Source organism: Frondihabitans sucicola (assembly GCF_030296615.1).
Classification (GTDB): Bacteria; Actinomycetota; Actinomycetes; order Actinomycetales; family Microbacteriaceae; genus Frondihabitans; species Frondihabitans sucicola.
On record NZ_AP027733.1, the window covers coordinates 102,032 to 155,165 of the forward strand.

General features: G+C 66.1%; 61 protein-coding genes, 17 tRNA genes and 1 pseudogene (2 of these 79 cut by a window edge). 24 read left to right on the forward strand and 55 right to left on the reverse strand.

The genetic code is table 11. The features are described from left to right. The 10 genes from QUE79_RS22465 to QUE79_RS22510 form a co-directional block, all read left to right on the forward strand. On the forward strand, nt 1–142 hold the end of the coding sequence (locus tag QUE79_RS22465) for a hypothetical protein (RefSeq protein WP_286347290.1). 299 nt of this gene lie to the left of the window's left edge; only the last 142 of its 441 coding nucleotides appear in the window; its start codon lies beyond the left edge, outside the window; it ends in the stop codon at nt 140–142. Between the two features lie 3 nt (nt 143–145). Then, nucleotides 146–676 carry a hypothetical protein gene (locus QUE79_RS22470; protein WP_286347291.1) on the forward strand — a complete coding sequence of 177 codons (531 nt, stop codon included), beginning with the start codon at nt 146–148 and terminating at the stop codon, nt 674–676. Continuing rightward, on the forward strand, nt 673–2,298 hold the full coding sequence (locus QUE79_RS22475) for a nuclease-related domain-containing protein (RefSeq protein ID WP_286347292.1): 1,626 nt from the start codon (nt 673–675) through the stop codon (nt 2,296–2,298). The genes QUE79_RS22470 and QUE79_RS22475 overlap by 4 nt, the downstream gene beginning before the upstream one ends. 2 nt (nt 2,299–2,300) lie before the next feature. After that, the gene (locus QUE79_RS22480) at nt 2,301–3,476 is read left to right on the forward strand and encodes a M23 family metallopeptidase (protein WP_286347293.1); all 1,176 of its coding nucleotides are present in this window, start codon (nt 2,301–2,303) and stop codon (nt 3,474–3,476) included. Next, a complete protein-coding gene (locus QUE79_RS22485) occupies nt 3,476–4,144 on the forward strand; it encodes a hypothetical protein (protein ID WP_286347294.1) in 669 nt (222 codons plus the stop codon). The genes QUE79_RS22480 and QUE79_RS22485 overlap by 1 nt, the downstream gene beginning before the upstream one ends. A gap of 63 nt (nt 4,145–4,207) precedes the next feature. Continuing rightward, entirely contained in the window at nt 4,208–5,083 is an 876-nt protein-coding gene (locus tag QUE79_RS22490; RefSeq protein ID WP_286347295.1) for a hypothetical protein, read from the forward strand. 14 nt (nt 5,084–5,097) lie between these two features. Further along, the gene (locus QUE79_RS22495) at nt 5,098–5,289 is read left to right on the forward strand and encodes a hypothetical protein (protein WP_286347296.1); all 192 of its coding nucleotides are present in this window, start codon (nt 5,098–5,100) and stop codon (nt 5,287–5,289) included. Nucleotides 5,290–5,378: 89 nt separating this feature from the next. Beyond that, the gene (locus QUE79_RS22500) at nt 5,379–6,524 is read left to right on the forward strand and encodes a hypothetical protein (RefSeq protein ID WP_286347297.1); all 1,146 of its coding nucleotides are present in this window, start codon (nt 5,379–5,381) and stop codon (nt 6,522–6,524) included. Then, on the forward strand, nt 6,521–7,624 hold the full coding sequence (locus QUE79_RS22505; protein ID WP_286347298.1) for a hypothetical protein: 1,104 nt from the start codon (nt 6,521–6,523) through the stop codon (nt 7,622–7,624). The genes QUE79_RS22500 and QUE79_RS22505 overlap by 4 nt, the downstream gene beginning before the upstream one ends. Before the next feature lie 105 nt (nt 7,625–7,729). Continuing rightward, complete coding sequence (locus QUE79_RS22510) at nt 7,730–8,737, forward strand: hypothetical protein (protein ID WP_286347299.1); 1,008 nt, start codon at nt 7,730–7,732, stop codon at nt 8,735–8,737. Between the two features lie 106 nt (nt 8,738–8,843). Here the strand turns inward: QUE79_RS22510 and QUE79_RS22515 are convergent, their stop codons facing one another. The 4 genes from QUE79_RS22515 to QUE79_RS22530 form a co-directional block, all read right to left on the reverse strand. After that, the gene (locus tag QUE79_RS22515; RefSeq protein ID WP_286347300.1) at nt 8,844–9,665 is read right to left on the reverse strand and encodes a hypothetical protein; all 822 of its coding nucleotides are present in this window, start codon (nt 9,663–9,665) and stop codon (nt 8,844–8,846) included. Nucleotides 9,666–9,680: 15 nt separating this feature from the next. Next, entirely contained in the window at nt 9,681–10,526 is an 846-nt protein-coding gene (locus QUE79_RS22520; protein WP_286347301.1) for a hypothetical protein, read from the reverse strand. 66 nt (nt 10,527–10,592) lie between these two features. Further along, the gene (locus QUE79_RS22525; protein WP_286347302.1) at nt 10,593–10,805 is read right to left on the reverse strand and encodes a hypothetical protein; all 213 of its coding nucleotides are present in this window, start codon (nt 10,803–10,805) and stop codon (nt 10,593–10,595) included. 41 nt (nt 10,806–10,846) lie between these two features. After that, on the reverse strand, nt 10,847–11,299 hold the full coding sequence (locus tag QUE79_RS22530) for a hypothetical protein (protein WP_286347303.1): 453 nt from the start codon (nt 11,297–11,299) through the stop codon (nt 10,847–10,849). Nucleotides 11,300–11,575: 276 nt separating this feature from the next. Between QUE79_RS22530 and QUE79_RS22535 the strand changes: the two genes are divergently transcribed. The 7 genes from QUE79_RS22535 to QUE79_RS22565 all read left to right on the forward strand — a co-directional run bounded on the left by QUE79_RS22535 (nt 11,576) and on the right by QUE79_RS22565 (nt 15,364). Beyond that, nucleotides 11,576–11,989, forward strand: coding sequence for a hypothetical protein (locus QUE79_RS22535; RefSeq protein WP_286347304.1), 414 nt, complete (start codon nt 11,576–11,578; stop codon nt 11,987–11,989). Further along, entirely contained in the window at nt 11,986–12,432 is a 447-nt protein-coding gene (locus QUE79_RS22540; protein ID WP_286347305.1) for a hypothetical protein, read from the forward strand. The genes QUE79_RS22535 and QUE79_RS22540 overlap by 4 nt, the downstream gene beginning before the upstream one ends. Beyond that, complete coding sequence (locus QUE79_RS22545; protein WP_286347306.1) at nt 12,432–13,334, forward strand: hypothetical protein; 903 nt, start codon at nt 12,432–12,434, stop codon at nt 13,332–13,334. The genes QUE79_RS22540 and QUE79_RS22545 overlap by 1 nt, the downstream gene beginning before the upstream one ends. Before the next feature lie 280 nt (nt 13,335–13,614). After that, nucleotides 13,615–13,860: a hypothetical protein gene (locus tag QUE79_RS22550; RefSeq protein ID WP_286347307.1), complete on the forward strand. Its 246-nt coding sequence runs from the start codon at nt 13,615–13,617 to the stop codon at nt 13,858–13,860. A gap of 65 nt (nt 13,861–13,925) precedes the next feature. Continuing rightward, nucleotides 13,926–14,258, forward strand: a complete 333-nt coding sequence (locus tag QUE79_RS22555; protein WP_286347308.1) for a hypothetical protein — start codon at nt 13,926–13,928, stop codon at nt 14,256–14,258. Beyond that, entirely contained in the window at nt 14,255–14,584 is a 330-nt protein-coding gene (locus QUE79_RS22560; protein WP_286347309.1) for a hypothetical protein, read from the forward strand. The genes QUE79_RS22555 and QUE79_RS22560 overlap by 4 nt, the downstream gene beginning before the upstream one ends. Nucleotides 14,585–14,668: 84 nt before the next feature. Continuing rightward, nucleotides 14,669–15,364: a phosphoadenosine phosphosulfate reductase family protein gene (locus QUE79_RS22565; RefSeq protein ID WP_286347310.1), complete on the forward strand. Its 696-nt coding sequence runs from the start codon at nt 14,669–14,671 to the stop codon at nt 15,362–15,364. Nucleotides 15,365–15,374: 10 nt separating this feature from the next. Here QUE79_RS22565 and QUE79_RS22570 read toward each other — a convergent pair whose 3' ends face one another. The 34 genes from QUE79_RS22570 to QUE79_RS22735 form a co-directional block, all read right to left on the reverse strand. Then, nucleotides 15,375–15,878: an HNH endonuclease gene (locus tag QUE79_RS22570; protein ID WP_286347311.1), complete on the reverse strand. Its 504-nt coding sequence runs from the start codon at nt 15,876–15,878 to the stop codon at nt 15,375–15,377. A 70-nt stretch (nt 15,879–15,948) separates the two neighbouring features. After that, nucleotides 15,949–16,584, reverse strand: a complete 636-nt coding sequence (locus QUE79_RS22575; RefSeq protein WP_286347312.1) for a hypothetical protein — start codon at nt 16,582–16,584, stop codon at nt 15,949–15,951. A 125-nt stretch (nt 16,585–16,709) separates the two neighbouring features. Continuing rightward, nucleotides 16,710–16,785, reverse strand: a tRNA-Ala gene (locus tag QUE79_RS22580). Between the two features lie 83 nt (nt 16,786–16,868). Continuing rightward, nucleotides 16,869–16,941: transfer RNA gene (locus tag QUE79_RS22585), tRNA-Met, on the reverse strand. A gap of 22 nt (nt 16,942–16,963) precedes the next feature. After that, on the reverse strand, nt 16,964–17,398 hold the full coding sequence (gene dut, locus QUE79_RS22590) for a dUTP diphosphatase (protein ID WP_286347313.1): 435 nt from the start codon (nt 17,396–17,398) through the stop codon (nt 16,964–16,966). Nucleotides 17,399–17,451: 53 nt separating this feature from the next. After that, nucleotides 17,452–17,526 (reverse strand) — tRNA-Thr (locus QUE79_RS22595). A gap of 1 nt (nt 17,527) precedes the next feature. Next, a tRNA-Gln gene (locus tag QUE79_RS22600) sits at nt 17,528–17,603 on the reverse strand. 21 nt (nt 17,604–17,624) lie between these two features. After that, nucleotides 17,625–17,701 (reverse strand) — tRNA-Gln (locus tag QUE79_RS22605). A gap of 43 nt (nt 17,702–17,744) precedes the next feature. Beyond that, a complete protein-coding gene (locus QUE79_RS22610) occupies nt 17,745–18,089 on the reverse strand; it encodes a DUF4190 domain-containing protein (protein WP_286347314.1) in 345 nt (114 codons plus the stop codon). A gap of 83 nt (nt 18,090–18,172) precedes the next feature. After that, a complete protein-coding gene (locus QUE79_RS22615) occupies nt 18,173–18,631 on the reverse strand; it encodes a hypothetical protein (RefSeq protein ID WP_286347315.1) in 459 nt (152 codons plus the stop codon). Further along, entirely contained in the window at nt 18,556–19,122 is a 567-nt protein-coding gene (locus QUE79_RS22620; RefSeq protein ID WP_286347316.1) for a hypothetical protein, read from the reverse strand. Before QUE79_RS22620 ends, QUE79_RS22615 begins: the two co-directional genes overlap by 76 nt. Before the next feature lie 73 nt (nt 19,123–19,195). After that, nucleotides 19,196–19,270: transfer RNA gene (locus tag QUE79_RS22625), tRNA-Pro, on the reverse strand. A gap of 4 nt (nt 19,271–19,274) precedes the next feature. Beyond that, nucleotides 19,275–19,348: transfer RNA gene (locus tag QUE79_RS22630), tRNA-Asp, on the reverse strand. A 1-nt stretch (nt 19,349) separates the two neighbouring features. Next, nucleotides 19,350–19,425: transfer RNA gene (locus tag QUE79_RS22635), tRNA-His, on the reverse strand. A gap of 5 nt (nt 19,426–19,430) precedes the next feature. Then, nucleotides 19,431–19,503, reverse strand: a tRNA-Asn gene (locus tag QUE79_RS22640). Between the two features lie 19 nt (nt 19,504–19,522). Continuing rightward, nucleotides 19,523–19,596, reverse strand: a tRNA-Ile gene (locus tag QUE79_RS22645). Nucleotides 19,597–19,612: 16 nt separating this feature from the next. Continuing rightward, nucleotides 19,613–19,685: transfer RNA gene (locus QUE79_RS22650), tRNA-Arg, on the reverse strand. A gap of 135 nt (nt 19,686–19,820) precedes the next feature. Continuing rightward, nucleotides 19,821–19,893 (reverse strand) — tRNA-Gly (locus QUE79_RS22655). A 4-nt stretch (nt 19,894–19,897) separates the two neighbouring features. Beyond that, nucleotides 19,898–19,970, reverse strand: a tRNA-Lys gene (locus QUE79_RS22660). Between the two features lie 29 nt (nt 19,971–19,999). Beyond that, nucleotides 20,000–20,073 (reverse strand) — tRNA-Phe (locus tag QUE79_RS22665). A gap of 15 nt (nt 20,074–20,088) precedes the next feature. Next, nucleotides 20,089–20,169: transfer RNA gene (locus QUE79_RS22670), tRNA-Leu, on the reverse strand. Nucleotides 20,170–20,359: 190 nt separating this feature from the next. After that, a tRNA-Tyr gene (locus QUE79_RS22675) sits at nt 20,360–20,442 on the reverse strand. A gap of 162 nt (nt 20,443–20,604) precedes the next feature. After that, a tRNA-Trp gene (locus tag QUE79_RS22680) sits at nt 20,605–20,678 on the reverse strand. A 74-nt stretch (nt 20,679–20,752) separates the two neighbouring features. Next, on the reverse strand, nt 20,753–20,878 hold the full coding sequence (locus QUE79_RS22685; protein WP_286347317.1) for a hypothetical protein: 126 nt from the start codon (nt 20,876–20,878) through the stop codon (nt 20,753–20,755). A gap of 143 nt (nt 20,879–21,021) precedes the next feature. Then, entirely contained in the window at nt 21,022–21,534 is a 513-nt protein-coding gene (locus QUE79_RS22690; protein ID WP_286347318.1) for a nuclease-related domain-containing protein, read from the reverse strand. A gap of 328 nt (nt 21,535–21,862) precedes the next feature. After that, nucleotides 21,863–22,381, reverse strand: a complete 519-nt coding sequence (locus QUE79_RS22695) for an LOG family protein (RefSeq protein ID WP_286347319.1) — start codon at nt 22,379–22,381, stop codon at nt 21,863–21,865. Beyond that, complete coding sequence (locus tag QUE79_RS22700; protein ID WP_286347320.1) at nt 22,378–23,286, reverse strand: RusA family crossover junction endodeoxyribonuclease; 909 nt, start codon at nt 23,284–23,286, stop codon at nt 22,378–22,380. The genes QUE79_RS22695 and QUE79_RS22700 overlap by 4 nt, the downstream gene beginning before the upstream one ends. After that, the gene (locus QUE79_RS22705; protein ID WP_286347321.1) at nt 23,283–24,062 is read right to left on the reverse strand and encodes a hypothetical protein; all 780 of its coding nucleotides are present in this window, start codon (nt 24,060–24,062) and stop codon (nt 23,283–23,285) included. Before QUE79_RS22705 ends, QUE79_RS22700 begins: the two co-directional genes overlap by 4 nt. Then, nucleotides 24,059–25,786: an FtsK/SpoIIIE domain-containing protein gene (locus QUE79_RS22710; protein ID WP_286347322.1), complete on the reverse strand. Its 1,728-nt coding sequence runs from the start codon at nt 25,784–25,786 to the stop codon at nt 24,059–24,061. Before QUE79_RS22710 ends, QUE79_RS22705 begins: the two co-directional genes overlap by 4 nt. 66 nt (nt 25,787–25,852) lie before the next feature. Then, complete coding sequence (locus QUE79_RS22715; protein WP_286347323.1) at nt 25,853–26,431, reverse strand: single-stranded DNA-binding protein; 579 nt, start codon at nt 26,429–26,431, stop codon at nt 25,853–25,855. A 54-nt stretch (nt 26,432–26,485) separates the two neighbouring features. Continuing rightward, nucleotides 26,486–26,818 (reverse strand): HNH endonuclease, encoded by a 333-nt coding sequence (locus tag QUE79_RS22720; protein WP_286347324.1) that lies wholly within the window; start codon nt 26,816–26,818, stop codon nt 26,486–26,488. A gap of 2 nt (nt 26,819–26,820) precedes the next feature. Further along, nucleotides 26,821–27,126, reverse strand: coding sequence for a hypothetical protein (locus tag QUE79_RS22725; protein ID WP_286347325.1), 306 nt, complete (start codon nt 27,124–27,126; stop codon nt 26,821–26,823). Beyond that, nucleotides 27,123–28,931 carry a hypothetical protein gene (locus tag QUE79_RS22730; RefSeq protein WP_286347326.1) on the reverse strand — a complete coding sequence of 603 codons (1,809 nt, stop codon included), beginning with the start codon at nt 28,929–28,931 and terminating at the stop codon, nt 27,123–27,125. The genes QUE79_RS22725 and QUE79_RS22730 overlap by 4 nt, the downstream gene beginning before the upstream one ends. Nucleotides 28,932–28,981: 50 nt before the next feature. Beyond that, a complete protein-coding gene (locus QUE79_RS22735; RefSeq protein WP_286347327.1) occupies nt 28,982–29,923 on the reverse strand; it encodes a hypothetical protein in 942 nt (313 codons plus the stop codon). Nucleotides 29,924–30,016: 93 nt separating this feature from the next. Between QUE79_RS22735 and QUE79_RS22740 the strand changes: the two genes are divergently transcribed. From QUE79_RS22740 to QUE79_RS22745, 3 genes and pseudogenes are all read left to right on the forward strand, one after another. After that, a complete protein-coding gene (locus QUE79_RS22740; RefSeq protein ID WP_286347328.1) occupies nt 30,017–30,325 on the forward strand; it encodes an HU family DNA-binding protein in 309 nt (102 codons plus the stop codon). A gap of 79 nt (nt 30,326–30,404) precedes the next feature. Continuing rightward, nucleotides 30,405–31,058, forward strand: a pseudogene (locus QUE79_RS25980) (metal-dependent hydrolase); the annotation flags it as partial. Nucleotides 31,059–31,378: 320 nt separating this feature from the next. Next, on the forward strand, nt 31,379–31,663 hold the full coding sequence (locus QUE79_RS22745) for a hypothetical protein (protein ID WP_286347329.1): 285 nt from the start codon (nt 31,379–31,381) through the stop codon (nt 31,661–31,663). A gap of 255 nt (nt 31,664–31,918) precedes the next feature. Here the strand turns inward: QUE79_RS22745 and QUE79_RS22750 are convergent, their stop codons facing one another. From QUE79_RS22750 to QUE79_RS22795, 10 genes are all read right to left on the reverse strand, one after another. Further along, entirely contained in the window at nt 31,919–33,175 is a 1,257-nt protein-coding gene (locus tag QUE79_RS22750; RefSeq protein ID WP_286347330.1) for a hypothetical protein, read from the reverse strand. A gap of 68 nt (nt 33,176–33,243) precedes the next feature. Continuing rightward, nucleotides 33,244–33,684: a hypothetical protein gene (locus QUE79_RS22755; RefSeq protein ID WP_286347331.1), complete on the reverse strand. Its 441-nt coding sequence runs from the start codon at nt 33,682–33,684 to the stop codon at nt 33,244–33,246. Further along, the gene (locus tag QUE79_RS22760; RefSeq protein WP_286347332.1) at nt 33,681–36,221 is read right to left on the reverse strand and encodes a hypothetical protein; all 2,541 of its coding nucleotides are present in this window, start codon (nt 36,219–36,221) and stop codon (nt 33,681–33,683) included. Before QUE79_RS22760 ends, QUE79_RS22755 begins: the two co-directional genes overlap by 4 nt. A 3-nt stretch (nt 36,222–36,224) precedes the next feature. Further along, on the reverse strand, nt 36,225–37,565 hold the full coding sequence (locus QUE79_RS22765; RefSeq protein ID WP_286347333.1) for a hypothetical protein: 1,341 nt from the start codon (nt 37,563–37,565) through the stop codon (nt 36,225–36,227). Continuing rightward, nucleotides 37,562–39,592 carry a type IV pilus modification PilV family protein gene (locus QUE79_RS22770; RefSeq protein WP_286347334.1) on the reverse strand — a complete coding sequence of 677 codons (2,031 nt, stop codon included), beginning with the start codon at nt 39,590–39,592 and terminating at the stop codon, nt 37,562–37,564. The genes QUE79_RS22765 and QUE79_RS22770 overlap by 4 nt, the downstream gene beginning before the upstream one ends. A gap of 17 nt (nt 39,593–39,609) precedes the next feature. Further along, nucleotides 39,610–39,828 carry a hypothetical protein gene (locus QUE79_RS22775; protein WP_286347335.1) on the reverse strand — a complete coding sequence of 73 codons (219 nt, stop codon included), beginning with the start codon at nt 39,826–39,828 and terminating at the stop codon, nt 39,610–39,612. A gap of 88 nt (nt 39,829–39,916) precedes the next feature. Then, nucleotides 39,917–40,357 carry a type II secretion system protein gene (locus tag QUE79_RS22780; protein ID WP_286347336.1) on the reverse strand — a complete coding sequence of 147 codons (441 nt, stop codon included), beginning with the start codon at nt 40,355–40,357 and terminating at the stop codon, nt 39,917–39,919. Beyond that, entirely contained in the window at nt 40,357–41,601 is a 1,245-nt protein-coding gene (locus tag QUE79_RS22785) for a type II secretion system F family protein (RefSeq protein WP_286347337.1), read from the reverse strand. Before QUE79_RS22785 ends, QUE79_RS22780 begins: the two co-directional genes overlap by 1 nt. A gap of 14 nt (nt 41,602–41,615) precedes the next feature. Further along, the gene (locus tag QUE79_RS22790) at nt 41,616–42,827 is read right to left on the reverse strand and encodes a type IV pilus twitching motility protein PilT (RefSeq protein ID WP_286347338.1); all 1,212 of its coding nucleotides are present in this window, start codon (nt 42,825–42,827) and stop codon (nt 41,616–41,618) included. 8 nt (nt 42,828–42,835) lie between these two features. After that, complete coding sequence (locus tag QUE79_RS22795; RefSeq protein ID WP_286347339.1) at nt 42,836–44,539, reverse strand: GspE/PulE family protein; 1,704 nt, start codon at nt 44,537–44,539, stop codon at nt 42,836–42,838. Nucleotides 44,540–44,681: 142 nt separating this feature from the next. Between QUE79_RS22795 and pilM the strand changes: the two genes are divergently transcribed. The 3 genes from pilM to QUE79_RS22810 are packed head-to-tail and all read left to right on the forward strand — an operon-like array spanning nt 44,682 to nt 47,288. Further along, the gene (pilM, locus tag QUE79_RS22800) at nt 44,682–45,749 is read left to right on the forward strand and encodes a pilus assembly protein PilM (protein ID WP_286347340.1); all 1,068 of its coding nucleotides are present in this window, start codon (nt 44,682–44,684) and stop codon (nt 45,747–45,749) included. A 17-nt stretch (nt 45,750–45,766) separates the two neighbouring features. Then, nucleotides 45,767–46,570, forward strand: coding sequence for a hypothetical protein (locus tag QUE79_RS22805; RefSeq protein ID WP_286347341.1), 804 nt, complete (start codon nt 45,767–45,769; stop codon nt 46,568–46,570). A 4-nt stretch (nt 46,571–46,574) separates the two neighbouring features. Continuing rightward, nucleotides 46,575–47,288, forward strand: a complete 714-nt coding sequence (locus QUE79_RS22810; RefSeq protein ID WP_286347342.1) for a hypothetical protein — start codon at nt 46,575–46,577, stop codon at nt 47,286–47,288. A gap of 63 nt (nt 47,289–47,351) precedes the next feature. On the opposite strand, the gene QUE79_RS22815 is transcribed toward QUE79_RS22810, so the two are convergent. The 5 genes from QUE79_RS22815 to QUE79_RS22835 all read right to left on the reverse strand — a co-directional run bounded on the left by QUE79_RS22815 (nt 47,352) and on the right by QUE79_RS22835 (nt 51,835). Next, the gene (locus QUE79_RS22815) at nt 47,352–48,056 is read right to left on the reverse strand and encodes a hypothetical protein (protein WP_286347343.1); all 705 of its coding nucleotides are present in this window, start codon (nt 48,054–48,056) and stop codon (nt 47,352–47,354) included. A gap of 8 nt (nt 48,057–48,064) precedes the next feature. Beyond that, nucleotides 48,065–49,741: a hypothetical protein gene (locus QUE79_RS22820; protein WP_286347344.1), complete on the reverse strand. Its 1,677-nt coding sequence runs from the start codon at nt 49,739–49,741 to the stop codon at nt 48,065–48,067. Nucleotides 49,742–49,842: 101 nt separating this feature from the next. Next, a complete protein-coding gene (locus QUE79_RS22825) occupies nt 49,843–50,991 on the reverse strand; it encodes a hypothetical protein (protein ID WP_286347345.1) in 1,149 nt (382 codons plus the stop codon). Beyond that, nucleotides 50,988–51,275, reverse strand: coding sequence for a hypothetical protein (locus tag QUE79_RS22830; protein WP_286347346.1), 288 nt, complete (start codon nt 51,273–51,275; stop codon nt 50,988–50,990). Before QUE79_RS22830 ends, QUE79_RS22825 begins: the two co-directional genes overlap by 4 nt. After that, nucleotides 51,272–51,835: a hypothetical protein gene (locus QUE79_RS22835; protein WP_286347347.1), complete on the reverse strand. Its 564-nt coding sequence runs from the start codon at nt 51,833–51,835 to the stop codon at nt 51,272–51,274. The genes QUE79_RS22830 and QUE79_RS22835 overlap by 4 nt, the downstream gene beginning before the upstream one ends. A 133-nt stretch (nt 51,836–51,968) precedes the next feature. Here QUE79_RS22835 and QUE79_RS22840 point away from each other — a divergent pair, with 133 nt between their 5' ends. Continuing rightward, the gene (locus tag QUE79_RS22840) at nt 51,969–52,748 is read left to right on the forward strand and encodes an A24 family peptidase (RefSeq protein ID WP_286347348.1); all 780 of its coding nucleotides are present in this window, start codon (nt 51,969–51,971) and stop codon (nt 52,746–52,748) included. On the opposite strand, the gene QUE79_RS22845 is transcribed toward QUE79_RS22840, so the two are convergent. Both QUE79_RS22845 and QUE79_RS22850 read right to left on the reverse strand, forming a co-directional pair. After that, a complete protein-coding gene (locus tag QUE79_RS22845; protein ID WP_286347349.1) occupies nt 52,745–52,873 on the reverse strand; it encodes a hypothetical protein in 129 nt (42 codons plus the stop codon). The two genes, QUE79_RS22840 and QUE79_RS22845, sit on opposite strands and share 4 nt — an antisense overlap. A 111-nt stretch (nt 52,874–52,984) precedes the next feature. Continuing rightward, on the reverse strand, nt 52,985–53,134 hold the final stretch of the coding sequence (locus QUE79_RS22850; RefSeq protein WP_286347350.1) for a hypothetical protein. It continues 273 nt past the right edge of the window; 150 of the gene's 423 nt are visible here — the last part of the coding sequence; the start codon falls outside the window, past its right edge; its stop codon occupies nt 52,985–52,987.

Consider the following 53,134-nt stretch of genomic DNA (forward strand, 5'->3'; position numbering starts at 1 on the left):
CGCGTTCGCGTACCTCGGAGGGCTGAACCGGTTCGCCCTAGACCTCGCAATCCTCATCGCGGTCATCTTCGTCGTTCTGCGGCTCAACGAAAACGGCCGTCGCCTCGTGCGCCTGGTTCGGGCTTACCGGATCACGAGGTAGCCCATGCTCGTCGAAGAGGTCTCGACCTTCGCCCGGCGCAACCGGACGCCCATGATCTTCTGGAGCATCGTCATCCTCGCTCCCGCACTTCTCATCGGACTCGGCTTTGCCGTCTGGCTCGCCTTCGGGGGCAAGCAGTCTCTAGTGGCCGACAGCGCCGCCGATATCCCCGCCAAGGTGACCGATCGCACGTGGAGCTTCTACCAGGCGTTCGAATGCATCCAGGCGCACTGCGCGGACGAGAAGTCGGCCAAGGCCTTCATCGAGAGCGGCTCGGCGGCCACCGTCAATGTCACCGGCGCCGTGACCGAGTCGACCTACACGATCGCGGCTCTCGATGACCAGCAGTGGACCGAGCTGGCCAACGCGATCACGGCCGATGGCTCGATTCGCCTGGACGACGTCGTCTCCTCCGTGCAGGACGGCGGCTCCAACTCTGGCGTCTTCACCGTGGGCTCCATCTCGGAGGCGTTCACGTTCTCGACGGGTAAGACCTCAACCCTCACGGGCATCGAGATCGGAGGCTCGCGATGAAGCGCTCATCCCTGCCGCGCCGCGCTACCAGCCGGATGGTTCGCGCCGGAGCGTCGGTCTACGACTGGCGCGACCAAGAGCTGCTTGCTCATGTCGACCCGGACGGCAAGCTCACGCGAACGAGTCACGCGATCGACACGGCCAGCACGCTCGCGGCGGCCGCAGTCGTCATCGGCGCCTCCTTTCTCGCCAGCGGCTGGCTCGCGGCGCTCGGACCCGCCGTCATCCTCGTCGCATCTCTCATTTCCTCGCGCAAGCTGCCGTGGTGGCCGATCGCCATCCTCGCCACCACGATCGGAACCGCTCCCGCAGACCTCTCGCCCCTCTGGGGTGGGGGCGCTCTCCTGATTCTCAGCACCGTGACCGGCAAAGAGCCCCTCTCGCGCCTCGCGGCAGCCGGATGGACCCTGCTCGCGATCGTGGACCCACTGATCGCCGACGTGGTCGCATCGGTCGCGGCCATCATCGGAATCGGTCTCGCCGTCTACCAGGGCGGCTCGCCCATCGGCCCGTTGAGCGCCCGGCAGCTCGCCACCAAGGTTCCTTCACCGCGACCCCAACTCCCCTGGCTTGTGAGCATCGTCAAGAAGTCGGCAATCGCCAAGGCGCCTGCCGAAATCCAGCGCAAGGCTGCGGGTGGCTACGGAGAGCGCGCGACCGCGCTTTCGCTCCTCGGCCTTCCCGCCTTCCGCCGGACCGCGATTCTTCACGACGCCGCACTCCCCGGCGCCGACGTCGCCAACGCTGACCATGTCGTCCTCACTCGTGCGGGCGTCTTCCTGCTCGACTCGAAGGTGTTCCGAGGCCAGATCGTCGTCGACGACGGCGACGTGTTCCAGGTATCCGGCGGTGAGCGACGGAGCATCCTCCGCGCCATCAAGGCGGTCGCTTGGCAGGCAGGGCTCCTGGCAGAAGCCATCGGACTTCCGGCCCGCCCCGTGCTCGTCATTCACGAGGCGATCATGCCCACCTGCTTCCAAGTGGCCCTTCCGGACGGACGACTCGTCGACGTGGTGTCCGGCGCCGACGTGCTGGCGTTCATCCGTGCCCAACCAGGAACTCTCACCGGCTCAGACCTCTCGTCGGCCGAGATTGCTCTCGCGACCCTCGACTCTTATGACGGATCGGCCTCCCGTCTCGTGCGCCCCCTGGGACTTCGAGGCGCCAAGCCAGAACGCGACTGGGCGTCTCGCGTCCGCGTCGTCGCCGTTGGGGAAGGCGCGGCCGTCGTCTCGCAGCGCGCTATGGAGACCGTCTCAGCGCTTCCGCAGGTCATCACTCACGTTCCGGCCAAGCCGAAGGCGACGACCGAGCCGTACATCCAGGAGGTCTGGGATCGCATGAAGGCAGCCAGCCCTCTCCGAGCCGACGACATGGACCCGTCGCTGGCGGCGATTCAGCCCGGCACGCACGTCGTCGTCGTGAGCATGGCCGACGGCGAACTGAATGAACACGCGGCTGTCGCCATAACCTCGGCCTGCGCACCCTCTCAGCCCAACGGCACACCGACCGTCTGGATCGCCCACGAGGTCGCCTGGAAGCTCCACCTCGCCGATGGCCGCCCCGTCTCGACGGCGGAGGTCTCCGCCGACCGCGTCTTCATCGCTACCGAGGGGAACTAGCCATGTCGGACCAGGGCCAAGGACAGCCACCCGTCAAACTCATCGTCGGACTCGGCGCGGGTGCTGTCGCCGCGATCGTGGCTGGGTCGATCGCCATCTTGCTGATCGTCACCATGGCTGTCGTCGGCGGTGCTGCCGGGGGATTCAGCATCATGGGCGCCCTCGCCACGCAAAGTGACACCACCGGCGGCACGTCCTCGTGCGCCGCACCCGGGACGGCGGGGAGTGACACCGCTGGAGCCGCGGGCCTCTCCGCAGAGCAGACGGCCAACGCCACGACCATCATCGGCGTCGCCAAGGCCGCCTTCACCGGCGAATCCTTCCAGCGTCAAGCAGCCATCATCGGCATCATCGTGGCCGACCAGGAGTCGAGCCTCATCAACCTGAACCACGGCGACAACGCGATCAACCCCGATGGGTCCGTCGCGAACTCGCTCGGCCTCTTCCAGCAGCAGAACAGTTGGGGCACCGCGGCACAACGACAAGACCCTGCCTACGCGTCCGGCAAGTTCTTCCAGCGTCTGGCGAGCGTGGCGAACTGGATGACGATGGACCCGGGCCTCGCGGGCCAGGCCGTACAAATTTCCTTCGATAAGTCGGGCAAGACCTACGCCAATCACCTGCCCGTCGCCAACGAACTCGTCAAGAACCTGTTCGACTCCACGGCGGCGATCCCCGTCCCCGCGGCAGTCGGCCCCATCGCGGGAACACCCTCGACCGGGCCGGGTTCGACAGTCACTGTCGGGTGCAGTCAGGGCAGCGGCGATTTGGTCAACCCGCTGGGCGTGGGCAACTACACGATCGCGGCTGGCTTCGGCCCTCGCGCGGCCCCGTGCGCCGGATGCACCACATTCCATGAGGGCATCGACATGGCGGGCCCCTGCGGAACCCCTGTCTACGCCGCCACCGCGGGCGACGTGAAGATCGCCGGTGTCGCGGGTGACTACGGCAACGCCATCTTCATCACCGGAGACCAGTACACGGTCGTCTACGGCCACCTCAACGCTGGCAACCCGTTCGCGGTATCGGTCAATGACGTGGTCAAAGCCGGGCAACTCATCGGATATCGGGGCAACACGGGGCACTCGACCGGCTGCCATCTCCACTTCGAAATGCGCGTCGGCTCCACCCCGGTCGACCCGCAGGCCATCTTCCAAGCAGCAGGAGTCGCGTTCTGATGTCGACCAAACCCTCATTCTTCTCGACCCTGCCCAAATGGGTGCAGTACGGCGCAACGGGTCTCGCGATGGCTGCGGTCGTCGTTGGTCTCGTGTTCGTCTTCGTGAGCCCCGGCTCCCACAAGACGGCGTCGCCCACGCAGACCGACGGGCCCGCCATCGTGACCTCCCCCAAGCCCGCTCCGACGCAGTCGCAGGAGGAATACCTCAAGTCGGTCGGCGGCGCCTCTGAGGGTGAAGGCAAGGATGGCGGCGACGCGCTCGTCGACACGTCCAAGGAAAGTACGTTCGCCGTCAAGGCCGTACAGCAGTGGTTGACCTGGAACTCGACCGAGACGGCGGCCTCCCGCTCCGCCCGCCTGGTGCCGTTCTTCACCACAGACTCGGGACTTTTGACCAAGAAGCCCGTCACGTCGAACCCGGTAGCCCTCGGCCACAAGGGCGCCGTCACGAAGACCCAGATCGGCTCCAGCGGCTACGCATCGACCGTCTCCGCAGACACGACCAGCATCACGCTCGACGTCACATTCCGATACATCAGCACTGCCGTCTACGGCGGATACACGTTCCGATACAGCGGGTCGGCCGTCTTCCGGGTGGATGTGCCCAAGGGCGCTCCCGCGGGGACGAAATTGGACCAAATCCAGGAGCCCAGCATCAGCTTCTGAGGGCGTCGCCACTCAAATATAGATCGCAACCTGCTATTGTAAGGGCAAATCGAAAGGGGACTCATGGCCCGCCAATCACGGCCTCCGATGGAGCCCAGCGCAGCAATGCTTCCCGGTCAGGCGGGCACACGCGCCGACTATGTCGACGACGACACGTTCGCCGCCCGAGCACAGCAGCGTGAAGACCGCCGCATCGCCGACGAGGTCTACGCCGAGGAGCTGCCGCAGCGCTCCGCCGACGCCGCCCGCACGACTCCTCGCACGATCGAGGATGCTGCGAATCCGCGCATGTCGCGCGAGCTGCCTGGCGCCGACGAGCTGCGTAAGCGCCCGACCAGTCGCCGCAAAAAGGACCTCGCAAAGAACAAGGGCGAGTGGCTCCGCGCCCTCCCCAAGACCCGCTTCGGAGCGATCCGTGTCGCCACCGAGAACCACCAGAAGCTGGAGCAGGTCAACGAGTACCTCGCGGCCGTCGCGGGCGACTCTCAGAGCGATTCTCTGCCCGCGCCGGTGAAGCGGCAGATTCGCCAGCTCGACCTGGCTATCCAGGACCAGGAGCGGACGAATCAGCGCGAGCACATCGTCTACGCGCCCGCGTTCTCGCCCTTCGAGGCGGGCTCGTCGCGCGAGGCCTACCTGCGCCGCATCCAGGACACCATCGACAACAACGGCACCATGGACTTCGACCGCTACATCGTCGGCGACCACTCCATGTCGAACCTGGAGTCCGAGTACAAGGCAGAGATCGCATTCGAGATCAAGACGCGCTCCGGCGCGTATCTCGGATCGTCCGACACGAAGCCGGACGCCCTCCACATGCTCCCCCGTGGACGCGTGCTCCAGCCGGTCGCGATCCTTCGCGACGTGCCCTACGTCCGCGAGGATGGAAGCACCGGCTACTGGAACCGCGTCGTCCAGTTCGAAGACGTCACCAACTAACCGAAGGAGCCCTCATGGCACCCGTCAGCGCAACCCTCAACGCACAGCAGTTCGCCGATCGCTTCCCCAACGCCGACAAGGACTGGGCGGACATCAACGAGCAGATCGACGCCTCCGACGACGACGCCTCGCGCGAGTACACGGTCGACCCGGCCATCCTCGGCGTCGGCGCCCGCCCGTCGCGAGTCGACGGCGAGACGCTCTAGCGCCACAGCGTCACCAGAAGGCCCCCGCGAGACTCGCGGGGGCCTTCTCTTGTGTGCAACCTGCTACACTAAGACAGGAGAGGAATTGCATGAAGTTCACTGCTGCCCGCGACGGCCTGAAGGCCCGAGTCGATTGGATCGCTAAGGCGTCCACTGCGCGTGGGGGCGACGTCGTCCTCGTCAAGCTGACGACCGAGGGTGACCGGCTGTTCCTCGAAGGCTCCGATGGCACCTTCTGGCGGAAGACAGAGATGCCGCTGACGGGCGACGAGAACGTCGATGGAACCATCTTCACCCCCATCGGCCAGCTCTCCCGAGTGCTCACCCCGGGCTCGGCTCCCCTTGCAACCCTGAGTGCTGATGACGACTCCCGTGAGGTGACCATCAACGTCGGCCGCAGCGAATTCCGGCTCGGCCTCGCGATCGAGCCTCAGGGATGGGAGCAGATGCCGGAATTCACCCCCATCGCGACCGCCAAGAAGGACCAGGTCCTCTGGGCCCTCCGCACCGCAGCATCCGGCGCCGCCGCGAACTCTGACAAGGGCAAGGCCGCGTTCCTCGGAGTTGAGTTCGTCATCGAGGCCGAGCGCATCATCTTCTCCTCCACGAACGGGTATCGCATGATCCGCACCTGCGTGCAGGCCCAGGGCATCGCGCCTACCGAGATCATCAGTCTCCCCGCGCCGCTCGTGGATGCGATTCTTGCGATCGAAGGCAACGACGTGACGTTCGTTCTGACGGAACAGAACCTCTTCGGCGTTGCCGACTCCAAGACCAGCGCCGTGTCGCTCCGGATGGACGTTCAGCATCCCCCGATCAGGAAGCTGCTCGACCAAGGACTGAAGATCGTCGAGGGTACGACACTCGACAGCTCGGAGTTCGTCGAAGCGCTCCAGATCGTCGACGCAACTGGTCTTCCGCACGTCAAGATCGCCACGGATGACGGGGAGATGGTCATCACCAGCCAGGCCCCCACCCACGATTCCCGGAGCGACGCTCGGTCCGAGACGACGATCCCCATGATCGGCGACCCGGGGCTCGGCCTCGTCATGGCGACAAGCCTGGTCAAGCCACTCTTCTCGGCGCTCCGCACAGACAGCTTGGTCATCAAGCGCGCGCCGTCGGAAGGGACCAAGACCAATCCCGTGTTCGTCTACGAGGACAGCCCCCGAGATGACGGGACCAGCTACGAGGCGTGCTTCATGCCCATCGCCGACGTCAGGCGTGCCGCGTGAACGCCGCCGCCAAGGCCGCCGCCACCATCGCACTCGCCGCCGCTCTCGCGTTCTCCGCCGCGGGCTGCTCGACCACAACCGCGAGCCCCGCACCAAGTGCGGCCGCAGTGCACCTCAACGGGCTCCCCGCAACCTTCACGGGAGCCACCAGCACCGTCGACGGCGTGACGCGATACGCCTCGGGGGCCAACGGTTGGGTCGCTTCGACAATCAAGAGTGGCAAGGCGAGGATCGCCTACTTCGACACATCCGGCCACGCCCTCTGGTCCGGGCCTCTCTCGGCGACACCCTCCGCGCTCTACATCGTCTCGGAAGGCGGCCATGACTGGATCATCGCCCGCGTCGGCGCGGCGCTCTCGATCTTCGATTCGCAGAGCCAGGGGCAGAACGCGAAGCCGTTGCACCGACTGAATGTCGGAAGCGCGTCCATCGCCGCCACGTCCACGCGACTCCTCCTCACCTCATCGCAGCCCCGCCTGCTCAACGCTGCCGAGGGCTCGACGACCGTCGTGACACTCCCCTCCGGAGCCTCGGCCCTCGCCGCCACATCCGACGGCGTCTTGATGGCCCATGGCAAGACCCTCGTCGGGCTCGGGTCCGACTCTGGCGGCTGGAAGGCGTCCGACGTCCGGCCCTCGGAGGCCGACTCGACCGCGGCGCCTCTGGTGCTGGGTGTCTCGAACGGTCTCGTCGTCGTGTCCTGGGGCAACCTGGTGGCGCTGCATCGCATCGCGGACGGCACGGTCATCGGAGAGGGCCAGGCACCTGTGGCGAAGGGCGCCGCTCCGATCGTCTCTGCCGACTCGACCGTCGTCATCCTCGGCGACACCGTACTCACCGTCGGATCGATGTCGGCCTCGCACCTTCCCCAGGGATTCGAAGTGTCATCGGCGTTCGAGGGCGTTCTCTACGGCGAGACTGACGCCGGAGCCGCGACACTGGACTCGATCTCGATGGAGCCGGTGGCCAAGAAGGCGCCCCGCGGAGTGCCCTCCGCCTTCACGCTGTGGCGGACCGGACTCTTCACCTCGCCCGCCAGTGAAAACGGGACTTTTTCTGTCACGATTGCCCCTCTTCGGGCCTTGGATGGGGCGCGCTAACTTTCTAGCATCGAAGTACTGAGGTGTCCTAGACCTACTGGTCATGAGGAGGGGTCCGGTCAACCGGGCCCCTCCGCTTCACCTCCTAGCCGAAAGGGGTACGACGTGACCGACGTCCTGACCGACCGCGACATCCGCCAGAACATGGCCGCACCGGCCGACTCGCTCGACCTCGCTGACATCGACATCGAAGAGGCCAAAGAGCGCGCCGAGAACCGCCTCGCGCAGCTCACCAGGAGCTTCGCCCTGCTCCTTCAGATCGTCGCGCAGATGTACGAGGATCAGGACTGGCGCTACCTCACTCGCCCTGACGGAACGGCCTATGGCTCGCTCGCCCAGGTCCTCGCCGAAGAGCTGAAGAAGTCGCCCGCGATGGCTCGTCGCTACGTGCAAGGCGCCCGCGAGCTGTACTTGCCGCTCTCGAAGATCACGGTCGACGGCGTCGACATCGACATCGACTCCCACGACGTCCAAGACCTCGGAATCGAGGGGTCCCGCGAGGTCGTCTCACGCGTCACCGATCGCATCGACGGCGTCGATGACCCCGACGACCAGGCCGCGATCATCCGCGACACCGTGTCGGAGGTCCGCGCCGCCCGAGAGGGGCGCCTCGTCGATCCGATCTTCGGAGACGAGGACGATGAGACCCCAGGTGACCTCTACACCGGCAACGACGGCATCCCCCGATACTGCGGCAAGGATGTCCACGGTGACCCGTGCTTCCTCAGCCCTGGCCACAAGGGCGAGTGCGACGCGGACCCGGACGGCGCACCGCTGCCGCCGGAGCCCATGAGCTTCACCGGCGACATCATCCTCCCCGACAGCGAGCAGGCTCCGGCAGGGCTCGTGGACGAGACTGTCGACCCGGTGGAGGCGTTGATCGCCTCGGGCGCCGACTACACGGACGAGACCGCTCGCGCGGGCCTGCCCGCTGATCTCGTCCCGATCGTCGAAGCCCTCGTCACGCTCTCGCGCATGGATGCTGGAGAGTTTGCACGGGCAGTGAGCTTCGACAACCGCGGCATCGCCGCTCTCCTGCCCAAGGCGACAGGGAACCTCATCCGTTCGCGGTCGCTGATCGAGACCCAGCCGTGGGTCCTCAGCCGCATGTAGGCGGCGCCTTCTGTTACAACACATGGGACCACTGACGAATGTCAGTGGTCCCATGTACTGTAGAACTATGAAGAAAACGACCGAGAGGACGGGCCTGTGGGCCTGGCTAGACCGTCGCCGGGACGTCAAGCTCCAGCGCCGGGAAGCCGGGCGTCAGCCTGTCGTGCGAGAGGGCGTCTGCCATGAGCACGCTGACCTCGCGGACAGCCAGGTCGCCCGCCGTCACGCTCAGCACGTCCAACGTGTTGAGCGCGAGGTTGCGACCGCTCCGGCGACCAGCAGCATCGGCCTCGGCGGTCGAGCGGGCGAGCGTGACGCGGTGCTCCTCCCGCTCGCTGGCCAGCGCGGACGCGTGTCGATCGTTCAGTTCGCTCTCAACGCGAGCGACTTCGGCCACGGCGGCCTGGTTGGCTGCCTCGACGGCCGCCACGGCATCCGCCACGCGCTGCTCAGCGTCCGTCCGAATCTGGTCGACCCGACCGCTCGCCTCGATCGTGACGCGCGCGACCTCGTCGCGAGCTTCCGCCTCGACCTGCTCGACGCGGCCGCGAGCGGCCGTCTCGACCTCTTCGATGCGCGCGTCGGCTTCGCCCTCCGCGGCCTCGATCTCCCGACGCGCGGTCTCCCGAGCTGCATCGACCTGACGGACAGCGGCGCTCTCGGCCGCCTCGATGTCTCGGTCGGCTTGCTCGCGCGCAGCGCGGATGGCCGTCTCGGCCTCCGTCCGCGCCGTCTCGGCCTCCTGAGACGTCCCGGACCTGAGGAGTGCGAGTTCGGTCTCCGTGGCCGCGAAGTGCTCCGACACGGCAACCCGCGCCTCCTGCACCGCCTCATCGACGCCTCGAAGACGAAGCAGCATCTGCTTCATGATCGGGGGTTCGTCAGTGATCTCGGATTCGAGGAACGACGGTTCAGGGGCGAGGGTCATGCGACGATCCTTCGGTTAGCGGTTCTTGACGAGAGCGACAGCGCGAGCGCCGAGACCGAGGCGACGAGCGATCGAGAGACCGGCCAGCAGGACGCCAACACCGGCAGTGATGGGCCACAGCGGGGCAGGGCTCGACGTGGACTTCGCTGCGGTCAGCTTGACGGCCTTGGCCTTCGAGGCGGCGGCCTTCGAGTCCTTGACGCTGGGCGCGTTGAACGCCTTGTCCTGAGCGGCGACCTTCTTGGCCATCGCCTTCGCCTTGGCGGCGGCAGCAGCCTTCTTCGCGGCGGCAGCCTTCGCGGCAGCAGCCTTCTTCGCGGCGGGCGTGACGGCCTTCGGGGCAACCTTTGCCGCGCTCTTCGCCGTGCTCGACTGCGTCTGCACGTTCGTGTGCGCCGTCGCCGACGAGCCCGCCGATGAGGACGAGGCCGACGAGGACCCGCCCGAGTACGAGGAGCTACCGCCGGACGACGAGCTGCCAGACGAGCTGCTGGCGCCACCACTCGACGACCCACTCGACGACCCACCCGACGGAGCCGCCGGTGCCGGTGCGGGCTTCGGTGCAGGTGCGGGTGCGGGTGCGGGCTTGGCAGGCGCAGGCTTGGCAGGCGCCGGAGCGGGCGCCGGTGCGGGAGCGGGCACGTGGCCAGTGGAGGGCGCGGGAGCGGTACCGGTGCCGCCGCTGGACGCGGCGCCGCCGCCTCCAGCGCTGGAGCAGCTCGTGTAGCCGCTGTCGTCCGTGATGGGCGTTGAGCCGCCCGGGCACGTGACGGCGGACGCCGGACCCGCGAGCATGATGCCGCCGATGACGAGGGCGCCCGTGGTTGCCGCGAGCGAAGCGAAGCGTGTGATCTTGTTCATGGTGTTGTTCTCCCCTTGGTGGTGCGAAAGGAGTCCGGATGGACTCCTGCTTCTTCTCGTCCTCTCTCAGTTGAACTTGAAGAAGCGTCCCAGTCGGCTTTCCTTCTGGGTTTTGCCGACCCGCAGACGCTCTGTCCGCAGGCTGTTCATCGTGATACCCGAGATGAGGGCGACGATGAGCGAGACGGCGGTGATGGCGTGAAGCGGGACGACGATGATCTCGTGCACGACACCCCATGAAGTCGGGATGAAGTAGGCGAGGACCGCCGATACCAACATGGCAGCGATACTCGCCGCCAGGTACACCCAAATGGGGGCACTTAAGCGGGCGAAGATGCCGGGAAGTTGGATGCGGCGGCGGGCGTAGTACTCAACGAGTTCTTCGGTGTCGGGCCGGGCTGCGGCCGCTTCATCGATGATTCGTTCTGCATCACGCAGGGCGGCTTCCCGGTGTTCCGGGAGTACTTGCCGCCATCCGTGAGGAAGTCGTAGGTGTCGACCAGGCGCTCCGTGGCGTCTTCGGGACTCAAGATCGAGCCGAACGTGTCGCGAAGGACGGCGGACGCCAGGTCCGGGTCGAGCGCGGCAGCGCGGAGCTGATCCATGAATCCTTCGAACTCAAGCCCCGTCCCGCCCGACTTCTGGAAGCGATCGCGGAGTTCATCCGTGCGGTCGTTTCCACCGTTCTTCGGGCTCGGGAAGTACTTCACGAGGACCCTCGAAAGGACATTGAAATTGGGCGATGCCGTGGTGCCTGAAGGCTGATCGCTCATGCCCCTCCAATCTAAGCTCGAAGCGTGAGTGATGGTCGTAGTGTTAGTATAGCAGTCTACCAAGCTAGCGGCAACATGCCCCTGGGCAAGACCGTGGCTTGGGAGGACGGACACACGTGCGGCAACTGCGGTGAAGCCACCGAAACAGCCCTCGCCCGGACGATCCTGTCGGCCTACTACGGCTCCTGGGAAGCGATCGCGGTGGACGCTGAAGGCGGCAAACGCTGGCTATGCCTGCCGTGTGGATGGACCCTTCGAGACAAGGACCTACGCCGCATGCCCATCACCATCACTCGCGACGGGACGCTTTCGCGTCCCAGCTTCGCCGAGCTGCGAACGCTCCTGAGCGAGCGCATTCCCGCCGACTTGGCCGTGACCCTGCCCATCGAGGGGCGCAAAGCCGTCATGGCCGACGCGAGGTGGGGCGCGGTCGCCACCGACTCCGGCAGCCTCCCCTGGACCGCCGCCCACCGTCGAGCCCTTGCGAGCGTCGTAGAGCTGACGAGCTACGGATTCACCGAGGGCCTCCTCTCCTATGACGCTCCCCCGTTCGGCGTGCTCAGCAAGGTGTCCGTTCGAGACCATGCGCGGGTCCGAGAACTGTGGAACAGCCTCGGCCGCTGGCGCCCCGACGTCGCAGCCTGGCCGACACTCGTGCGCCTCGCCCGCCGCGACAAGGACTCCGAGTGACCAACGAGTGGGGATGGCAACTCCCCGCCACCGACGCTCTCTTCCAGGACTCCCCTTACGAGCCGCTGGAGAACCCTGGCGAGAACATCGCCGAGCGCCTCATCATGATCGCCCACCTCAGCTTCAACACGGACGTGTGGAGCACCCGCATCGATCGATACTGGGAAGGGCTCGTGGAGCGCATCGAGGGCGCCTGCAACACGAACTCCGTCACTGAGTTCTGGCAGCGTCTCACGGACGAGATGGCCCTAGTGCCCTTGAGCGCCGGGGAACTCCTTCACGAGAAGAACCTGCTGTGTCGACCGTCGATCCTCAGCTACCCAGTTAGCGACTTCGAGGTCCTCAACCCCCTGCGTTCCTACCCGCGCGACATCGTCGATCGGACCCGCATGTGGAACCAGTACCGCAAGGCCGCCAAGGTCTCCAAGCTGAAGGCGGCGTGATGCAGACGCTCGTCTACAGCGGAACCCTGACCGCCATGTCGTCGATCGCCCATGGCGGTAAGGACTCCGGCACCACCCACGGCTTCCGCCGCGAGACCATCGTCGGCGCAGACGGCCAGCACCTCGCGGGCATGCCGATCGTGTCCGGCAGCGTCATCCGCGGCAGCCTTCGCCGCGTCGGGGCTCGGCTCATGCAGCAGGCGCTCACCACGGGGCTCGACTCCCACCGCCTGCCGTTCTCGCAGGTGCACGCCCTCCGCACGGGTGGCTCGCTCACGGAGACTCGCACCACGGGCGAAGTCCTGAATGTCGAGCGAGTCGCCACGCTGCGTGACCACAACCCTTTCCTGGCCATCTTCGGCGCCGCGGGTGGCGGCAAGATCATGTCCGGGAAGGTCATGGTCGACAAGGCCATCCCGATCGCCCAGGAGACGGCCCACCTCGGCGACGTTCCAGAGGGCTTCGAACTGCCGTCGATCTTCACGCTCATCCAGCGTGAGCCGTATTCGCGCGTCGCAGACGTCATGAACGGTTCCGCTGCCGAGTGGGTGGCGCCGAGCGACGAGCGCCACATCCTCCCGCAGGGCTCAGGGCAGATGTACTACGCCCAGGAGACACTCGTCGCCGGAGCCCACATGTGGCACTCCCTCGTCTTGGAGGATGCCACCCCCGTCGAGGCCTCCTTCTTCCGCCACGTCGTCCGCGCCTGGTCGCAGGGGCGAGGCAAGCGGGGCCCGCAGATCGGCGGCCAGGTCGCCCGTGGCCATGGCCTCGTCAAGACCAAGTACGAGCTGTCCGTGCTCGACACATGGGGCGACGAAACCGACCTGGTCGAAGAGGACTGGAGAGAGCACATCTACGCGAACATCGAGGATGCACGCGAGGTGATGACGTGGCTCTGATCGATCACCCGATCCGAAACACTCGGGCCACCACCCGATGCGCCTGGCCAGATGAGACCGACATCCAGGGCGCCGAGAACGCGAACGTCGCCCGCGATGCATTCGTCGAGGTTGCGGTCAGCGCCGGTGGCGCCAGCACGTTCCTGCATCGGAAGGGCGCCACGGTCCATGAGGCCGAGAGGAGGCGTTCGACGCCTATCTGCGCTTCGCGGCCTGCCCTCAGCACGACTTCGAGCCCCGTACGTGGAGGAACGGGTCCGGGGTCTGCAAGCACTGCTCCATGTGGGCCTCGGGCGTCCTGCCGATCCTCAACCTCTGCGTCGTCTGCCAAGAGCCAACGAACTGGTCCTCTTTCGGCGGCGACTACTGGTGCGAGGCTCACTCCGACCAGCGGCCGCGCTACGACTGGGAGCTGGAACCGGGCGAGGAGCCGCCCACCTTCACGGCCGCGGAGTTCGAGCAAGCCCTGCATGACGTCCTCACGGGCGTTGCCGCACGCGCCAAAAGCGACGGGGCAGGCGAGTGACCCTGGAGATGCCACCCGGCCACCGGCTTCTCCGAGTGACGGCACACCTTCGATCCGGAGTGTCGATGGATCGACCGTATGGGCTAGAGCTGTCGGGCATTCTCATCACCCAGGCGCGTCGCATCCGCAAGGCAGAGATCGCCGAAATGGGCGGCGCGGAGCAGTTCAGCGACGCAGACGCCGAAGACCCCGAGGACTACCCGCTCCCCCTGGCACGCTGCATCGGCACGGACGACTGGTACTGGGCCGCATCGTGCGCCATCCCCGACGTCGACCCCGATGAGGCCCCAGAGAGCCGCACCTTTTTCCAGGTCGTCGACTCGCGCCACGCAAGGACTTCGCTCTCCGGCCCATTCCGGAGATTCACTCTCGGAAAGGGTCGTATCGCGACGTCATGATGCCGAGCCATGTGCTTCTCGCCTCCACCCTCACCTGGTACGTCGTCGGCGACGCAGACCGCATCGGGGCCATGCTTCGCAGCGTGCGAGCGATCGGCCGCCGTCGGACAACAGGCGAGGGTGCCGTCCGGCATTGGAGCGTCGAGCCGATGGACGGCGATCCGTGGCGTGTTCTACATCTGGGCACCGGCGACGAGCTGATCAGGCCATGCCCCGTCGATGTCGCTGACGACCTCGGTGTCGACTATCGTCTCGGCTTCTATGCGATCCGACCGCCGTCGTGGAATCCGAACCGGCTCGTCGAGATGGCGATGGCCGATGTCTGAGACGCCGAAGATCAAGGCCCCCTCGGCTCGAAAGCCAACCGCTTCGCTCCCCGAATAGCGCAACGAGAGAAGGCCGCGCTCGACATGCTGGAGGCGTTCTTCACCGACAACCCGTCTACCTGGGTAGCGTTCTCCGGCGGCAAGGACTCCACGGCCGCCTTGGACCTCGCCCGACGCGTCAACCCCTGGGTCAAGGTCGCATTCTTCGACTCCGGCCTGGAATTTCCCCAGACGACGAAGTACGTCAACGACCTGGTCGACAGCTTCGGCCTGGAACTTTCGGTCTACAAGGCGATGCCTGACGCCCTGACCATTCTTCGAGAATCTGGCTACTGGGAACACGGCGCGCTCAAGGTGCCCACCGACCTGCACCATGCCCTCATCACGCGTCCATTGACGCGGGCGATCGAGCTGTTGGGGCCGTTCAGCATCTACGGCCTCAGGGCGGCGGAGTCGAAGGAGCGCTACGCACTCCTGGCCAGCCGTCAGGGAGTCGTCCAGCATCGAACGAAAGGCGTGGTCGACCGCACGACCCTTGCGCCCATCTGGCAGTGGGAGCATGACGAGGTCCACGCCTACCTTGGCCGCCGCGGCGTCCCGATGAACCCGCTCTACGAGCAGCAGAGGAAGCTCGGCATCCCCGAGCGGCGCGCACGCGTCGGGCTCCTGGTGGACGGGAACGAGCTGACTCATGGCCGTTGGGCCTACGCGCGTCAGCTCGCCCCCGACCTCGCGCGGACCGTCGAGACCCACTTGCCTGTCCTCGCGCAGTACCGCTAGCCGCTTGGGGCTACGCGGCGACCAGAAGGCCCTTGTGTGCCTTCTCGAACGCCTCGACGACAACGCGCATGGACTCGCGCCCGACGGGTACACGAGGCGTCACGAGGAGGCGCATCCCGGCCTCCTTGGGGGTCAGCGCCGCCTTCCGTCCATTGCACGCCCGGCACGCGGCCACCGTGTTGATGAACGATCTCGGGTCGCCCCCGCGGGACGTGGGGACGATGTGATCCACCGTGTTGCCGAACCCTCCGCAGTATCCGCACGTGTATCGGTCGCGGATCAGGAGCGCCTTGCGGCTCCATGCCTGGGGCTCATTCATGTGCGGGAGGTAGACGTAGCGGACCAGGCGCACGACGCGCGGGAGGGGCGTCTCGAATCCGGCAGCGTGAAGGGTGGCGCCGTCGACCTCTTCCACCAGGGTCGCCTTGTTCCTGAGGAGGTAGGTGACGGCGCGGGGTATCGGTACGACGCCGACGGGCTCGTCGGCGGGGTTCAGCACGAGCACGGGGCTCATGGTGGCGCTCCATTCTTCATCTCGTAGACGCGGGCTCATTGGTCCCCCTCAGTGGATGAAGAAGTGCTTGCTACTGGGTGATGTCCAGCAGGGTTCGTTCGATGTCGTAGGCGCCGACAGCGTCGCGGATCACGTGCAGCTCGATGACGAGGCCCGCGCGGAGAGTGAGGTGGCCGTCGCGGACGGAAATGCCGGGGGCGTAGAAGTACGGCAGGTCGATCGGTTGATCATGCACCAGGAGCTGGTTCCCACGCCGGATGACCTCGTGCTCGTCGCCGCGCATGTCGACGAAGATGCCGTCGGCGCCATCCGGCACGGGCGACGCTTGAAGGCTCCGGAGGGCGGCGAGGTTGAGGGCTGCGGCGTCGAGCGCGTCGGCCGTGGCTCGGAGTCTCTGGAGGTCGCCCGCCTCCTCCTGGAGGGCGGGGTTCGCTTCGAGGGCTTCGATGCGACGCCGGAGCGAAGTGCGCCGCTCGGCGTCCGTCATCATCAGGAAGTGCGACAGGCCCCACTCGTGGCGCGCATCTTCAACGGCAGCTTCGCGATCTGCGACTCGCAGTTCGAGAGTCGCGATCATCGAGTCATTGCCGCTGCGCCTGGCGCCCTGGAGCTGCGTTCGAATGTCGCCGAGGAGGGCTGTGGCCTTGCCGAGGTCGGCTCGGGCGGCGTTGTAGCGGCGCATGAAATTCTCGTCAGGGTCGACCATCGCCGCTAAGGCTATCGGCCTGGGCCAAGCCAGGTCGACGGCATCCAGAGCGCGATTCTGACCGTCACGAAGCGCCTGATGGCGTCTCGTCGTCGGCGTCATGTGCTCTCCGGATTGGTGACCGATGGTGGAAATACGGGGACTTGAACCCCGAACCCCCTGTCTGCAAGGCAGGTGCGCTACCAATTGCGCCATATTCCCATGAGGGGGAGTCAGTATTGCGGCCAACTCCCCCAACTACACGCGCCCAACGCTTGTGTTTCTTCAGTATAGCAGGTTGCGATTACCTGGAATGAGACTCGAACTCATGACCTTCCCGTTATGAGCGGGATGCGCTACCAACTGCGCCATCCAGGAGAGGGGCCGAAGCCCGGTGATGCTAGTGCGTGCCGGTCGAACCGAAGCCGCCGACACCGCGGGTCGACTCGTCCAGCTCGTCGACTTCGACGAAGTCCGCCGTGGCGAACTCCTGAAGCACGAGCTGGGCGATCCGCTCTCCGGCAGCCAAGGTCACCTCCTGGTCACTGAGGTTGACGAGGATCACGCCGACATCGCCGCGATAGCCCGCATCGATCGTCCCCGGCGCGTTGAGAACCGTGATGCCCTTCTTCAGCGCGAGACCGCTCCGCGGATGCACGAGGCCCACGTAGCCGAGGGGGATGGCGACATGCACGTTCGTCTTGACCAGGGCGCGCTGGAGCGGCCTGAGGGCGATCTCCTCGACCGACCGGAGGTCTGCGCCAGCGTCGCCCTCCGTGGCGTAGGTCGGGATGGCGGCCGCTTCGCTGCTGCGCTTGATGGGGATCGAGACCATTGACTCTCCTGCTTTCCTGGAACGGAATTCTAGGGTAGCAGGTTGTGATTTATTGGAGCCCGAGGTGGGTGCCGACCCCACTGCCTGACCATTACGAGTGGTCCGCTCTGCCGTTGAGCTACACGGGCGTGGCTACCCCTCCTGGACTCGATCCAGGACCATCCGATTCCAAGGATCGGCGTGCTTCCGATTACACCAAGGGGCATCACGGGCATCGAGTGATGCTTGGCTCCCCGGGCTGGACTCGAACCAACAACCTCCGCGTCCAGAGCGCGGCGCAACTACCAGTTGTGCTACCGGGGAAGAGGTCGCTCGACCAACGAGGCGCCGCGGCGCCGAGTGCGGGTCAGCCCGTCATGCCCGTTGTCTGCGCCGAGGCGAAGGCGGCAAGCAGGAGCGCGCCGACTATGAAAATGGGGATGGGCAAGAAGCCGCAGACGATGCCGACGATCGATTCGACTCGTCGGAGTCCCGTCACACGCGACGTCCCGAGGGCGATGAAGCCGAAGACGATCGCCAGGATGGCTGGCGGCCAGCAAAGAATGAGCCCCAAAAAGGGGATCAGTGCGAGAAGGGTGCCGACGATCCCCAGCACGAGAGACGCGATGGCCATTCGGTTCGTCGCTGGCCGAGGGGCGTAGCGAACGTACATCTGCTGGTCTCGGTTGCGGAGATCATCCCAGTCGCTCATGCCGCCAGCGTATGGAAGTGACACGACGCCCCGCAGGCTCCGAACGTTCCGATTTCACGAGGCGAATCGCGACCTAGGAACTCTCAGGCCATCACGACGGCATCGGCCGACGTCTCACGGAGGCGGACGAGGTCATTGTGTGCCGAGATGGCTTGGCGATGGGTGGCCGTCAGGCTTGCCTCACCGCAGGAGCATCTCCAGCGCAGGCCCAGCTCGTGCGGCGAAGGCGTCGCGATAGCAGTCAGCACGTGCCCCGCCTCGCAGCGAATCGCAGCCATGGCCGAGTCGCTCTGGTAAGCAGTCGCCGCATCGACCCAAGCGAGGGCCTTCTCGGTTGCCTGCTTCAGGCGTGCGGCGAGATGCTCGTCCTCCTCGCGCTGCTTGATGGCGGCCACTGCGTCGCGACGGCACTGCTCGCAGGTCTTGGCGTGGCCATCCGATCCGGCCTTGTTGACCCGGAACTTGTTCACGGGCTTGATCTGGCCGCAGGTTGCGCACTGCTTTTCCCTGACGTCGTCCGGCAGGAACTGCTCGCGGAGCACGTGTGCACACGCCGGGCAAGCCTCCCCTTCGGCATCTCAACGTCGGGGTCGAAGGCGATGTAGTCGTGGAAGCCGTTGACGTTCGGGATTGTCTCGATGCCTTCGGGGAGGTCGGCGGGAATGAGGCCCCGCCAGCCGCCGCCGCCCATGGAGTCCTGGGCGCGAAGGCCACAGAGAGAACGGCCCCAGAAGATGATGCGGTTCTCTTGCGTCGGCGCGGGAAGACGAAGTGCGTGGAACCGTCGTCCGCCGTTGCTCTGAGGCCGAGCGGCGATGAATCGTGGGAAGCCCTTCGACTCCTCGATCCAGCGTGATGCAGTCGAGTACGACTCGCCCGCCTTGGCCATGCGTGCGCGGACATCCTGCTTGAGTGCGCGATCGGTGGTCATCATGTTCACTTCCTGGCGCTGTCCCGCGTCCATCGCCAAGTGCTCGTGATGGGGGTCTGCGTCTACGATTCGGAGAACCTTGTCCTCGATGTCGGCAACCACGCGGGGGTCGATCGACTCGGAACGAGCGGGTAGGTCCGCTGCTTCTCTTAGTGTAGCAGGTTGCGAAGGAGAGTCCGGATGGCAGTATTTGAAACTGCGGCCCCTCGGTCCCGAACCGAGCGCTCTGGCCAAACTGAGCTACATCCGGATAGCGACCCTGATCGGACTTGAACCGACGACTTCTGCCTCGACAGGGCAGCGCTCTAACCATCTGAGCTACAGGGCCATGGGGTGGCTGACGGGCTTTGATCCCGCGGCCGCCTGGTTCACGACCAGGTGCTCTACCAACTGAGCTACAGCCACCACGGCTCCCCGCTCTGGGATCGAACCAGAAACCGCCCGGTTAACAGCCGGGTGCTCTGCCTATTGAGCTAGCGAGGAATAGCTACCGAAGTAGCAGTGGCCATGGCTGGAATTGAACCAGCGACTTCCGCCTTATCAGGGCGGCGCTCTAACCATCTGAGCTACATGACCGTGATCTGTTGCCGAGTGCGCTCGGAGGGACTCGAACCCCCACTCGTCCGATCCGTAGTCGGAAGCCTTATCCGTTGGGCCACGAGCGCGCATCCGGGCCCACCGATCACGAGGTGGGCCCGGGACTTGCCGCCATTCACGGCAGGCAGCAGCCGTCCATACTTCGGCCAGAAGGCCTGTCCGGGGGTGAAGGACCCGGCCGACGAGCAGAGCTGCGTCGGGAGAGGGATAGACCGGCCTCGGACCGGCTGCCTACGCATTGGAAGTGCGTTGCTCGTCCACATGAGCTTCTATCCCAGAGTGCCCCTCCTCGGACTTGAACCGAGAACCCTCCGGTTAAGAGCCGGATGCTCTGCCAATTGAGCTAGAGAGGCATGATGCGCGACAGGCTCGCGCGGGCATGTGGCTGGGACCGGAACCGACCCGGTGGCCTCTCGCGTTTCAGACGAGCGCTCTGTCCATCTGAGCTACCCAGCCGCAGTTCTCGTTCGGTACCCGACGAGGGGCTCGAACCCCCACGTCTTGCGACACTGTGGCCTGAGCACAGCGCGTCTGCCATTCCGCCAGTCGGGCGCGTTCGCGAATTCCTCGTTCCGGGGGTAGAGCAGATGTGCCGCTACAGGTGCGGAGGTCGGTGGCCCACTTTCACCCAGTCACTCTTTCGCAGCCTAGTGAGTATTTCGCCACCACTGCGTTGACTCGAATGCCCCGGAACAAGGCTTCATCCATTCGCAATCCTTAGTGTAGCAGGTTGCGAATTGCGTGGCGAGAGCAGGATTTGAACCTGCGTGTTGGAAGTGCCTGATTTACAGTCAGGTGCGATCGGCCGGACTACGCGATCTCGCCGCGTGCCCCTGGGTACCGAGGCACCCAGGGGCGGTGGAATCGTCGAGGTTGGCAGGGCGCAGTAACGCGCCACCTCGACGGTTTTCTTCATCCACTGTGGAGTTCTCAATGTGCTTTTGCATGGCCCACGTGGTGCGGGCGCTGGACGGCATGAGCCGTTCGCAGAGACGCTCGGACTTGAACCGAGAACCGCTGGTTTTGGAGACCAGTGCTCTATCCATTTGAGCTACGTCCCTATGACTCCCCGGAATGAGAAATGGCCACCGCCCCGAAGGGTGGTGGCCATCTCACGAGAGAGAGAAAGAGATTTCTAGGTAGAGGCCACCTGATTTCCATACCCGTCCTGCGACAGGTGGGAAAAATTCGGCTTCCAGTTGCGCTGGGCAGCGGTCGCCGAAGACACCTGCGTGTCAATGGTGAGCTGCTTGCCGAACATCGGGAGGTCCCTTACTAGTGGGGAGAAACGAACCAGGAGGACTTGGTGCCCGCCTGGAAGATGAGGATCAGCCTACAGCCTCGACCCGAAGATCAAAACGTAAACCTTGCCCCGTTCTTGATCGTTACTATAGCACGTTGTTTTCAAGCCACGTCAACGGGTCGTGACGTTTCCCAAGTCCGGGCGTGTCGCGCTGTGTCTTGGACGGCCGCCAGCCACCGCGGAGGCAGCTCGGCAGGCTGTGCCAGCAGCCAGGGGACGACGTCGGCTATGGCCATGAGACGCACCTTCCCGTCGACTGGCTGGCCCAGATCGGTGATGACTCCGCTGCTTGTGAAAGCGACGATCCCACGGGCCTTGATCTCGAATCCGCAGGCCTGGCTCAGGATGGTTCCCACCCGCGACGCCTCGAAGCGCGAATTGCGCGCATGGTGCACGCGAGAGCCGCCGACGGTGACGTCGTTCTCCTTGATCCGAATCGGTTTCTGGCCGTGATTCTTCGCGTTGATCGAGAAGACGCCGCGCGGGCCGACGACCAGATGGTCGATGTCGGCGCCCTGAGAGCCGATCGGAAGCGAGTGGAGAACCAGCCAACTCGGCGGGAGGGCTTCGAGGGCCTTCGCCATGGCCTCCTCCCCTCTGCGCCCAAGCGCCACGACGCGGCTCGATCCTGACCGACGAGGTTGTCCGCGAACTTGAGCAGATCGTGCCGCTCGTTCATCTCCGCCTCGCGCTCCCGCACGGCTGCCCCCGCCGCAGTCGTGGCGATCGACGCATCAGGCTTGGAGACCTGCACCACGGCCCCGTGGCGCTCCAACCACGTCTGGATGGCTCGCTCGAATCCGTCGCGCAAATCTGGCCGTTGAATGACGGAGCGCGAGGTCTTCAGGTCGAGGTAGCCCACGCTGGCACCTCTCCCCGTTCTCACGTACACCCGATCAAGCGCGCCCTTCGACCAGCGCGTGACGATCAGCTTCGAGATGGTCATCGGATGCTCCGAATCCATGCGGTCGTGTGCTCGGTGGGATTGATCCGAAGGACCTCTCGGTCCCTGGCGAGAGCCTTCTTCACGGCACCGTGAGTGCCTCCCGATGTGCGCTCGTCGAGTACAGCGATTACGATCTGCGAGTCTCGGATCATGGCGTCATTGCGCGCATGGAGGGCTCGGACGACGAGATGCCGTTCGGTGATGGGCTCCGCCACGACGTGGACGATCTTGCGCGAAGCTGCCATGAGGGCGTCGCGTCGTCGCTGCTCGTGCGCGGGCCACTTGGATGCCTGGCCGGGAAACGGAACGTATGAGTCGACGGGGAAGCCAAGTCGAAGGGCGGTCTCGCCAAAGAGCATGTCCGCGCCGAGCGCCAGGCCCTGGATGGCTGCGAGTTCCCCACGCAGGGCGTGGAGCTTCCCCAGGCAGCGATCCATCTCCTGCGCCACCCAAGACCACGACTCCCCGGGCAGGTTGCGGTGGCCCGTGATCATGACCGAGGTCTCCGGGCTCATGCTGCCGTGGCGAGGGCGAGCGGGGTGCTGGGTCCGCCGAGCAGCATCGCCGATGCCACGATGAGGGCTGATCGGTGGTCCATGGTGGCGCCGATGACGACAGGCCCCTCAGGGGGCGTTCTGGCCGCCGCTGCTTCCGCCAAGACGGCTGGCCATCCGGCGTCCGGCTCGCACATGCCCATCGCATCGAGGGCGGTGACACGGGCCAGGGCCCCGCGCCCGATCGGGTCCAACAGGTCTCTCGCTCTCCACAGTTCGATGAGCGCACCGGGTGAGCTAAGAGCGTCCGGCATCTCGCCCTCGTAGACCTTGACGACGTGCGAGAAGCCGACGATCAGATCGTCGTCATGCAGGACGCTGAGTTTTCGATGCTGCTCCATGACCTGCTGGCGCGCGCGCTTGGCGACCGCGGTCGGCATGTGTTTGAAGTCGGCGGCCTTGACCGGCTTCGGGCTGAGGCCATCTACGACGGCGCGAAGCAGCTTGTCGAGGTCTGGCGTGGTGACGTGGAATGTGTCGCCGCGCTTCTTCGAGGCCGCGCTGTGGGGCATGCTGAGAGTGACGCCGACGACGACGGGCTCGTTGATGGCAGACCATCCCGTCGTCCTCGTCACCTGGTGTGACGCTCGCGCGATCGCGTCACGCCATGGGTGATAACCCTCCGAGGAATGCTTCACGTAGAGCTTGCCCGTCGTGCCGTTCCGCATGGGGTCATGGGAGCCCTCCGGGGAGGGGTCGCCGAAGACGCCGAAGGCGACAACAGGGTCCACCAGGTCTGTTCGCATGGGCCAGTGCTCGATGCGCCGAGAGGGCACGAAGTGAGGCCGCGCGGCCTTGTTCTGGATGTCGGCCGTGCGGTTGGCCTTGGAGACGCCGGAGCGGACCTTCGGCGGGGTGATGGTCATGCTCGACCGCCCATGAATTCGCTCGGGTCGACCACGTCGCTCTCGCTCGCGGCGAGGGGCTTGTAGGGCGCGGCCGGGCTCGGGCCAACTACTCGCACGACGGATTCGTCTCGATCCTCGAAGGGGTCGAGCGGCAGAGCGTCCGTGGGGTCGTCGGTGGGGTCGATGACTGGCTCTGCTGCCGCCGGGTTGGCGGGCGGGGCCGACGGCGCGGGGGTGCGCGGGCGTCGTTGCGGCATCCATGATGTTGTCGCGGGCGCGGCGCCCTGAGGCTCGCTAGGCGACGCGGGTTCGACGTCTTCCGCGGGCTCCGCAGCCTCGGCCGCAATCTCGTCGAGGTCCGCGAGACTGAATCCAACGTCGAAGGCGTCGTCGTCGAAGACGTTCGGCGCCGTGGCGGGGAACCCGGGAGGCGCGGCCTGTGCGCCGACCGGTGCGCGATCCGCCTGAGGCTGCGGCGATACCGACTCATCCCCGGACGCCTCGCCAGGCTCCGCCCATGCCTGCTGAAACGCCTGGCGATGCGGCTCCTTGTCCGCAGCGGCGTTCTGGGCTTCGAGAGCGGCGCCTGCCACCTCCCAAGCATCGGGGATGCCGTTGTCGTTGGCGTCGACGAGTTCCTCGGCGAGCACCTCGTTCTCGGTGATGGAGGCCGCCTCCGACTCGACCGCCTCGTCAACAGATCGCGGCAGGTGCTTGTCGAGCGTCTGGCTGTTGTCAGAGCCTCCGAACCAGTAGACCTGCGCTCTGTGGATGGTCTGCCCGGGAGCGTTCATGAGCCGCGTGCGACCAGGGATCGTCTTCTCTTTGCCGTTGACGATGCGCGAAGCGGGAGCAGGGGGATCGTGACGTCGTTTCCGAACATCCGGGCGTTGGCGTGGATGTCCATGTTGCCCATGACGGCGCGGGCCGCGAGCTGTCGGATGAGCGAGCTTCCGATGTCGGTCATCTTCGCGTCCTGGGCGATCAGGATGAGATGGAAGCCGAGCGATCGCCCCTTTCGGGCGATGAGGCCGGTGATGTACATCAGCCGCTCACGAGCGGCGTTGTCCTTCAGGACTGCCTCGCTCGTTCCCGGGTCCTTGCCAGTGTGGTCGAGGAACTCATCCATGACGATGTAGACCGGCGTCATGCGGTTCGCGACCTTCTCCGAGTCGGGAAGGTGAATCCAGGTGCCCAGGTTGGCGTACTGGTCGAGGATCGCCTGGCGGGCGTTCATGTCGGCGAAGACGCGCTCCATGTGGAAGGCCATCGCCACGACGCCCGAGTTCGTTTCGCCCTCGATCTCGATGTCCCGCGTGCCGTTCGTGACATCCATGTTGGGGCGGCCGAACCAGCGGTTGGCGAACGGCCCCTTGGGGTCGATGACGTGGCAGATCGCGAAGAGGGTCTGATCCCAGGGCATCGGCTTGGTCGCCGCCTGCGCCATGATCGCCTCGGCCAGCGAGGTCTTACCGGAGCCGGTACCGCCCGTGACCAGCGCATGAGGGCTGACCTCGCCGAACGTGATCGAGAGGGGCGTCTCGGCATCGTCGAGATTGGCGCCGAGGAGGAAGGTCAGGGGGTCGGGGTCCTGCTCGCCGTCCCAGAGAACGCCGAGGGGGTACTGCGCGGGCGCAATGAGCGCACCGCGGCCGTTGCGCTCCCGCTCGACGTGCCACCCCTCCGGGTGGGGCACCCGCGCGCCGAGGTTGGCCTCGAACTCCGACCACGACTTGCCATCAGTGACCGTGAGAGTCGTCGGCGCCAGAACGAAGAAGCGCCGCGGCATGGTCAGCGTCTCCCACTCCTTCACCTCGACAGCGGTGTAGGCCGCCGAAAGGCGTCGATCTTCCGGGCTCATGCGCGCACCCGGCTTGGGGTACTTCAGGGTCGACTTCGCGACGCCGTGGATGCCTTCGATGACGGCCGATCGCTGCCCGAAGATTTTATTGAGGCGCGTGAGGACGACGATGAACCAAACGAGCGGCCCGACCATGGACAGGATCGCGGGGCCGGGTGTGGCGTCCTGATCGCCGCTGGCCAGCGCGAAAGGCCAGTCCTTCGGGCCCCAAGCGTTGACGGTCGCCAGCGCAGCGGCGCCTGCCGTGATGAGAAGGTACGCGACTCGCCATGGCTTCTCGTCACGAAACAGGAGGATGTCGACGGAGTCGGAGAATGCCTTGCCCATGGACCGCATCAGCGGCTTCTCGGTCGATCGCTTGGTGGTGCGCGGCGCAAAGATGACCTTGTGGCGCTGCTTGGCTTCCCAGGCCCGCCAGACGGCGAAGCCGAGCAGGAGGATGCCCCAGAAGACGAAGCCGAGATGCGCCACGAGGAATGCCCCCACTGCCTCACGCGACCCTGCGTTCGCGAGGGTGAGGGCGATGGTGACCAGGATGGCTGGGATCACCAGGACGCGTACGAGCCGCGCGAGCATCCGCGTGGCCGCGTTCAGCACGCGCGTGATCGGCAGCTCTTCGTCATCGGATTCCGCCTGCTTCGTCGCGACCTCTGCCACGTGATGCCTTTCAATCGGGGAGAGCCCCCGGCTGGATGACCAGCCGAGGGCTCATGAGTTGACGACTTAGAACGGCGTCTCGTCGTTGTAGCCGCCCGCGGGCTGGCCCCAGACGTCGCCACCAGCGGGGGCGCTGGCGCCCACACCCGCGGGCTGACCCCAGGGCTCGTCGACCGGGCCGCCGCCCTGCTGGCCGCCGAAGCTGTTGTTGCCCTGCTGGCCGCCGCCCTGCTGGCCGCCGCCGAAGCTTCCGCCGCCGTTGCCGCCGCCGTTGCCCGACGAGGAGGCGCGCGTCACCTGCGCGGTGGCGTACCGGAGCGAGGGGCCGATCTCGTCGACTTCCAGCTCCATCGAGGTGCGGTTCTCGCCCTCCTTGGTCTGGTACGAGCGCTGCTTGAGGCGGCCCTGCACCATGACGCGGGAGCCCTTCGTCAGCGACGCGGCCACGTGCTCGGCGAACTCGCGCCAGACGGACGCGCGGAGGAACAGGGCCTCGCCGTCCTTCCACTCGTTGGAGGCGCGGTCGAAGTTGCGCGGCGTCGATGCGATGGTGAAGTTCGCGACGGCGAGGCCGTTCTGGGTGTAGCGAAGCTCGGGGTCACTCGTGAGGTTACCCACGACGGTGATGACGGTTTCTCCGGCCATAGTCTCTTCCTTTTCGTATTCTCTCTGAGGTTTCTAGTGTAGCAGGTTGCTCCGTCATTCGAAGATGGAGCACCCGCCAAGGTTGTCCAGAAGCACCCGGATTCGAAGCCCGCGGTGGGCGATCTCCACTGGTTCGATCAGGGGGTCTTGATGGCTCTGGAGGTGGAAGCCTTCGCGGTAGGCCCGAGCGGGCTCCCGGTGATTCTCGGCATGGCAGTCATGGCAGAGATCGAGCAGATTGCTCGGGTCCCAGTTCCCGCCGACGCCGCGCCCGACACGGTGAGCCGCTTCGCTCGCGGGCTTGACGCCGCATCGTTCGCAGATGCCCCAGGATCGGAGACGGATCAGTCGGCGCGTCGCCGACTCACCCGTCTCCTGCCGATCCATGCTCACGAGGCGGTTGCGGCCGGAGTCTCGTTCGCGGTTCCGATGCGGTGGTGGAGGTAGCGACCGAATGCACCGTGGGTGCCGCCGACGAGAACCTGCGCCTGGAGGACGCCTGCCGCGGAGGCTTCGTCCTTGATCTGGTTCAGTTCCGCTGCGGTGGTTGCGCTCTGGGCTCGGGCGACCATGTCGTCGAGCGAGGCGTCGGCGACGATGGGCGCTGACGGCTCGGCCGCGAGAATCTCCGCGGGGGCAGCAGGTGCCGCGGCAGAAGGTGCTGCTGCACTAGTTCCCTCGATGTGCTGCTTCACCTTGTCGATCGCCTGAGCAAGCGACACTTCGGCGAACCCCGGGGTCCCCAGGGGGCGAAGCTGACGGCTCCGGCCTCATCGACACGCGCCGCGACCAGCTCGTCCAGGACGTTGCTCCGTTTGGCCTGTTCGAATGCCTGGCCGATGGCGTCGATGACGACTGCTCCGGCGAGCTGCGTGACGACGGACTTCGCGATCGGGGAGTTGCTGCGCGTCGGCGCGGCGGGAGCCTCGGCCACGGGAGCCTGGGGCGCCGGGGCGGCCGACACCTGCTCTGCGACCTCTGGGGCCTGCGGAGCGCTCTGCGGGGCAGCCTGATTCGACGCCTCGGTGTGCAGAACGCGGAGGATGTTGATAGCCGTGTCGAGGTGCCAGCCGTTGGCGTCCTGGAGCGTCTCGGCGACGACGACCTGGACCTTCCCGTCCACGCGGCGAACCGCGAGCTTGACGTCGGTCTGGCCCTTTTCTTTGATCCCGGTCGCGAGGTTGGTCAGCGCGTTGGCGTTCCCCGCGAAGAGGGCGACGCTGTCGGCGAGGCCCTTCAGGACGACGGGGCTGAACGCCGGGTTCGGCGCAGGCTCGCTGGGCACCTGGGCGCTCGGGCGGGCAGGCCTGGCCCCTCGCGCCTGAAGGTATGCACCGGCACGCTCACGGACGGAGATGAAGCGATCGACAGCGGCGCTGGCGACGATCTGAGCCCACTCGGTGAGAGGTTCTGCGTCCAGCGGGAGCGCCTGGCCGTCGGTGATCATGTCTTCGGCGGTCAGCTTGACCCACTGGGCCGCCTCGGCGTACGAAGGCGCGGTGCGGTCGATGGGGGTGTCGTGGCCGTAGCCCTGCGCCTGGACGTAGTCCGTGGCGGTGAGCAATGCCTCGACGACAGTCCACAGGGTGTCGTCGTCGATCTCGGTGTGCCCGCTCGTGGTCGCGAGCTTGCGGGCATCCGCGAAGGCGAGGCGGTAGCGACCAGCGAGGTAGGAGCCGAGGTTGAAGCGCCCATCACTGGTGCGCATGTCCCACTGCTTGCCCTCGTTGAACACGCCAGGCTGAATACGGCGGCCGATGTTGGCTCCGGTGTCAGCGGGGTTGCCGCCGCCGGTGCGTTCCAGGACGGCCAGGAGGTCGCCGCCGAGCTTGGCGATGGCCTGGAGGATTTCGGTGTTGTCGACGACGGTGGAGCCGTGCTGGGGTGCGTCGACATCACGCTGGATCGCGCCGAGCGTGTGCCAGTTCTCACCTCCGGCGACGAGCGGCTTCCATCCCTGCGGGGCGAGGCCGCCCTCCTTGTTGTTCGCAAGGAGAGCCCACTCGGAGATGTCACTCTCCGTGGTGCTGACGGGACGGCCGTCGACGAGGGCGATGACGTTGCGGATGTTGGCGCCGGAAGTTCCCATGTCGGCGCCGCTGCCGTTGGCGTTTGCGCCTCGAAGGGCGTTGATCGGGACGAGGAGCGGAAGCGGCTCCTTCGTCTTCGACGACTTCTTCTTGCGGATGCTCTCGATGCCGATCTGCACCGACTGGCCCGCTTCCCACTTTCCGCGCAGGTACGGCACGGCAGGGTCTTCCGGGTTCAGGTACCCGGTGAAACCGCTGGTGAGGCCCACCGACTCCGGGTCGAAGTGCACGGCGACGGTCTTGCCTTCGCCGCCTCGACCGCCGTCGACGATCTCCTTGATCTTGATGGCGCTGTAGAAGCGCACGTAAATCTGGGGGCGAACCTCCAGGACCGAACCGTCCTCCATGACTTCGGAGGAGGGCGCCTTGGCGTAGGCGATGAAGGTCTGGTTGCCAGTCGGCATGTCCATGTTCGTTCCCCGTTCTTTTCTCTCTGTCCGTTAGTGTAGCAGGTTGCGAGCTAAGCCGCAGCCAACTCGCGGCGGCTAGGGAGCATGTCGGCCGTGATCTGCTCGGGCGAGAAAAGGTCCGGGCCCATGACGCGATCCTGAAGCCAGCGCCAGTTCCATGCCTCGGCCAGGACCTCGAACGACTTGAAGACGCGGGGGTGCCAGATATCGAATGGGCGAACAGCAACGTCATCTGGGCCGATGCCGACCGCGATGCCCACCTGGATGTCGAATTCGAACGGCTTCCACTCCCCCGTCTCGCCATCGGGATTCATGACGTGGAACTCTTCGCCGTGCGCGGCCGCCGAGAGCTGGAGCGCGACCAGCGGCTTCAGCGAGCCGTGCTTGATGACCATCTCTCCGCTCGATCGGTCACGTTCCAGGACCTTCTTTTTCGTCTTCCAGTCGAGGATGCAGAGCACGTCGTTGATGTAGCAGATGAGGTCGGTGGTTCCCGCGTAGCCCACCGTCTCGTTCCACACAGTCGCCTCAGGGGCCACGGGAATCGGATTGAACTTGGCGACGAACCGGTGGAACTGCTCCAGGTAGGCCCCGAGCCCCTGGGCAAGCGCGTTCTCACGCGCTTCGTCGACCGCCTCGATACCGACCAGACCGAGGAGGTGGAGGAAGTACTGCTCTGCATAGTCATGGACGAAGTCGCCTCTGTCGGCGGCGATGTTCCGATCTCGCTCAGCGGCGTCCGAGTGCTGCTTGGTGAAGCCCTTGAGGATGCGCTCCCGGTCTGCGTCACTACGGGCGGTCGCAAGGGCCGCGACGATGGCTTCGGCATTCCGCACCGCCTCGTCGGCGGCGCATCGCCCATCCCACCAACCCATCTCGGGGTTGAAGACGTCGAGAACCGTGGTGATGCTGGGGACGTAGGCGCGGCCCCCGCGGGTGCGCGCGTACATGCGGCCCCACTTCGTCTGCTGCGCGAGTTTTGGTGAGGTCATGACGCACTCCTGAAAACGGACACTGACGGTCCCCCTGGCGCGATGGCCAGTCGCCGTAGCCTGAGGTGGAACCGTTTGGAAAGGACGATCGCCATGGCGAATCGGAAGTCACTCGTCGATGCCGCGGCGACCGTCGTCGGCAACCGCACGCTTGCGACGGAGGTCGTCATCGCGATCGAGGACGCCATCGGACGGAGCCTGGCGATCGGGGAGCCCGTGCGCCTCGCCTCACTCGGCTCCCTGGTGCCCGAGCGGGTCGCGCCCCGATCGGTCAGAAACCCCCTGACGGGCGAACCCATGATCACCGCTCCCACGACCCGGGTTCGGATGCGCGCTTCCAGCAATCTCAAGCGCGACATGAGCCGCCACATGCCTGAGCGCAAGGATGCGCAACCCGAGTAATCATAGCAACATGCTATACTAAGCGGGTGGCATTCGCTAATTGCAAGAAGACCTGCATCCCGTTCCGAGCCCGCTCATGATGGGCGGCTCTCATGCGCTCACTGGCGCAGCGGCCTGGGTAGCGGTGACATCGACGGCGCCGTACACGCTCGGCTGGGCGCCCCTGCCTGCCAGTGGCATCCTGATCGGCAGCATCGTCGCAGCGGGCGCAGCGCTCGTGCCCGACGCAGATCACCACAACGCGACCATCGCGCACTCTCTGCCGAGCCTTGGGCCAATCCCCAGCCCCACGAAGGCGCTGGCCGTCGGCATCGGCTCGATCTCGGGCGGTCACCGCCACGGGACCCACTCGATCGTCGGCGTTCTCGCCTTCGGCCTCGTCGCCGCCCTTGCGAACCTCGCAGTGTTCCCGAGTAGCCAGTTCGGCTCGATCAACATCGGCGGCGGGCTCGTTGCCCTGCTGCTCATCGCCTTCGCAACGAAGGCTCTCAAGCTGTCCCGCGGCGGATGGCTCAGCACCTGGGGTCTCGCCGCAGTCGGAGCCGTCGCGGTGACCCTCTTCGCGCCGTCCGAATGGGGATGGCTGCCACTCGCGATGATTGTGGGCGTCGTGGTGCACATCCTGGGAGACATGCTCACCGTCGGCGGTTGCCCGATCCTCTATCCCCTCTACCCCAAGCAGCCGAAGTGGCTCCAGGCGATGATCAAGAATCGGATCGTCCGCAAGCCGGGATTCACGGCCTTCTTCGTCTGGATTCTCAACAGTGCACCGAGCACTGTCGTCCGCATGACACTCGGGCGCATGTGGCAGCCCAACGGGTTTTTCGCCGTACCTATCCTCGGGAAAACAGGCAGTCTCCGCGAACTTTTTATGGCCTCGGTACCCGTCACTGCGTACTACCTCTGGGGTTTGATTTGGGCCTACGGCGGGCTCACAAATACGGACATGTCCCCCTATTCCGAGCCTTCAACCTGCTACCCTAAGAAGGCGGGCCTAGCCTCGCAAAGTCTCGCACTCCCCCGGTGCATTTCAATTGACACGAGAGGCCCACCATGGCTCACGCTCCTTCACTCCGCATCGACGACGTCGCCCTGGCCACAAGCGGCGAACAGATCATCGCCGACACCAAGATCAAGGTCGAATTCCCCGGCCTGGTCAACAAGGACGGCAAGCGGCGCACGGTCGAGTTCGACGTCAGCTCCAAGCCCGGCGGCGGCAAGGAGATCATCGAGAAGATGCTCGACAAGGCGCACACCGCCACCCGGAAGGGCTTCGAAGAGCTTCTGAGCCTCGACACCGCCGTCAAGACCAGCGTCGTCGGCAGCGCCGCCGCCTAGAGCGCGTCGGCAACGAGAAAGGCCCCGGCTTGCGCCGGGGCCTTTCTCGTTGCCCGGTGGACTAACCGGTCGCGCCCTTCCCGTTGTGGAGGTCGTAGGTCGCAGACGGGGAAGGCTCTGCCGACTTCGTGGGCGGCGTCACGGGCACCTGGCTGTCGCCAGCGTCCGGAGTGGTCATGTCGGGGTCCACGATCACGCCTGGGGTGGTCGACGCTTTTGAGCCCGACCCAGTGCCCTTTGACGCATCCCCGGATGTCACAGGATTCGGATCGCCGGGCTTCCACGCAGGAGTGGTCGGCGTGGGCTTGAGGCTCGACGGGTCGGCGAGCTTCGGGCCGTCAGTGTTCGTCGGCTTCTGAAGGGACCCGCCCTCGACGAGCTTGTAGGGGAGCTGTTCTGCACGAGGCCGACGGAGAGCTTCCCGGCGTCGAATGCGAGGGCAACGGTGGTGATGCCCTGTCCAACTTCAGTCAGTCCGGAACCCGTCGCGATCCAAGCGCCGGTCGGGATGATCGCTTCGATCTCCGGCTTGGCGGGGAGGAACGTAGGCCAAGCCGCCGCGACCTGTCCCGCGAAGGACTCTTTGTCGATGCGGCTCGTGCCGGTCCGATACGTGATGCTGAGGTCATCCAACAGTGACGACATCCCTGCACTTCCGATCGACACGGCGCCATTTCGCTTCGTGGTGTCGGTCGTGCCAGCAGCGCCCGATGACTGCGTCGCTACGAGGCTCGCCACAGCATCGGAGGGCTTCAGGGCCTGGACGCTGTAGCCACCAGCGGTGAAGCTTCCCTTCCAGGCGTCATCGACATTCGAGGTGGAGCCGATCCAGCGAGTCCCCCTGGACATGCCAAGGGAGTCGGCCTGGAACTTCTCGAAGATCGACCTGCGGCCAGAGTCCGCCGCGAGGGTGACGACGCTGTTGAGGCGGTCGAAATCGAACCAGAGCCTATTTGACCCGGGCAGCCGGGTCGAGAAGTCCGCCTTGACTTCAGGTGATTCCTGCGGCTTCCGCTGGGCGAAGCCATCCGTAGCCTTTACGCCGCCCGCGGTTGGGTCCGTGACGAGGATGGTCTTCGCCCTGACTGCCACCGCCCGCTGATCCGCGCCATCCTGCTTGCCGAGCCACGCAAGGGTGCTGCTGGCGGCCTTGGTCGTCGTGAAGTCGAGATACACCTCGGTGCGCCCGGCTGTCCCCGACTCCTTTGAGACACTCACGCCCAGAGCAGACGGTTTCGAGGGGAGCTTCGAGTAGTCCAAGACGCCGAGGGCAAGCGGTGCGTCGATCGAGCCGAGCAGCTTCCACGATGCGCTCGACGGGGCCAGCGAAGCAACAGCGCCTGCCGACGCGGGAACGAGCGACTCGAAGCTGGCATGCTGGACTGGGGGCGCGCTCGTGACGCCCTTGTAGACGATGGCGCCCGTTCCGAGGCACAGAACCGTGACGATGGACGCGACGAGAATGGCGGGTTTGCGACTGCGCCTATCGGCGTGCTGCGGCTGGTTGGTCATGTGCTCCCTCAAACCAAAGAAATGGCAACCTTAGTGTAGCAGGTTGCCATTCCTCGGATGCTGTGAGCCTAGTAGGAGCGGTAGTAGATCGGGACGTTGCCGTCGGCCGTGTAGTACGGCGGCGGGGTGGGCTCGATCGTGGCTCCCGTGCAGCCGGACTGGTACGCCTCAAGGAAGTAGGCCGCGTTGATCGTGTCCGAGTCGGTGTGCCCCTGAACGCCCGCGGGCAGGTTCATGCGGTTCGTCATCGTGTAGCCGATGCCGCCCTGCGCGTTGGGGAGGACCTCGTCGCTGATCTTGTTGAAGCTCTTGCCGAAGCTGTAGTCACTCCCCTCGTGACGGTTGCCGTCGCTCCCGATCCAGTAAGAGTGCACGATCGCTGCACTCCAGCCGCCCTGGAGAGGCGTCGCGTCGCCGTAGTAGTGGGCCTGGAACTTGTTGGCGCCACACTGCCCGACGATGTTGATCGATCCGGGCGTGCCGGGAGGCGTCTGATACTGGGCACTCACGGTCCGGGAAAGGCCGTTGTTCGCAGTTGCCTGCACGGAGTAGTCGTAGAGAGTCCCAGTGCGGGGGAGACGGTGTAGCCGTTGTTGCCCGACGTGTAGATCGCACCCGGCCCACTCAGCGTGTACGCCGCGGCACCGGCCGAGTCGCCCCACTTCAGCATGAGGGTGGCGCCCACCTCGTCCGAGTGGTTGTTGTCGTTGGACGAGTTCGTCCTCCAGGCGCTGCGTACGGTGTCCTGACCGCCCGTGCTGAACGGACCCGGGTAGCTGCGGGGTTCCGCGACGCTGCCGTTGTCCGAGCAGCCGCCAGCGTTGCAGGCGACGACGTAGACGTCATCCTGCGAGCCGTAGGCCGCGACCGACGATGAGTAGGAGAGGGCGTAGCTAGCCGAGCCAGACGCCACGTAACGGCTGCCGTTGTACTTGTACACCTGGTACTTGCACGATGACGTGTTGCAGAAGGCATACGAAGAAGGGTTGCCAGCATCTCCGGTGTCGTTCCATGCCACCTTGTAGGCGTTGCTGCTGAGGCTCGGTGCGGCGGTGATGGTGGACGTGGGGGCATCCGGGAGCTGCGTGGCCGTGACCCGCTGGGCGACCGTGACGCCGACGGCATTCGGTGACACTCCGGTCGCGTTCAGCGCGAGCACGTAGTAGTCGTTCTGCGTGCCTCGCGCGTTGCCGGTGTCCGAGAAGCTGAGGGTGTTGCCGACGTTCTTGTCGAGAAGGCGCGTGGTGGCGTCCGGCCAGAACTTGCGTACCTGGTAGCTCGTGGCGCTCTTCGAAGATGCCCAGGTCACCTTGTTCGTGCCGAGAGCGTTGGCCTCGGAGCCTGACGCACTGGCCGTCGGCGGGTCGGGCGGGAACTGAAGAGCGGAGTCAGTCCGGGGCGCCGCCGTTGCAGCGGAGGTCGGAGTTGCCGAGTAGCGGGTCTTATTGACGCCCGTCTGATCGCGGGGGCCCGAGTTGATTGCGGCGACGAAGTAGGCGTACTTCGTGCCCAGCTCCGGCGTCGTGTCGCTGTAGGTCCGCGCGGCGGCTCCGACCGTCGCTAGGAGTGTCGCGCCCTGGGGCAGGGACGTCGACGCGGCAGCCAGGTTCACCCGAGGACCATTGAGGGTGCGGCTGGCGACAGCCTTGGTGGGCGTAGCGCCGTCCGGGTAGCGGTACACCGCGTAGCCAGTGGCGGTCGGCGAGGCGGTCCAGTTGACCGCGTTGACGTTGTAGTCCGTCGGGGTCGGGGTGTCCGTGGTGGGCGCAGCCGGTGCGCTCAGAAGCTTCACGTGGTTGCTCGCGAGCGAGTTGCCGGTGCGCGAGGTCGCCTCGACGTAGAACTCATAGGCGCGGCCGTAGCCGGGCGTGGAGAAGGTGTAGGTCGGCTTGGTGATGTCCGTGATCTTGGTCGCCTCGACCCAGCTTCCCGCGGCCGTCGTGAGCGGCTGGTAGTTGGTCGTGTCGACTTCGCGCCGCTCGACGGTGTAGCCCGATGCGCCGTCGACCTTGCCCCACGAGAGGGTCATGTAGGGCTGGGTGGCGCCGCTGGCGTCCCACTCGGCAGGCGTGGTCGACGTGTCGGGGAAGACATTGGCGGTCACGACCGGGGTCGCGGCAGGGGGCGACCAGACGACGCTCTGGCAGGCGGTCGACATGGTGCCATCGGCCGATGCCGCGAGGACGCGGTAGGTGATGGCGTTGCCGGTGGAGCCCGTCACGGTGTCGGTGTACGAGTAGGAGGCCTGTCCGCCGTTGGCGGCGATGGTCTTGACGTCGACGCCGTCGCGGAACACGTGGTACTCCGTGACGCCTGCGATGCCACCCCAGGTGAGCACGGGGCTCGAACCGGCGGCGGGGGTCGAGATCGAGAAGGGCGGGCAGGCGGGCGCGACAGCCGTTGCGATGTCGCCGTTCGGCGTCTTGTTCCGCAGTGCGGCAAAGGTCGAGACCTGCACGGCGCCGGTGGCGGTCTTCTCGACCGTGCTCGCGAGCGAGATGCCGACTCGCGTGATGGCTGAAGTGTCGGCGGTTCCGGCGCCGACGGTCACTGCGCCACCGTTCGACTGGTAGTAGCTGAACTGCGAAGCAGGGAGCCCGGTCGTCGCGTTCGTTGCCGTGTTGAGGTTGGATGCCACGGTCGTCTTGGAGATCGCGTCCCAGGCGGACGCGTTGGCCACCGGATCGAAGCTCTTGGAGGCGTTGGGCATGACCTGCTGCGTGGCGACGTGTCCCGCGACGTCGATGGCGTAGCGGGTGAGGGTGACGGCTCCGCTGGCGGAGTCGGTCTCGACGATGATCTCCGTCGGCGACGCGTAGACGAGCGGCGCGGCGACCTGGACGTCCCGTACGACTCGGTTCGAGAGCGTCACCAGGCTGGACTGCGCCTTCTGGTGCGCGGTGCCGGTGGCGGCCGACTTGCTCTGTGTGACGTAGAAGGTCAGGGCTGCGCCCATGATGAGGGCGATCAGGCCCATGCCGACGAGCAGCGTGACAAGCGACACGCCCTTGTCTCCGTCGCGGCGGAGGCGGTGAAGGAGGTTCACGGTCTACCTTTCGTCGTACTGGCCGGTGGTCTGGGAGTAGTCACCCAGGTACCAGATCGTCGTGTTGTAAGCGTTCTCGCCGACCTCGTTGAGGCCGATGTCGTTCTGGAGCCGGGGGTCTTCGAGCGGGATGCGGCCGCCGGTCTTGGCTACGCCGATGAACTGCGCGGTCATATTCACCGTCGAGCACGCGATCGCGCCCTTGTAGATGAGGACCGCGGTCGAGTTGACCGCCGTGGTCACGCAGTTGCGCTGCGGCGCGTAGATGTACGCGTCGACCTCGCGGTTCGTGGAGGCATCGATTGAGACGTTGCCCGCGGTGCCGGTGGCGACGATGTCGAGCTGGGCGTTAGTCGGAACGCTGACGGTGGCATTGACAGTGATGGCGCCGTTGACGAGGGCACTGAAGACTCCGGTGCCGACAACCGTGGTTGGCACGTCGAAGTTCATCGAGGTGTAGCAACCGAGGTCGCCGCCTGCGTAGAGGCGACCCGAGTGCTCGGATGCGACCCACGCGTTGCTGGAGGCTCCGCACTGGGCGAGCTGCTGGTCGGCGAAGTCGGTGTCCATCGTGAAGGCGGTGTTGATGTCGATGGGCCGGTTGTATCCGGCGAGGGTGCCGGTGTCGGACTGCGCCTTGGCTCCGAAGCGGTACACGCCCTCGGTGGGGTTCACCTTGCTGGAGGTCGGAGTCAGCGCAGAAAAGGACGACGTTCCCGTGGAGCCGCCGAGGATGCCGACCGATCCGACGATCGCCGTCGCGTCGGTGACGCTCGACGGCTTGGTGATGGTGACCTGCTTGCCGGTCACCGCGTTCGTCCAGAGGGTCTGTGGTGCGGCGGAGTAGCTGATGGCCCCGCTTCCCGCCGCCTGCGCAACGGAACCGACCCGAGCGGCGTAGAGCTTGATGGCGACGTCCCGGTTGGCCGTGATGGCGGCGCCCGACACATGGAGGGTTGCAGCGCCCGCGCCGGACTGGATGCCGCGGTTGTCGATCCACCAGGTGAAGCTCGACTGCTTGGAGCGGGAATCGAAGCTGTCGATGGTCTCGGTCTTGGCCGTCGCCGACGAAGCTGGGTAAGTAGCGAAGGTCGTGCCGGGCGAGGCGCTCAGGGCGGTGTCCGTGTTCAGGCGGAAGATTGCCTGCTGCACGGCGGCGTCGAGCGCCTGGCCAGACTCGACGAATCCGCGCGACTGCTTCGACGCGACGTTGGCGCGCTGTGCGTTCGAGAAGAACACGGTCGACGCGGCGGCGAGGAGCACCATGAGCCCGATGAAGGCGATGAGGGCGTATCCGCGATCATTTGCGCCGCGGCGGCGGAAGAGGGTCTGCATGTGGATCACCGGTACTTCTTGGCGGGGCCGTAGTAGAGCGTGGTGCCGACCTTGACGATGACGACCACGTAGGGCGCCCCGACGTTGGTCGAGTAGGTCGTCGAGGTCGTAGTGCCGGAAAGAGAGACGGAGGCGGCGGTCGTGGCCTTGGCGTTGGTCATGGCGTCATTGGCGTCGACACCGATCGCAAGTGCCCAGGTGGAAGTCGAGCCCGCCCAGGTGGTCGGGGCCTGGCTGATCGTGTACGTGCCACTGCTGCCCGTAAGGGCCGTGAACTTGGAGACGCTGGGCATGGCGGTCGGGGTCACGCTGGCGGTGCCAGTAGCCGTGATCTTCGTGCCATCGGACGTCGTGATGACCAGCTTGAGCGCGTTGGCCACACCGTTCGCGGCGGCGCCATTCTGGGTCGACGGGAAGGCGGTGATCGTCTTGTTCACCGCGGTTCCCCCGGCGGGAGTGACGGTCAGCATGGCAGTGGCGGCCGAAGTGTTCGCCCAGTCGCCGATCGTCTGTCCGGAGCCGAGGGTAATCGTGACGTTGCCGGTGTTCGTCGTGGTGGCGGTGTAGGTCGGGTCTTTGTACTTCTTGAACGACTTCGCGTCCCCGAACGTCTTCGTGCCCGAGGCGTCCTGGTAGCCCACGCGTGCGTAGACCACGCCGGGGGTCGCCAGTGCCGTGATCGACTGCGTGGCGGTCGTGGCGCTTGCCGCAGTGATGCTGGACGTGATCGCGGGAGCATTGCAGTCCGCGGTGTAGCAGAGCTGAAGGATGAGGCTGGAGACGCCGACGCTGGCCGCCGAGTGGTCGAAGGCGACCGTGATGCTGGCGTTGTCGACGTTGGTCACCTTGGTGATCTGGATCGACACGGTCGTGCGGACGACCTCGTTCGAGAGCCCTGCATCACCGGCGGGCCCGGTGAACTTGATCTGGAAGTAGTTGTAACCGGCGAGCGATGCGGCAGGGACGCTCGTCTGGCCTGCGAGGGCGACGGACCCTGTGGTCGCTCCCGAGGTCCCGAATTCGCTGCTGCTCATCTGGAGCGTGCCGGTGTATCCGCTCGCGGCGAATGACGGCGACCACGTGAGGTCGCCGCTCGACCATGCGAGGGTCGGCTGGAGGAAGACCGCGACGGGGTCGGAGGCGACGGCCTGCCCGTTAGCCGTCATAGCCCGGACTCGGTAGTAGTTGACCTGCCCGCGGGTTCCGCCGTTGTCGGCGGTGGTTCCTGCGGTGACGCCGGAGGAGATGGTCGTCGCGGAGGTGAAGGTGCTGGTCGCCGAACGCTCGACGATGACGGTCGTGTAGGCCGGTGACGCGCTCCATGCGAGCTGCACGCTGGAACCGAACCCCATGGATGCGGCCGTGATGGTGGGGTAGACGTAGTTGCCGGGGCCGGTGGGGTTGGCGATGCCGACGGGGACTGCCTCGCTGACGGTGGGAGCGCGGGTGGAGCCCAGGACGATCGAGTGCGGCACCTTCACCGAGTCCGTCCAGGTGACGGTGACGGTGATCTGCTTGGCGTAGTAGGCCGAGCCATCCGTCGGAATGGGGCCGCTGGAGGGCGTGCTGGGGTTGCTGGAGCTGAGCGCCTTCCAGGTCACGTCGGTGCGCACGACGAGCTGGAGGTTCTTCACGGGCCCGGCGGCAGCGGCGCTGACGGTGTCGAGCGGCTTCAGGGCCGGAACCTGCCGTCCCGTCGCGTCGTCGCGGACGCGGGCGACGTTAGCGTCGGTGATGTTGACCGTGGGCTGCCCGGCGGGGCCGACGGCGCGATAGTCACTCGTCGCGGTGGTGAACCCGAGGCTCTTCCACTGGAGGCTCTTGGCTTTCTCGATGACACCCTGCCCGAACTGCGTGGCGATGTCGGTGTACTGAGCCGTGCGCTGGGAGACGTTGGCGGAAATCGCCGACTGCCCGAAGGAGCTGAAGGTGATCGCGAGCAGCACGATGACGACGAGGACCTCGATGAGGATGTCTCCTCGGTCACCGCCTCGTCGACGCCCGTCAGGGCGAAGGAGCTTGCTCGTGAGTGCCATGTCGTCTCCGCCGTCGATCAGTCGTTGAAGCTGCCAGCCAGCGCGTTGCGACCCGCCTGTGGGCGGTAGAGGCGCGGGGCGCCCGAACCGGTCTTGCGCTCTCGGTTGAAGCTCTCGTCGACACGGGCGCGGAGGCCGGTGCTGAGCACCATGGCGCGAGTGGCCATCGACACTCCGTGAAGGAATGCGGGCTCGGCGGCGGCGGGCTGCTGCTCGGCGGATTCTGGCGACTTCACGCACTACTCCTAGGGCTACACGATTCGGGTAGTCCTTAGTATAGCGGGTTGTTGCCAGAGATTGATCACGAAATGCCCTGCATGCGGGCTAATTCGAGGTGGTTGCCACCGGCTGGAGGCCGTTGAGGGTCGAGTCGTAGACGACCGTCTTCGTGGGCGCCTTCGTGGGGTTCGTGACGATGATCCGGTAGCTGGTGCCCGAATTGGTGTTGACGAACTTCACGACGTCGCCAGAGGACGCTTGGGCGCCCTTGAGGAAGTTCGGGTTCGTCGTCGTATCAGTCGACGCCGGGTAGGCATAGCTGATCGTGTACTGGGCGTCGGCGACGTTCGCGAAGGCGCGGGCGTCACTCTGCATCGTGACGACGGCCTGGTGGAGGCGGTAGTTGCCGATCTGGGGCACCGCGGCGATAGCCAGGATGCCCAGGAGTGCCATGTAGACCATGATCTCGATGAACGAGAAGCCATGGTCGACAAGATGGCCCCGGCGCCTCAGAGCGCGTCGGGGCCGCTCAGGAGTGCGCGTCATCAGCTCGCGTCCATCAGGTTGCCGATGTTGAGGTACGGCAGGTAGATGGCGATCGCGAGCGTCCCGACCATGAACGCCAGGACGACGATGAACAGCGGCTCGATGAGGGCGGTGAGGTTGTCCGTGATGGTGTTGACGTCGCGGTCGTAGATCGCCGAGGCCTTCTGGAGCATCTGAGGGGTCTCGCCCGACTCCTGGCCCGCGTAGATGAACTGGATGGCCATATTGGGGAACAGGTCCGGCTCGTCCTTCAGGGGCTCAACGAGCGACTTGCCCTTCAGCACCTCGTCGCGGGCCGCGAGGATGGCGCGCTCCATGCGGATGTTGTTGACGATCTCCGCCGTCATGCGCAGGCTCTCCTGGATGGGGACCCCGGAACTGAGGAGTGCGCCGAAGTTGCGGGTGAAGCGAGAAAGCGAGATGAGGTGGAACAGCTTGCCGAAGACGGGAATCTTGAGCTTCATGGGGTCCCAGACCTCGCGCACCTTCTCGGTCCTCCCGTACTTGCGGTACCAGAAGAAGAACGCGACACCGAGGATGCCGATGGTCGGGAGCAGCCAGATCATCGAGTCAGACACGGCGACCACGGCACGGGTGAGCGCGGGGAGCTGGACCTTGCCGTCGGACATGCTCTCGTAGAGGTTGGCGAACGTCGGCACGATGTAGACCATCATGAAGATGAAGATGAGAGCCGAGACGCTCATGACGATCGTCGGGTAGCTGAGGGCCTTCTTGACCTTCTTGCGGAGGTTGTCGTCCGCTTCGATGCTGTCCGCGACCTGGCCCGCCGACTTCGCGAGATATCCGCCAGCCTCACCAGCAGCGAGCATGTCAGGGATCATCGAGGGGAACGCGTTGGGCTGGCGACGCATGGCCACACTGAGCGGGTTGCCCGCCTCCACGTCGCGCGCCACGGCGCGGACGCCGTCGGCGAAGATTTGGTCCTCGCTCTCGCCCATGATCTCCAGGGCCCGCGGAAGCGGAAGACCCGCTTCGAGGCACGCTGCGAGCTGGCGGATGCCAACGACGAGCGAGGTTGCCTTGGAGCGCTTGCGCAGCGTGATCTCGAAGTTGGTGAAGAGGCTCGCACCGCCTTCGCGGACGTCGAGGGGCGTCCAGCCGCGCTTGGTCAGCTCACTGACGATGTGGCGGCGGCTCGACGCCTGACCTGTGCCGTGGCGGATGATCCCGTCGTTGTCACGGGCCTTGTAGTTGAACTTCTTCTCTGCGGTAACGATGCTCATGGTGGGCTCCAGGGCTAGTACATGGTCGATTCGGCGGGCACGAGCTTCTCGAATTCCTTGCGGTTCACAGCCCGCTGGATCGCGTTGCGTCGCGTGATGAAGCCGGTCGCGACCAGCTCGGCGAGGTGGGCGTCGAAGGAAATCGAGCCGTGGGAGGTGTCGGCCATCGCGTGCCCGATGCCGCCCAGGTCGCCCTTGCGGATGTTGGCGCGGATGGCGTCGGTCATGATCATGATCTCGGTGGCGACGACCCGGCCGCCCTTGATGCCGGGGACGAGCTGCTGGCAGACGACGCCCGCCAACACCGTCGACAGACGGCTCTGGATGCGTTCCTGCTGGTTGCCGGGGAACTCTCCGACGATGCGATCCACAGTGTCGGCTGCGGTGCCCGTGTGCAGCGTGCCGAAGACCAGGTGGCCTGTGTCGGCGGCGGCGATCGCCATCTCGATCGTCTCCGGGTCGCGCAGCTCGCCGATCAGGATGACGTCCGGGTCCTGACGCAGCACTGCCTTGAGGCCGGAGCGCCAGTCCTTGGTGTCGATGGCGATCTCACGCTGCGAAATCGTGCCTCGCTTGGACTTGTGCACGAACTCGATCGGGTCCTCGAACGTGAGGATGCGGACGGCCCGGTTGATGTTGATCCAGTCCATCATCCCGGCGAGCGTGGTGCTCTTGCCGGACCCGGTGACACCTGTCACGAGGATGAGCCCTCGGGGCGTGTTCTTGATGAGCTGCTGGATGGAATCCTTGAGGTTCAGGTCCTCCATCGTTCTGATCTCGACGGGGATGACTCGGAAGACCGCTGCGGGCTCTCCGCCCTCCATGAAGAGGTTCACGCGGAAGCGCGAGCTGAGCACGGCCCCGGCCTTCGTGTCCATCTCGTACGCCGTGTCGAAGTCGAACTCCTTGACCCACTTGTCGTAGGTGGCGGCGGGGAACGCTTCCTGGATGAAGCCGAAGAGCACATCGCGGGTCATGACCGTGGTGCCTTCGAGATCGATCAGCTCGCCGTGGATGCGCCCGCGAGGACGGATGCCGACGGTGAGGTGCAGGTCCGATCCGCCGAACTCGATGAGCTGGGCGAGGAGCGAGTGGATCGCGGGCGGGCGCCAGGCGCGCTCGGACTCGTGGGCGAAGGCCGGAGCGTTCGGCTCTGCCGCAGGTACGGAGATGGGCGCGGGCGCGACCGCCGGGAAGGCGTTCGGGGGCGTGAGCATGTCGGTCATGGGTTTCCTTAGAGGTCTCGCGAGACGACGGAGGCGAGCTGGTAGGGGTCGATGATTCCTTGGGCGGCCTTCTCCCAGCCGTCCTCGCGGAGCGAAGTCATGCCGCCCTCCCGGGCGGCGTCGACGAGTTCGTCGTGCTCGGCCTTGCGCGAGATGAGTCCCCGCAGCTTGGAGTCGACGAGCATGACCTCGTGGATCGGAATGCGCCCCCGGTAGCCGATGTGGCCACAGCGGTCGCAGCCGTTCTCGCTCACCGTGAAGAAGTCGCCCTCTGCGGGCAGGCCTCCGAATCCCAGCTCTTCACGCTCTTCTTCCGAGAGGTGGAGCGGCACGCGGCAGTGGATGCAGAGGCGCTTGACGAGCCGCTGAGCAACCACGCCGACGAGGGCTTCGGAGAGGAGCGAGGGGAGGATGCCGAGTTCCCGGAGGCGCACGATGGCGCCGGGGGCGTCATTCGTGTGGAGCGTGGACAGGAGCAAGTGCCCGGTGAGCGCGGCTTCGACAGCGATGCCCGCAGTCTCGTCGTCACGGATTTCGCCGACGAGGATGATGTCGGGGTCGCGACGCAGGATGGAGCGGAGACCGAGGGCGAAGGTAAGCCCCTGGGCCTCGTTGATCGAGGTCTGGCTGACGCCGCGCCCGATCTTCGTCTCGACGGGGTTCTCCAGCGTGACGATCTTGCGGCTGTCGTCCGTCAGTTCGGCGAGGGTCGAGTACTCCGTCGAGGACTTGCCGGAGCCGGTGGGGCCGGTGGCGAGAACGAGGCCGAATGGCTGGCTGTATGCCTTCTTGAAGCGCGTGAGGTTCTTCTCGCTGAAGCCGAGTTCGTTGATGTTCCGACTCAGGGAGGTCTGCACGCGGAGGGTGACCTCCTCGCCCCACTCCTGCGGGGAGGCCTCGACACGGACGTCGACCTGACGGGTGCCGACGAGCCGCGTGAAGGCGCCAGATTCAGGCTTACGCGAGCTGCCGTGTTCGAGTCGAGCTTCGACCTTGACGAGCTTCACGAGGCGGTCGCCGCGCTCCTTGGTGTGCTCCTGCATGACGCGAAGATCACCGTCGATACGGAAGCGGACCCGGACGCCCGAGGACGTGGGCTCGATGTGGATGTCGGAGACGTTGTCCTTGACGGCCTGCTCGATGAGGAGCCGGAGAATCTGGACGACCGCGTCATTCTCGTTGTCGCTTATGAGTCCGAGGTTGGCGTCGTCACTGACTGTCGAGCGGAAGTCTGCCTCGTCGTTCTCTCCAACGAGGCGAGCCTCCTCCGCGGCCGAGTAGACAGATGCGATGACGTGATCGACGAGAGCGGCGGGGGCGTAGAAGTACCGCGGTGACGCGTTGGGGAACAGCGTCGTGAGCTGCTCGCGCATGTCGAGAGAGTTCGGGTCGCCGGTGGCGAAGATGATTCGCTCGCCATCCTGGCGGAATGGCACCACCTTCAGGTCGCGCGCGGTGCTAGCGGGGATAGCCCGCAGCAGCTCCGGCGTCGGCTGGAAGACGGCGTCGTCGAGGTTGGCGTACATGTAGCCGTTGAGCCTGGCGAAGACCTCGTGCGACTGGAGTGCTGTGATGCGCTTCGCACTCACCAGGTCCGTCAGCAAGTTCGTCTTCCCCTCACGGGCGGCCGCGTCGAAGGGCGCGATGTCGCTCTCCTCCATGAAGTGGAGGGCGACAACACTCGATGCAGCATCACTCAGATTCGAAGGCAACGGCACGTCCTTTGCAAGAAAACTCGGGGATCGGTTAGTGAAGCAGGCACACCTCAACTTGCGACAACTACATGCTACACTAAGGACCGTCGTCAGCAGGACGATCCGAACAACTTTCGACCTCCACCCAGGAAAGGCGCGCATGCCTACGAACCGCGTCGTCGGCCTCGACATCGGCACCAGCTCTCTCAAGGCGGCCCAAGTCCGTCGAGACGGTGACACGTTCATCGTCGAGAGCACCCACACCCGCCCCCTCCCCGCTCAGCTCATCAAGGACGGACGCGTCGTCGAGGAGAAGCAGGACGCCCTCGTCACAGAGATCGCGGACTTCTTCAAGCAGGCTGGGTTCCAGACCCGAGACGTCATCGTCGGCCTGTCCAACCCGGCCGACGCGATTACCCGGTCCGCGGACTTCAACTGGGTGGCGCCGAAGGACCTCGAAGAGGCGCTCCCACTCATGGTCGAGGCGCAGCGCAGCATCGTCAACGTCGATCCGGAGGACTTCGACTTCGCAGTCACTCCCATCAGCGAGTACGTGGTCGGCCGCCAGAAGAAGCTCCGCACCCTGGTCTACGCGGCGCGGATCGAAGCGACCGAGAAGCTCGCCGAGGTCGTCAAGGCGGCGGGGCTCCAGCTCGTCGGCATCGACCTCACCAGCCTCGCAGGCCTCCGCGCCATGGCGGTCCCCTTCATCGACGCGAGCGTCGTGCATGTCATCGTCAACGTCGGCCACAGCCTGACGAGCGTGGTGATCCACCGTGGCGGCGTCCCGCTTCAAATCTCCGTCGTCGAAGGCCTCGGCGGGAACGAGGCCACCGAACGAGTCGCCGAGGCCCTCGCCACGGACAACAAGTTCGAGGCCGAGGCCAAGAAGTTCGAAGCCCGGGCCAAAGACGGCGACGTCTTCGCGGCGATCGATGGCGCGAATCGCGCGCTGGCCAACAACATCCGCGGCACCGTCGACGAGTTCTTCTCGAAGAATCGCAACGTCGAGGACGCCCTCGGAGGGATCACCCTCCTCGGTGGCGGCGCCCTTCTGCACAACCTCCCGGCGACCCTGTCGCGGACCTTCGATGACATCGAGGTCCAGCACACGGCCTACGACCCCCGATTCAAGGCAGCCAAGGGCAACGTCATCGATCGCTTCGACGCCGAGGGCCGCGATCTCGCGGTCGCCATCGGTCTCGCCGCTGGCGCCCGAGTGGCCTGAGGACAAAGGACCCAGACATGAAGCTTCTCCCCGCCCGCAAGGCCGACACCTCCGGCCCCGCCACCCCCGAGATCGACACGGATGAGGTCTACGACTTCAGCGAGTCCGTCAAGCCCGCGCTCAACCTGATCCCCACGGTCGTCCGCGAGGCCCGAGGCTTCGCGCAGACGCTTCGCATGAGCATCGTCGGCCTCATCGCAGTCACGGCCATCGTCGTCATCGGCTATGTCGCGGTCCTGGGCGGCGCCCTGACCGCCAACAGCGAGGCCGACAACGCAGCCCTGAGCGCGACCAGCACGCAGGTCAAGATCAAGAGCCTCGATGACGTGCAGGCGTACTACGACGCCGTGACGGAGCGGAAGAGCGAGGTCAAGGCCAAGTTCAGTGGTTCCATCGACTACTCGTCCATCTACGGTGCCGTGAATGCCGCACTTCCCGCCGGGGTCTCGATCACGAGCTTCGCGACCGCCATCGGCACCACGTGCGCCGGTGCCGACCCGTTCCAGCCCACGGCTGCAATCGGGTGCGCGACGATCGACGCGACGGCGCCGGACACGAACACCATCTCCGCCCTCACGTCGGCTCTCGGCCGCGACAGCACGAAGGTCCTTGTCGATCCGTACGCCAGCAACATCAGCGATTCCGGTTCCGGCTCGGGCCTGAGCTTCAAGCTCACGGTCAACTTCACCCAGGCTGCCTACGGCGATCGCTTCGCTGACTACGGCACGACGACCACCACTACCACCCCGACTGCGACGACGGCACCTTCGTCGACGACGACCGATAGCAGCGGCTCCAACGACGCCGCCGCCGGAAAGTAGACCGATGAATCTCACCCGCAAGCAGGCCACCACGCTCATCGGAGCGGGAGTCGTCGCCGTCATCATCCTTCTCGTCGCGTGGACCGCGCTCTTCCAGCCGCAGTTCAACGCGATCAGCGCCGCGCACGCTAAGACCGCCTCCCAGCAGGTGACGGCCAAGCAGCTCGAAGCGAAGCTCGCAGACCTGAAGACGAAGGCCGCCAACATCTCGACGGCAGAGGCAGACGCGCAGACGGTCTACGACCAGTTCCCCACCTCGTCCGACCAGGCGTCGTGGATTGCCATGATGAAGAACGCCGCATCCTCGTCCAACGTGACGGCCGACGCGATCTCCCCCTCGGTGCCGACCCTTGGTGGCGGCACCGCCACTGACGGTACCGCCGGGCCCGCCGCCCCGGCAGCCACGTCGACCGCGCCCACCGCTACCGCGCCCACCACGACGACGGCCCCGGCTACTGCGGCGACCACCGGCGCGGCGACCACCCCGACCAGCGTCGGCGCGACCCCGAACCTGGCCACCATCGCCGTCACGCTGTCGGTCACGGGAACCAGCTCCGACATCAATAAGTTCCTGAAGAAGGTCGAAACTCTCGACCAGCCGCTGCTCGTGAAGACGTTCAGCGTCTCGGGCAGCGACTCGAAGCTGACCGCCAGTATCACCGGCGAGACCTACCTCAGCCGGGAGATTCCCGTTCCGGCGATCGCCGCCAAGAAGTAGCCCTTCGAGAACACGAAGAACGCCCCCGACGATGTCGGGGGCGTTCTTCGTGTAACTAGAGCCTCAGGACAGCCAGGGGATCAGCTCGGGCGACAGGGAGGACCAGACGAGGGCCCCGCGGATGGAGTTGCGAGAAGCGGTGAAGTCGGCAGTGGGCTGGATGCTCCGAAGAGTCACCTTGGCCAGCTCCATGCGCACGTCGATGGTGGCCAGCTTCGTGTCGCCGTACTGGGCGGCGAGGTCGAAGCAGAACACCTCGAAGGTCGCGAGGTCGGCCCGGTACGCGATACGGAATGCCTCGCGGACCATGCCCGCTTCCAGCATCGCTGCCGACAGCTTGTGGGCGTTGTCGGCGTACGTCGCCAGCTCGTCGCGGCGATCTTTCTGGCGACGACCGTGCAGGCGTTCCTCGGCGTGCAGCTCCAGATCGGCGGTCGTCGGGCTCCGCACCAACTCCAGGTGATCGAGCGGCGCCCACAGGCTCTGGAGAAGGGCCGCCGTGTCATCCGGCACGAAGTCGAGAACGTTGTTGCGATGGGCCACCTGCACGAAGCTGCTGTTCTCCAGCGGCGGCGACGGGGTGAGGCTGAACTCGTAGATGCCCGGGTCGAGCTTCTCGCCGGTCTTGGCAAGCGCCTCGTCGAGGCGCAGCATGTCGGCCATGATCTGCGCGTTAAGGGCGAGCCACGGCTTGCCTTCGGGGACGCTCTGCTGCGAGATGGCTTCGAGGATGGGTGCAGCGGTCGGCTGCTCCTGGGTCATGGTCATGGCGTCTCTCATGCTCGGCGCAGGCCGAAGAAGCCCTTGCGCTTGGTCGGAGTGGGTGCGGGGGCTTCGGCGGGCTGAAGCAGCGGCTCCAGCTCGGGACGGGGCGCGACCTCGTTCACGACCTGGGCTGCTGCACGGATGAGGCCGACGGCCTCGGGTCCCGCACCCATTTCACGAACGAAGCCCTTGGTGATGCTCGGCACAATCGGCAGGACACCGGCGACATGGACGGACCCGACATCGCCACGCTGGGCGGCGGCCATCGCGTCCTCTTCCGACGTGCGGTTCAGGACGAGGCTGATCCGGTCCGTCGGGATGCCGAAGCCCTTGGCGGCGGCCGGAGTGCGCAGACTCTTCACGATGCGCAGTGCATCGTGGATGTGACCGCCCTCGTACTTGCCGGTCTCGGGGTTGGGGCTTGGTGCGTCCGTGAGCACGACGACCCGATCGGCGCGAGGGGCGAGGTTGCGGTCGAGGAGGCTGTCCTCGGCCCCACCGAGAGTGTGGGCATCCATGACGACGAAGGCGCCTCGCGCCAGCAGCAGACTCACGATCTTCTCGATCGCGAACCGAGTCGACTCGGCATTCCGATCGGTTAGCTCGTACGGGGCCGCGATGACGCGGATGCCGCTCTGGGGATCGACGTACGTGCTGTTCTCCAGCGCCTTGCGCTCCCGCTCGGCCAGGGTCGCGGCCGAGATGCGGTCGCGAACGAGGCGCGACTGCTCCAGGAATGCAGCGAAGTGCCCCGAGTCCTGCCCGCGGTCCATCTGGAATCGGTCGTGCAGTTTGGGGTTCACGTAGTCGGTCTCGACGAGGTAGACCTCGCGATCCACTGCCGCGCGAAGGTACGCGGTCTGGATCGTGCGTGCGAACAGGTACGCGAACGTCGTTTTGCCAGCGCCGCCATGTGATGCGGAGATGAAGAACGACTCGCCCTTGTTCGGCGAGGTGGAACTCCACTCGGGAATCCACTCCTCGGCAGGGGCGGCAGTGACGACCACCTGGGGTGCCACGAGGGTCGGTGCCACCAGCGCCTCAGTCGGGATGTCGTGACCGAGACTGACGACGGGATCGACGGGCGCCGCCGACACCTCTTCGAGGAACTCCTCGCGGGGGTCCACCGGCGCAGCCAGGTCCTCATCGAGGTCGCCGAAGCGGGCGAAGCTGAAACCCTCGGGTCGCTCGGGCACGGGCGTGCGCTCGACCGGAGCGGGCGCGACTAGGGGCATCGGCGCAGCTACGGTGACTTCGGGCACTGGGATCGCCATCGGGGGCATCGTCGGAGCGATGGGCAGGGTGAATGCCGACGCCTCATCCGCGTCCGCCTGCACCGTCCCGTGGACGACGTCGTCGAATGCGGGCACGTTCTGCTGAGGGGTTACCTGGGCGGCCGCCACCGAGGCGGCCTCTCCGATCTCCTCGAACGAAGGCATGGCCGCCACGATGGGCGCGGACGGCGTGACAGCCACCGGCTGCACCGGCTGCGCGGGCGGCGTGGGCGGCGTGGACGCCGCGAACGGGGCCGTGGGCGACTCGGATGCGACGGGCTCGGCCGCCGCTGCCGCCTCGCTGGGCTCGGCGAGGACTGGAGTCGCCGGTGCCGAGATGTCCACACGACTCGGAGCCGTGAACACGCTGGGATTGAACGACTGCGGGTCGAAGGCGGGCCGGGGCGTGGCCATGTCGGCAGGAGCGACCTCCGGCGTCGCCGCCAGAGGCTCATTCCAGGTCGACTCGACTGACGTGAGTGGCGCAGGCTGGAGCGGGGCGGCACGCTGCGGCGTCACCTCGGGCGCGACCTGGACGTCTTCAGCTCGGAATGGGGGCACCACTGCGGCGGGTGCGCTGACGGGGGCGCCGCCTGGACCGGCGGCAGTTCGGGCGCCAGCGACGAAGCCACATTCGGCTCGGGAGCGGCGAACTCGGTCGAGGCCACGGGCGTGACGTCCGGCTCCGCTCCGGGAGTGGCCACCGAGGTCGGCAGAGACTCCGGGGTGTTCGCCGTGACGGGCTGGATGACATCCGCTTGCACCGGGGGCGCCAGCGGCACGTACGCAGGCGCAGGTTCGACTGGTCGCGCCTCGGGTGGGGACGAGAGATCGGATGCAGCCACATCATCAGGGGCCGTCATGTCGACAGTCGTCGCGATCGTTTCCGGAATGGTCGCCGGGCGCGGCAGGTTGATGAAGTCGAGAATGCTTGCCGGGGCGGCCGACGCATCATGAATCGGCTCGGGCGCAGGGAGCGGCTCCGGCTCCGGGGCAGGCTCGCGCTCGGGTGCGGGCTCCGGGGTCGGTGCGGACTCCGTCACCGGCGACACGGGCTCCGACTCAGGCTCGACCGCGACGACGCGAGCTGGCTCAACGCTGGACACCGGCACGGGGACGATGGGTGACGGAGTCGGAATCTCGGGTTCGTAAGCGGCAGGCAGGGGCTCGGCAACGGGCGCGGGTGCGGCGTCGACAGCGATGGCAGGGGCCTCATTCGGTGCCTCTTGGGCACTGGGCGAAACCCGAGCTGCCAGCGGCTCCTCTGTAGGCGCGGCGGCGGCCGGGCTCCCGAACATGTTCAGGAAGGTGTTGGTGGCCGAGGGTGCCTGGACCTGCGGAGCGGGTGCCGGGAGCGGAAGCTCGACGGCGTCCTGGGGCATGGCTGGCGCAGCGAGAGGCGGAACGACCTCGGCAGAGACCTCAGCCGCCTCCTGGATCGGTGCGACTGCCTCCACGGGTGCGTCGATGACGGGCGCGCTCATGATCGGAGCGGGAAGAGTGAACGGGGCCACGGGCAGCACCTCATCCTCCGCCGATGCCACCGGCATCTGCGGGGCGGGCCATTCGGCTTCGAGGAGCCACGTGGCAACGGCATCGAGGTCATCGAGACGGTTCGCGTCGATCGGAGTCCACTCGCCGAGGACCTCGACATTCGCGCTCATTTCAGTGATGCGCTCGGCGGCCTGTGACGCTTCGCCACCCGCTTCGGTGCTGACGTAGAGGAACAGGCGGTCGGCGCGGGGCAAGATAGCTCCGTCGGTGACGGCGAAGAGGTACTCCCCGCGGACTGGAGGGCCTTGACCCACTCGTTGTGATTGAAGGCCTCGACGGAGACGTTGTCGACCGGGGTCTTCTCGTCGAAGGCCTGGGCGATCGCGCCGAGCGCATCCTTGCCGCCGGAGAATCCGACGAAGGCGACGCGGGTGCTGGTGACGGAGGTCGTCATGCTGCGGCAGTTCCGATCTGGTGATTGATGGCGTTGACGGTGTTGGCGAGGTCATTCAGGCGCGCCTGCACGCGGTTGTCCGTGCGTCCCGATCGCGGCGCCGCCGTCACAAGGCCAGCCCCGGGGAGGAATTGCCCGGACAGGAGGCGGAACGATGTGACATCGGCCGCATCGACCGAGAGCATGGCCGACATCTCCGGCGCGTAGGTCGCGATGAGCCCGCGCTCGATCTGGGAGCAGATGGCCAGGGCGGGGGCACCCGGGGTGACCCCGAGGGCCCTCAGGCGCGACGCGATCAGCCGGTCGAAGGAGCCGACGCTGACGGCACGGGCATTGATCTCGTTCCAGAGCCCGGTCGCGGCGAAGCGGTCCTGGTCGTCCGGCGCCGCACTGTTGCGGAGCAGGAGCGGGTTCGTGCCAGGGTCGAGGATCGCCGACTGCTCGGACATGGCTGGAGCCAGCCGTCCGTCAGTGACCGTGATGGCGAAATCGACGATCACGTCGCGGTGTGAATCGAGAGGACGAAACGAGTCCACGGCGATCCAGGCGAGATGGGTCATACAGGGCGCTCCTGACGTTTCTTCAGTGGTTCTTACTGTAGCATATTGTCAACTTCTCAACTCGATCCCGACAGGTGATTCCGAGCCAGAGAGTCCAATCCGAGCCCGCATCGGGCAGACGCCAGGAGGCCGCATGAGCACCGAGACGACTCACTCGATAGACGAAGGCGATGAGGCCGTCATCCTCATCGACGAGCCCGTCCAGGGCGATGTGGAGAATGAACCCGCGGCGCCCTGGACGCCCCTCTTCCGACACCCTTCGCAGGTCGCGCTTACGGCCGCCGCTATCGTCGTCGCGATCTTCGCCTCCGTGCACTCCGGCGCGCCCGCTGGTCCGCTCGGGATCGCCGCCTGGGTCACCCTCGCCGCTCCCGTCACGGTCTTGGCCCTGATCGACGCACGGGTCTACCGACTGCCCTTCGTCATCTCCGTGCCGATGTTCCTTGTCGTGTTCGCGCTCTCCGCCGTCGCGTCCTTCATCCACGGTGGCCTGGAGCAACTCGGCTGGATGGGCGTGGCATCCGGTGTGCCATTCGCCTTCGGTTTCGCGGCCTGGTGGTTCGGGAAGATGGGGCTCGGTGACGTCCCCGTCATCGCGTCGATTGGAGCCGCACTGAGCCTCGCCGGGCCCGGCACCCTTCTGGGCGGGCTCATCTACATCCCGACCGCCGTCGCGCTCCTGCTCTACCTTGGCCTCTGGCTGCGCACGAAGCTTTCCCCCGCATCGTGGCCCACGCACGGAACCTTCAAGGGCAAGAAGGGGCGCCATTCGGCGTCGCGCTGGCCTTCGGGGCTATCGGAGCGATGGCGTTCTGGCCATCCCTGGAGACGTTGCTCGTCAGCCTCTAGGCGGCTACACGAAGAAGGCCCCGCATCCTGGGATGCGGGGCCTTCTTCGTGGTCGTCGAGCTAGCCGACGGGGAAGAGGTTCAGCGTGCCGCTGAAGCTCAGGAAGGCCACGACCCCCAAGACGACGATGAGGCCGACGAGGATGATGCCCTTTTTCTTGCTGGTGGTACCGGACTTTGCCTTTGCCATGATTTCTCCATCCCCTGCGGGGAGTTAGATGGACCCCCGAGGGGGTGGGTCGTGGTGCGTCCGACTTTCATCGGCGCGGTCTTAGTGTAGCAGGTTGCGCGCCCGCGCGACCTACTGCGGAGGGAAGTTCGTGAGCGTGTAGTAGAGGCCGCCGACCTGGTAGAGCGTCAAGGCCCCGAATACGAGGGCGCAGAGGACCATGCCCCGAGCCGCCAGGCGCGCTCCGCGCTGAAGCTTCGGCTTCGAGGGCGAGCCAAGCGT

Bases quoted from the DNA above. Each gene is read 5' to 3' on its own strand.
- QUE79_RS22470 (WP_286347291.1), top strand. From the start codon at position 146: ATGCTCGTCGAAGAGGTCTCGACCTTCGCCCGGCGCAACCGGACGCCC.
- QUE79_RS22475 (WP_286347292.1), top strand. From the start codon at position 673: ATGAAGCGCTCATCCCTGCCGCGCCGCGCTACCAGCCGGATGGTTCGC.
- QUE79_RS22480 (WP_286347293.1), top strand. From the start codon at position 2,301: ATGTCGGACCAGGGCCAAGGACAGCCACCCGTCAAACTCATCGTCGGA.
- QUE79_RS22485 (WP_286347294.1), top strand. From the start codon at position 3,476: ATGTCGACCAAACCCTCATTCTTCTCGACCCTGCCCAAATGGGTGCAG.
- QUE79_RS22490 (WP_286347295.1), top strand. From the start codon at position 4,208: ATGGCCCGCCAATCACGGCCTCCGATGGAGCCCAGCGCAGCAATGCTT.
- QUE79_RS22495 (WP_286347296.1), top strand. From the start codon at position 5,098: ATGGCACCCGTCAGCGCAACCCTCAACGCACAGCAGTTCGCCGATCGC.
- QUE79_RS22500 (WP_286347297.1), top strand. From the start codon at position 5,379: ATGAAGTTCACTGCTGCCCGCGACGGCCTGAAGGCCCGAGTCGATTGG.
- QUE79_RS22515 (WP_286347300.1), bottom strand. From the start codon at position 9,665: ATGACCCTCGCCCCTGAACCGTCGTTCCTCGAATCCGAGATCACTGAC.
- QUE79_RS22520 (WP_286347301.1), bottom strand. From the start codon at position 10,526: ATGAACAAGATCACACGCTTCGCTTCGCTCGCGGCAACCACGGGCGCC.
- QUE79_RS22525 (WP_286347302.1), bottom strand. From the start codon at position 10,805: ATGTTGGTATCGGCGGTCCTCGCCTACTTCATCCCGACTTCATGGGGT.
- QUE79_RS22530 (WP_286347303.1), bottom strand. From the start codon at position 11,299: ATGAGCGATCAGCCTTCAGGCACCACGGCATCGCCCAATTTCAATGTC.
- QUE79_RS22535 (WP_286347304.1), top strand. From the start codon at position 11,576: ATGCCCATCACCATCACTCGCGACGGGACGCTTTCGCGTCCCAGCTTC.
- QUE79_RS22545 (WP_286347306.1), top strand. From the start codon at position 12,432: ATGCAGACGCTCGTCTACAGCGGAACCCTGACCGCCATGTCGTCGATC.
- QUE79_RS22550 (WP_286347307.1), top strand. From the start codon at position 13,615: ATGTGGGCCTCGGGCGTCCTGCCGATCCTCAACCTCTGCGTCGTCTGC.
- QUE79_RS22555 (WP_286347308.1), top strand. From the start codon at position 13,926: ATGGATCGACCGTATGGGCTAGAGCTGTCGGGCATTCTCATCACCCAG.
- QUE79_RS22560 (WP_286347309.1), top strand. From the start codon at position 14,255: ATGATGCCGAGCCATGTGCTTCTCGCCTCCACCCTCACCTGGTACGTC.
- QUE79_RS22565 (WP_286347310.1), top strand. From the start codon at position 14,669: ATGCTGGAGGCGTTCTTCACCGACAACCCGTCTACCTGGGTAGCGTTC.
- QUE79_RS22570 (WP_286347311.1), bottom strand. From the start codon at position 15,878: ATGAGCCCCGTGCTCGTGCTGAACCCCGCCGACGAGCCCGTCGGCGTC.
- QUE79_RS22575 (WP_286347312.1), bottom strand. From the start codon at position 16,584: ATGGTCGACCCTGACGAGAATTTCATGCGCCGCTACAACGCCGCCCGA.
- dut (WP_286347313.1), bottom strand. From the start codon at position 17,398: ATGGTCTCGATCCCCATCAAGCGCAGCAGCGAAGCGGCCGCCATCCCG.
- QUE79_RS22610 (WP_286347314.1), bottom strand. From the start codon at position 18,089: ATGAGCGACTGGGATGATCTCCGCAACCGAGACCAGCAGATGTACGTT.
- QUE79_RS22685 (WP_286347317.1), bottom strand. From the start codon at position 20,878: ATGTTCGGCAAGCAGCTCACCATTGACACGCAGGTGTCTTCGGCGACC.
- QUE79_RS22695 (WP_286347319.1), bottom strand. From the start codon at position 22,381: ATGAGCCCGGAGACCTCGGTCATGATCACGGGCCACCGCAACCTGCCC.
- QUE79_RS22700 (WP_286347320.1), bottom strand. From the start codon at position 23,286: ATGACCATCACCCCGCCGAAGGTCCGCTCCGGCGTCTCCAAGGCCAAC.
- QUE79_RS22705 (WP_286347321.1), bottom strand. From the start codon at position 24,062: ATGAACGCTCCCGGGCAGACCATCCACAGAGCGCAGGTCTACTGGTTC.
- QUE79_RS22715 (WP_286347323.1), bottom strand. From the start codon at position 26,431: ATGGCCGGAGAAACCGTCATCACCGTCGTGGGTAACCTCACGAGTGAC.
- QUE79_RS22720 (WP_286347324.1), bottom strand. From the start codon at position 26,818: ATGGATCGGCAGGAGACGGGTGAGTCGGCGACGCGCCGACTGATCCGT.
- QUE79_RS22730 (WP_286347326.1), bottom strand. From the start codon at position 28,931: ATGGACATGCCGACTGGCAACCAGACCTTCATCGCCTACGCCAAGGCG.
- QUE79_RS22735 (WP_286347327.1), bottom strand. From the start codon at position 29,923: ATGACCTCACCAAAACTCGCGCAGCAGACGAAGTGGGGCCGCATGTAC.
- QUE79_RS22740 (WP_286347328.1), top strand. From the start codon at position 30,017: ATGGCGAATCGGAAGTCACTCGTCGATGCCGCGGCGACCGTCGTCGGC.
- QUE79_RS22745 (WP_286347329.1), top strand. From the start codon at position 31,379: ATGGCTCACGCTCCTTCACTCCGCATCGACGACGTCGCCCTGGCCACA.
- QUE79_RS22750 (WP_286347330.1), bottom strand. From the start codon at position 33,175: ATGACCAACCAGCCGCAGCACGCCGATAGGCGCAGTCGCAAACCCGCC.
- QUE79_RS22770 (WP_286347334.1), bottom strand. From the start codon at position 39,592: ATGGCACTCACGAGCAAGCTCCTTCGCCCTGACGGGCGTCGACGAGGC.
- QUE79_RS22780 (WP_286347336.1), bottom strand. From the start codon at position 40,357: ATGACGCGCACTCCTGAGCGGCCCCGACGCGCTCTGAGGCGCCGGGGC.
- QUE79_RS22785 (WP_286347337.1), bottom strand. From the start codon at position 41,601: ATGAGCATCGTTACCGCAGAGAAGAAGTTCAACTACAAGGCCCGTGAC.
- QUE79_RS22790 (WP_286347338.1), bottom strand. From the start codon at position 42,827: ATGACCGACATGCTCACGCCCCCGAACGCCTTCCCGGCGGTCGCGCCC.
- pilM (WP_286347340.1), top strand. From the start codon at position 44,682: ATGCCTACGAACCGCGTCGTCGGCCTCGACATCGGCACCAGCTCTCTC.
- QUE79_RS22805 (WP_286347341.1), top strand. From the start codon at position 45,767: ATGAAGCTTCTCCCCGCCCGCAAGGCCGACACCTCCGGCCCCGCCACC.
- QUE79_RS22810 (WP_286347342.1), top strand. From the start codon at position 46,575: ATGAATCTCACCCGCAAGCAGGCCACCACGCTCATCGGAGCGGGAGTC.
- QUE79_RS22815 (WP_286347343.1), bottom strand. From the start codon at position 48,056: ATGACCATGACCCAGGAGCAGCCGACCGCTGCACCCATCCTCGAAGCC.
- QUE79_RS22820 (WP_286347344.1), bottom strand. From the start codon at position 49,741: ATGGCCACGCCCCGGCCCGCCTTCGACCCGCAGTCGTTCAATCCCAGC.
- QUE79_RS22825 (WP_286347345.1), bottom strand. From the start codon at position 50,991: ATGAGCGCGAATGTCGAGGTCCTCGGCGAGTGGACTCCGATCGACGCG.
- QUE79_RS22830 (WP_286347346.1), bottom strand. From the start codon at position 51,275: ATGACGACCTCCGTCACCAGCACCCGCGTCGCCTTCGTCGGATTCTCC.
- QUE79_RS22835 (WP_286347347.1), bottom strand. From the start codon at position 51,835: ATGACCCATCTCGCCTGGATCGCCGTGGACTCGTTTCGTCCTCTCGAT.
- QUE79_RS22840 (WP_286347348.1), top strand. From the start codon at position 51,969: ATGAGCACCGAGACGACTCACTCGATAGACGAAGGCGATGAGGCCGTC.
- QUE79_RS22845 (WP_286347349.1), bottom strand. From the start codon at position 52,873: ATGGCAAAGGCAAAGTCCGGTACCACCAGCAAGAAAAAGGGCATCATC.